The sequence below is a fragment of the Rheinheimera riviphila genome, assembly GCF_004005945.1.
In the GTDB taxonomy this organism is placed as follows: Bacteria; Pseudomonadota; Gammaproteobacteria; order Enterobacterales; family Alteromonadaceae; genus Pararheinheimera; species Pararheinheimera riviphila.
In genome coordinates this window covers 1-57,671 of the sequence record NZ_SACS01000015.1, presented here as the reverse complement: position 1 = coordinate 57,671, position 57,671 = coordinate 1, and the positions used below count along the sequence as shown (strand labels likewise).

Sequence of the window (57,671 nt, the reverse complement as noted above, 5' to 3'; positions counted from 1 at the left end):
AGCCAGCCTACCTTAAGCGGAGAAATTGATGATTTTTGATTGCAGTACCTTAAGTGCTTCAACGCTTTATCCATTGCTGGCCGGCACCGTGGTGCCAAGGCCCATCGCCTGGGTCAGCACGGTAGACGCAACCGGACGCAGCAATCTGGCACCCTTTAGTTTTTTCCAGCTGGTGAGCGACGCGCCACCAACACTGATGATTTCGGTGAACCGTAAAGCCGATGGTCAGGCGAAAGACACCAGCGTGAATGTTCAGGCCACGCAGCAACTGATTGTGCATCTGGTAAGCCCGTCGCAGCTGGCGTTGATGAATGCCAGCGCTGCCAATTTTGCCACCGGCGCCAGTGAAATCGACGCGCTGCAAATTCCAACTGTGGCTGCGACCATGGTCAAGCCACCTCGATTAGCCGACAGTGTCGTCAGTTTTGAATGTGAATTAGTGAGTTTGACGCCTTACCCGGCCGACCAGCCAAGTTGCGATATCATTCTGGCCAAAGTGCTGTGTCTGCATATTGATGACGCGCTGCTTGGCCCGGATCACCGCTTAAAACATGATCAAATTGATTGGCTATACCGACTTGGCGGCCAATGGTATGGTCATAGCCAGCAGCAGGATAATTTTCAGCTGGCAAGGCCGGCGAGTGCCGAAGCGGCGCTGGCAGCGGCAGCGAATTAATGACTCAGATCAATGAAAACTTCGGTTTTAAGTAATACCCTTTGCCACCGTTGGCAGTATCGGTAAATGTCACATATATTGAATTGAGTGGTTGAAGTTTAGCGCTGAGCTAAGGTGCGTTCTATTGCAGCAGTACAAGGGTTATCTAGGGGTGGTTTGGCTGCTGTTATGGTGGATGCAGGCCGCGAATGCAGTCCCCGCGACACCTGCCGCGCAAGAAAAAATCATCACCATTGCTGCGGAAGATAACTGGCCACCTTTTTCTGATGAAAAGGGCCGGGGTTTGTCTTACACCTTAGTACAAGCGGCATTGCGACAATCGGGCTACCAGCTAAAAACCGTGGTGGTGCCTTATGCCAGAGCTTTATATTACACCGAGCACAATATGGTTGATGGGTGCTGGAACGTCACCAAACAACAAAGCACCAGCAGCCGGTTTTTACTGCATCAAGTGCCGCTATTTCGTGCCAGTTCGTCCTTTTACTACTACAAAAAAGCTAAAACCTTCACCTCAGTTGCCACGATCCCGGACCGCACCGTGGTCGGCGTGATTCTCGGTTATGAATACGGCGATGCTTTTGAAAAACACAAACAGCGGTTTAACCTGGTGGAAGTCAGTACGCATGAACAGCTCGTCAAGTTGTTACAAGCGGATAAACTTGAGGTGGCGTTGTTTTTTGATGCTGTGCTGAGTTTTTATCTGAAACAGTGGCAGTTGAGCGACCCGTTGATTATTCGCGGTGAGGAAAACTTTGTCAGTGAGCTTTTTATCGCCTTTGATAAAAACAACGAACTCAGTCAACAAAAAGCCGATGCGCTGGATCAGGGGCTACTGCAGCTCCAGCAATCCGGTATCTACCAGCGTTTGATGGACGAGTTTCAGGCGGGGATGTTGGCGCAGTAAACGCTGCGCCAGACCAAAGCTCGGACGTGGCGGCTTGCCGTTATCGCAGCAACAACAAAATATCGGTTTGTGCGAGGTACGCAGCGTCGGGCCGGAATTTCGCTGATGCTGATTTCAGGCCCGTCGTTGTGGGCGGCCGCCAGTGCGAACTGCTCCGAAATGGCCGCGGCCAGACCAAATTGATAGTCAGCTGTTGCTGCTTTTTTGCGGGCTTAGAACTGACGTCATACTGCCAGCTGCAGGCAGTAAAAACTGCCGGCGCAGCAACCAATCGAGCACTGGCGCTGGTAACCAGCGTGCCAGGAACGGCAACGCAAAACTACCATAACCGGCGCAGATCAGCCGTGGTGTGTTGGTTTGAAGCAGTTGGGTCACCACTTGTTTGGCAAATACCTGCGTTGGCGTGGGCTTATTTTGGGAAGCTTTGGCGCGGCGGCGAATACCTTCACGCAGCGGCCACCAGATCGATTGTTCGCTAAGATTTTGTTCGGCTTGCTGACTGGCGGTGGCGCCAAATTCTGAAGCGATAGCGCCGGGTTGCACCAGTACCACTTTAACGCCAAAAGGTGCCAGTTCCAGTCGCAATGCAGTATTGATGGCATGCACTGCGGCTTTGGACGCGCAATAAATTCCTGCATAAGGCGTGACAAAATCGGCGGAGACGCTGCCGATATTCACCACCATGCCGCGGCTTTGCAGCAATAATGGCAACAGGCTGCGGGTGAGATGGATTGGGCTAAACACATTGGTTTGAAATTGCAGCTGTAGTTGAGTAGGGGCGCAATCCAGCACCGGTCCCATCGCGCCAAAACCGGCGTTGTTAATCAGTAAATCCAGTCGGTTATGTTGCTTAGTGATGGTTTGAACCGTCTGATCGATGGCGGTTTGGTCGTTCACATCCAGCTGCAGCGCCTGAAAACCGGCGGCGGTTAACGCTGTTACATCGGCGGTTTTACGCGCCGTGGCGTACACCAGAAAACCTTGTTGGCGTAATTCGAACGCAAGAGCACGGCCAATACCGCTGGAAGCGCCGGTCACCAAGGCGATTTTTTCAGAAGTTGTCATCAAGATCAGCAATTTTGGAAGAAGATGCGTTCATCATGCCGTGCAGGATTGCGCTTGTCTATGCGACAACTTGTCTGAGTGAGTACTTGTGAAGAACGGCGCTGGCAAAACTGCCCAGGTTTTGGGCAGTTGTGCTGTTGGCTCAATGAAAGCGTAGGTTAGATACCTTCGCCCAAAAACACCCGGCTATAGCGTGGTTTTAAAAACACCTGTTGCGCGGCGGCGAGGCCAAGTTTTTTAAACTGTTCTTTATTTAATTCCACATGCACCACCCGGTCCGAAATGGCAGTTTGCAGTTCCAGTCGCACCGTTGGACCAACCACGGTGATCAGTTCCAGCGTGGCGGCGATGGCGTCTTCTTCAGCCTGATGCAGCACATCAATTTCATGCGGCCGCACATAAGCAAAACCTGGTAAAGCCACTTCTTCGGCACTGGCCGGTTTGTCTTGGGTGTCGGCATTGATCAGCGTATCGCCGTGGCGGACGCGGGCGTGAAACAGGTTCACCGTGCCTAAAAATTCGTACACAAAAGGGTTGGCCGGGTTGTCATAGACTTCTTCCGGCGTGCCGTCTTGTTCAATCCGGCCTTTGTTCATCACCACGATGCGATCCGCCACTTCTAAGGCTTCTTCCTGATCATGGGTCACAAACACGCTGGTAACATGAATTTCGTCGTGCAAGCGGCGCAACCAACGGCGCAGTTCGGCCCGGACCTTGGCATCCAAAGCGCCAAACGGCTCGTCCAATAACAGTACTTTGGGTTCAACCGCCAGCGCGCGCGCCAAAGCAATCCGCTGGCGCTGACCACCGGAAAGCTGTGATGGATAACGGTCGGCCGTCCAGTCCAGTTGCACTAATTGCAGCAAGCGATCCACCCGTTTTTTAATTTCGGCAGCATTGGGGCGGAATTTACGTGGTTTGACGGTCAGGCCAAATGCGACGTTTTCAAACACCGTCATATTTTTAAATAAGGCGTAATGCTGGAACACAAAACCAACACCACGTTCGCTGACGTGCTGGTGGCTGATGTCTTCACCGTGAAAAATAATCCGGCCGGAATCGGTTTGTTCCAGGCCAGCGATCAGCCGCAACAGGGTGGTTTTGCCTGAACCGGACGGGCCAAGCAAGGCGGTCAGTTCGCCGCTGTTTATCGATAAATTGACGTTATCGACGGCGACAAAATCACCAAAGTTTTTCCGAACCTGTTCGACCTGAATACTCATACTTACCTCGTGGCGGTGTCACTGTTCACAGCGACATCCCGTCAACATTACTTATCCAATGCTTGCAAAGATGTTGGCGATGAAGCGGGCTGTGGCGCAATAGCGGAACCGAATTCGGCTTGAATCATCCAGCTTTCAAACTTATCCAGTAATTGCTCAAGCAAGCTTTGCGTTGTAGTGGTTGCCATGCTGTCGTCTCCATTGAAACCCAAAGTCTTTGACGATACAGGTAGGCGGCGAGTGAACGAATCCCCATGAGCATAGTGTACTATGCGATTGGGGTGAGAAAACGCGGCCAACAACCCTGTATCTTCAAAGAGGAGGGGTTTAGACATCTATATGCCTGACGTGCATTACAACAGAGGCTATTAATAACTTAAAATACTTTTTAGTAGCAAGGTTATAACTGAAAGTGATTAGGTGGGGCGGGGAAATGAAAAAGACCACTCAACGGCGGACCCGGTGAGCCCGCCCGGCATTTTTATTTAAATTTAGAAAATTATCGTAGGGCGCTACTCACCGCGTCAGCGGTAGTACGCCGGATGGTTTGCCAGCAGCTTTAATCATGCCCCGGTTTTTGCTGGCGCAGGCTTTTGGTACCACTGCGCAGCTTTTTACTTTCCAGTCGCCGTTGTTGGCTGCCATAAGTTGGTTTAGTGGCGTGGCGTTTTTTCGGAATAATGCCGGCGGATTTAATCAGCTCAATCAGCTGCTGCAACGCGGTTTCGCGGTTCATTTCCTGGCTGCGGCTTTGTTGGCTTTTAATCACAATTTTGCCGGAAGCGGTAATGCGATGATCGGATTTTTGCAACAACGCAGTTTTGTAATGTTCCGGCAATGACGATTGGTTGATATCAAACATCAGCTGCATCGCCGTCGAAGTTTTATTGACATGCTGGCCGCCGGGGCCACTGGCGCGAATGGCTTGCCAGTCCAGTTCGGCATCGTCAATGCTGATTGAAGCGGTGATTTGGATCATGATTGAGTCAACTTTAAGCCGGTGTTATGTAGATAAAGCGCAGTGTAACAGGACTTATCCCCTGAAACTGCGGGTAATTTTCGCGATAAAATGTATAATGCCACACTTTTTTTAGGGGTATCACCCAAAGGATCCGCCGATGTCGCAGTTACCTCCATGTCCACAATGTAATTCCGCTTACGCGTATGAAGATGGCAGCCAGTTGGTGTGCCCGGAGTGCGGCCACGAATGGCAGCCTGGCGCTACAGTTGAAGCTGGCGAAGGGGATAAAGTGATCCGCGATGCCGCAGGTAATCAATTACAGGATGGCGATACCGTGACAGTGATCAAGGACTTAAAAGTCAAAGGTTCGTCGCTGGTGGTGAAAATTGGTACCAAAGTCAAAGGGATTCGACTGGTTGATGGTGACCATGATATCGACTGTAAAATTGATGGTTTTGGTGCGATGAAGCTCAAATCAGAGTTTGTGAAAAAGGTTTGATCACCTTTGCGGCTTGAGTTGCTGCGAACACATGGTCATGTTTCATCAAGCCGATACCGCATGCGGTCGAAAAAAAAGGGTGCTGCAGCCAGCCCCCTTGTTCACTTTAATAACGACGATTGTTAAAAGTGGCAGCGTCGATAATACCCCACAGGTGCACCAGCGCGGCAATAATGCCTGGCACAATCAACCACCATAAAAAATAACCCACGCCACACATCACAAAAAACAGGATCGCCGGTAATAACCGTCCCTGTACTAATTGCCCGAGGCCCGGGATAAAAAAGCTGCATAAAGCGGCGATGACATTCCCGCCTGAACCTTGTTCTGCCATGGCAGTCTCCTATGAATTTGGCTCTTGATAATGGGAGATTATCGTAATTTTTAGCGAAGGGCAGCATAATTCTGTAACAGGCTATGTACAACACCACAGCGCTAACGGCATGATAATCCGGTTAAATTTGTTAATGGAGTTTCGGATGTTCAGTTTTTTGCGTAAATACCTGATTTTGCCACAGCGCTTTCGTAGTTTGTTGGCCGAGCTAGCCGTGGTGTTTATCGGCGTTTTTGCAGCATTTTTACTGTCGGATTATCAGCAACAACAAACCAAAACGCTGCAACAAATTGAAATCGTCAAAGCCGTCCGTGCTGATTTAACTGCTTACATCGACAACGGTACGGCAGCGAATTCCGGTTTTATCGATTTTTTCAGCAACATCAATACCGGGATGCAACATCAGATTGCCAAAGGCGAATTAACTCAAATCCCGGGTATTATCATCGGCGATTATTGGTACCTTGAGGCGCTCCATCCGATGATCACTTCTGGCAAATTAAATGATATTCAGCTGGATTTGTATCGTGATCTGGCACGCTTTAACACCTTGCATCAAAACTTTATCCAGATGATTGCTGACTTTAACCGCTATCAACTGGACGTGATTTACCCCCATTTAGCACAAGTGCCACAGCCCTATTTTTTAGCGCCGGATCACCGGTTAAGCCCAGCCTACTTGCCGCTGCAAACCTATAGCAATAATCTGCAAAACTTTGCCGAAATTTCGGTGCAGCATGCCACGGCGTTGATTAAGGCCATCGACCGCCATTATCCGCAGCTGGCGGAACCTGAGCAGTAATTGCCCGCTGAATAACGCCGCAACTGACGTCAGCTAAGACGCTGGCTCGGTAACAAAGCCCAATTTCAAAATACCGGCGCTTTGCACTGCCGCCATGGTTTTTACCACATGTTCATAAGGCACTGTGCGATCGCCGCGCAGATGAATTTCCGGCTGCGGACTGGCGGCAGCGGCGGCGCTAAGTTTTGCCGCAAGTTCAGCCGGCGTCACTTTGGTTTCGTTCCAGAACACCTCGCCTGCAGCGTCCACCGCCAGCTGTACTGTGGTCGGTTTTAACTCATTGGGCACATTGCTGGCGCGGGGTAATTCAATTTCCACCGAATGAGTCAGCACCGGCACTGTGATGATAAAAATAATTAGCAGCACTAACATCACGTCGACCAGCGGCGTCATGTTAATTTCGCTCATCACTTCGTCGTTGTTGTCAAAATCCCCCCCAAATGCCATGTTAGCCTCCGGTTCTTAAGGTTTTCACCTGCGCCGATTTAGGCGCGGCGCCGGTCAGAAAATACGCATGCAGCTGGAAGGCAAACCGATTTAGTTTGCTGATAATGCCTTTGTTGCCGCGGCTGAGTGCGTTATACGCCAGCACTGCCGGAATGGCCACCGCCAGACCAAAGGCGGTCATAATCAAGGCTTCACCGACCGGGCCTGCCACTTTATCGATACTGGCCTGACCGCTGGCGCCAATGCCAACCAGCGCATGATAAATGCCCCAAACCGTGCCGAATAACCCAACAAAAGGTGCCGTGGATCCGACCGAGGCTAAAATCGCCAGCCCTTTTTGCATCTGCTCCGAGCTTTGTTCGATGGCGCCTTTTAACGTTGAGGTCAGCCAGTCGGACAGCGGCAAACGGCCGTGCAAATCATCCTGATGACTGCTGTGATGATCGAGCGCCGCCTGACCTTCATCGGCCAGAAACCGGAACGGATTGCCCCGGCTGTCATACTGTTGATTGGCGGCTGACAGAATTTGTAAACCCTGGGCGAAACTCTGGGCGTGCCAGAAATCGCGGCTGGCGTGCGCGACTTTTTGCAATTGCCACAGGTGTAGAGCGCGGATCAGGATCACGCACCAGGATGCGACCGACATGATCAATAAAATCAGCGCCACGCCTTTAATCACACCATCACTTTGTGCCCAAAGCGACGCGATACCATATGGATTGTCTTGCATTTTTTTCTCCTGTCGCCGGTTTGACTTCAAATTAACGGCGAGTAACAACCTGATTAAAATAGCAACATGCCGGGTTCATCAACCTTGATTTAACCGGAATTTCAGCGGTAATTCGTACCAAAAATCGATGGCTTTGCCATCTTTGAGTGCCGGCTGAAATTGCCAGCGTTTCACCGCCTGTTTGGCAGCTTGATCCAGCCGGGTAAAACCGCTACTGGTTTTCAGTTTAATCTCGCCAACAGTGCCGTCGGCTTTGACCAAAATCAGCAGTAATACCGTGCCTTGTTCCTTTTTCTTGCGCGACAGCTGCGGGTACAGTGGTGCTTTATTGCTTAACCCTTGCGCCTCGGCCGATGGCGGTTGAATGGTAGGAGCAGCAGGCGCGGCTTTGGGCGGAGCTGCTTTTGCTGTTTTGGCCGGCGGTGGTGGTGGTTCAACCGGTGGCGCACTGACGGCTTTCTCCGATGGCGGCGCTTTTGGCAACGGCTTCGGTTTCGGCTTTGGCTTTGGCTGTGGTTTCGGTTCGGGCAGCGGCTTGGGTTTCGGCTGCGGTGGTGCTACCGGCGGCGGCAGCATGATGCCGACAATAGTCGGTGGCGTGATGGTTTCCGGCTCTGGTTCTGGCGTCGGCTCGTTGCTGTGCGCCACCGTCAGTGCGAACGCCGCCAGATGACAACCCAACACCAAACACAATATTCCAGCTTGTTGACGCAACCCGCTTCGCATGTTCGACCCATCGACAAAATTCGCACTGTGCTACAGCCCGGCTGTACCCACAAAACACAATTGATAATGATTCGCATTATACGGCTGTTGCCGTTGGGAAGCCAGAGACTTTTATCGGGAAGTTAAAACTGGCTGACATCCGCGGCTGGCCAACTGGCCGTTAGACAAGCACCCGCTGCGCTTAAATTTCGGGCCTGCAGTTCGCCCTGATGCAAATGCAGAATATCGCGGCACAGCGTCAGGCCAACGCCAAGCCCTTGCGCCTTGGTGGTGTAAAAAGGGGTGAATAAATTGGCTGGATTGGCAAAACCCGGTCCTTGATCTTCGATTTGCAAGATTTGCTGCGTGCCTTCACGATAAAAGCTCAGGTTGATTGGTTGTTCGCTGGGCAACTGCTGCTGCGCTTCAACGGCATTTTTTAATAGGTTCAACAATAACTGCTCAAACAACAATGGGTCGGCATAACACCAGTCTAACCCCTGAAATTGCACCGGACAGCTGAGCAAGTCGGCGCAGTTCTGTGCCAGCTCATCCAGGCGGAACCAGCGAGGCTGGGGCGCAGGCAACTGATTCACTTCACGATAAGCGGCAATAAAATTCAGCAAGCGTGACGCCCGCTCGGAAATCCGTTGCAACACCTGGCGGACTTGCGGCTCCTGCCATTGTTGCTGTGACAATAAAGTTTGCGTCATTGAAGCCATCGGTGTCAGTGAATTCCGCAATTCATGTGACAGCACCCGCACCAATTCACTGTGACTGCGCCGTTGTTCGGCATGTAGCGGCTGCCGTAAATCCAGGGCGTACCACAAAGTAAATTGCTGTTGCGCCAGTTGCAGTTGGCTACATTGTTCGCGCCAGCCGGCCGGACATTGCGCCAGTACATAACCTCCGGCTGTTGCTGTTAAGCCACAAAGGGCGGCATCTTGTTGCTGCAGTAAAGGTCTGGCCAGAAAATCAGCGGCGGCTTTATTGGCAAACGTCAGCTTGCCGCTGGCATCGAGTAACAGCACCGGGTAAGGCAATAACTGCCAGAGTTCCCGAAACAACAACCATTGGTGCTGCTCATCCTGTTGCTGTAATGCCAGTCGTTGTTGCAACGCGGTTAGTTCATGCAGGGCTTCGATGGTTAATTTCGGCAGCGCGGTATGATTCAACCGCAGATTATGTTCATGGCTTTTGATCGCATCACAACAAATGGCGACATATCGCCAGGGTGCCAGATAACGTTTGAGCAGCAGTCGCAGATAGCCGGTGATACAAAGCGCCAACCCACACCAGAGTGTCGTCAGTTGCAGCCAATCCCAGCCAAGGTGCCACAATCCAAAGCTGAGTAGCCCTGACATCAATAAAACCGGGGCCGCCAGTAGCACGAGATCAGTGCGCACTTCGCTGAGCTTTACCATGGATATTGCTGCGGTTGCGCAGACGCAAATTGTGAATTCTCGAGTCGCATCAAATCTGCTCCAGGTTGATTTGCAGCTTTTCCAGCCGTCGCGCCAGAGCATGGCGGCTGAGTCCCAGCAGTTCGGCAGCACGGCCCAGTTGCTGCTCGCTTTGTTGCAACGCCTGCATAATCAGTCGCTGTTCCATCTGTTGCAAATTGAGATCCAAGGGAGCATCGCTGTGCAGTCCTGCCGGTTGTTGCTTCAGCTGCGCCTGGCTTGGCAGGCCAACATCATCAATCCGGTCGTGCTGACAGAGTAGTACTGCCCGTTCCAACAAATGACTGAGTTCCCGCACATTGCCTGGCCAGTGATAAGCCTGTAATTGCCGGCGTGCCTGGTCGGTCAGGCGAGCCGCCGTTTTACGGTATTTGCGGCTGAACAGCTGGACAAAGTGCTGAGCCAAAGGCGCGATATCGTCGGGTCGTTGCCTCAGCGGCGGCAGCTCCAGCACAAAGGTATTGAGCCGGTACAATAAATCCTGGCGGAACTGTCCTTGTTGGATGAGTGTGGTTAAATCAGCATTGGTGGCGCTGATCAGTCGGACATCGGCCAGCTCGGTGCGGCTGGAACCAAGCACTTCATATTCCCCGTTTTCCAGCACCCGCAATAACTTCGGTTGCAGCACCAGTGGTAAACAGCCAATTTCATCGAGGAACAAACTACCGCCCTCGGCCATGGCAAAACGGCCAATCCGCGCTTGCCTGGCATCGGTAAAGGCGCCTTTTTGATGCCCAAACAGTTCTGCTTCAAACAGCGTTTCTGGGATCGCCGCCATATTCACCGCTACCAATGGCGCCTGGCTGCGGTTGGATAATTGATGGATCCGTCTGGCCAATACCGACTTACCGGTGCCGTTTTCGCCCAGGATCAGAATATTGGCATTGGTGGCAGCGACTTGTTGCACCAACAGTTCCAGCTGTTGCATTGGCCGGCTTTGTGCTATCCAGTCTGCAGCCGGGGTTTGTTGTAATGCGGTTAGCTGGCGGTGTTGTTTGGTCAGCTGTGTTAATTGTTGTTGTTGACGCACCAACGCTAACAATTGCTGGTTATCCCAGGGTTTGGTCAGAAATTGCCAGGCGCCCAGATGCATTGCCTGCACCGCGAGTTCGATACTACCCCAGGCGGTCAGCACCATCACCGGAATTTGTGCCCTCACCAGCTCCGGCAACAATGCCAGACCTTCCCCGCCTGACGTGGTATCGCGGCTGAAATTGAGGTCAAGCAAAATCAGATCCGGTTGTTTTGCGGCAACTGCCTGCTGTACTGCGGCTGGGCTGGCCGCATTGCGGGTGCTGAAACCGGCATCCTGCAGTAATAGCTCCAACGCCAGCCGGATATCCGCATCGTCATCGGCCAGTAAAATATCAAAACGCGACATCAGGGCTCCCTGTGAACCAAAAAATGGTTGCTCATTTGAAGGCTTCCCCCTCTTTAAACAGTTGCGGTATGTTTGCAAAAAGGGGAAGCGCCACCGATTCTACGCAAAACGGTGGCAAAGTCACAATCTGTTTACCTTGAATCGACCTGTGCAGTTCACCACATGTTGCGTTACAACGAACGCAAACTTTGCAGCGGGTCAGCCCGTAATGCCTGACGCACCGGCCACCAGCAGGCCAATGCGGCAATGGTCCACAGACTGACAACTAAACCGGCTTGCCAGCTGAGCGGTAAGGTTTCCAGTTGTGGCCACCAGACTGACAACCTTAGCAACACCTGATTTGAAGCCCATACCGACAGCAGCACCGCCGCGGCCAGCAATGGCAATAACGGCGCCAGCACCAACCAATACAATTGTTTCAGCCGGGCACCGGTTGCCAGACGCACCGCCAGTTCAAAGCGACGTTGATGGCTGTGCAAGCGGCCAATCCCGGCAATGCCTAAGATCGCCAGCAGCAAGGACGTGGCAGTTAACAAACTGATGAGATAGAAGTTGAGTCGTGATTGTTTGGTGTAACCCGCCCATTCTTCTTTTAAGTTAAACCAGCTGATAGCTCCGAAATTTGGCAGCTCCTGTATAGTTTGTTCAACCACAGCGCGGTCTACTGAAAGATCTGCGGCACTGACAATAGCGATGCCGATATCCCCGAATGCTTCTGCGCTTCGCAAAACCTTATACATATTTGCTGTGTTGGAGTATTGTTTAACATCCTGTAAAACCCCCACAATCTGAAAACTGACGTCTTCCTTGGTCAAAGACTGGCCGATTGCCGCCGCCAAATCATCACCGGCAATTTGTTTCGCCAGTTGTTCATTGATTAAAATAGGTTGCAGGTTATTTGCTGCCTCAGCATCGGCAGGCGTCAACCAACGGCCATGGAGTAAGGTCATGCCAAATGCCTGATGGAACGACGGTTCGCTTGCTGAAGTGAGCACCATTCGTTCATTATTCTGTGGTGGGATCACCAGGTTTTCGGCGAAAAATCTCGAGTGAATCGGCAAGCCTGTCGATAATAAAACCTGATGTTGCGGTAATTTTTTTTGCAGCCGTTGCTGCAACTCCAGCCAGGCCTGATGTCGCATTTTCTCCTCGGCAGCTGCTTTTTTGGGGTTAAGTTCTGCGGCTTTACTTGCTGCGACCACGTCATCCAAATCCAGCGACTGTTCGAGATTAAAATATTCGGCATTGCTGAGCCGGTAACCCAGTTTAGTGTAAATACTCTGGTATCCGCTTAAGGTCAGACTGGCTGCTGTCAGCACCAATACCGCCGACAGTCCCAGTTGGCTGAACAACACCGTTTTGGACAAACCTTTATGTTGCTGCATGCCTTTACCGCTACCAGCCAAAACGGGTTGCAACTGATGCTGTAAGGATTTTGGCACTAACGGCCAACTTAAGGCGCTGGTTAAGATGCCGACCACGACCACAAGGACTATCAGATCAACACCGGAAACTTGCAGATGATGGACGATCGGGAACAGGTTACCGGTCAGCGCCGGCAATAATCGCTGCAGCCATAACGCCAGTAAGACGGATAAGCACAAGGCAGGTAAAGTCCAGGCTAAGATCTCCAGATACAACAACCCACGTAAGCGGCCAATGGTACAACCTGCGACCAATTGCAGCGCCATGTCTCTTTGTCTGCTGGTGAATCGACCGGCACATAGGTTGGTCAGGTTGAGCACCGTGATCACCAGCAACACAATAGCGACTGCCAATAACACCAGTGCCAAAGTGGCACTTTCGCCCTGGATCCAGGTTAGATAGGGTTGCTGGCTAATGGCTGGTGTCATATTCATGCCAGAAAACATCGCCTTAAACGCGGTGGTGTCTTTGGAGTTAGTCAACCATTCTCCTACTGCGGCGGTATCAAGAGGCCGCGCGTCCGGGTGGCGATATAACAGCAGGTTGTTTGAACTGCTGGTCAGTTTCATCTTCAAAGGACCGAGATCCTTCAGCTGATAAAAACGCCACAGCTGCAGTGGTTGATTGTTTTTAGCTTGTCGGTGACCGACAAAATGCGCGAGTACCCCACGAATGGTCAGTGTTTCTTCGTCCAATTGCAGGGTTTGGCCAATGATGTTGGGATCACCGGCAAACAGTTGCTGCCATAGTGCTTCTGACAACCAGACTTCATGGCGATTATTGGCTTCGATCGGTGGCTGGCCAAGGATAAGCGGCACCCCAAGGTTGGCCACTGCACCGGCATTGGCTTCGATAGTAATGACGTCATGTTGTTGTGCTAGCTTCAGTTTTCCTGTGCCAAAACCCAAAAAGCTGAATTCGCCTGGGCCTGCCAATGCTTGTTGTATACCAGGCAGCATTTCCTTGCTCATGATATTCATCACGGCAGGACCAATGTCGACTTTTGCTTCAAGCAACTGTATTTGTCCGATTTTATCTATGCCTGGTATCGGTTGTACCAGCAGAGAGCGGCTCAGCGATGCAATGGTTAAAAACAGTGCCAGCATCAATGCCAGCGATAACACAAAGGGCAGGCTTTGCGCCGGCAAACGCAATAAATCGCGGCTGCCCTGCGCAAAAGATTGCCAATATAAAGGATAACAACGCCACCAGACCGGGCGTTCGCGGCGCAAGGAGTTGCTATGGGCAGGTATGTTGCTGGTCATTGGCTGGCTGTCCATGTTACGCCACCTCCCGCATCACACTTGCCACCAATTTGCCATCCAGTAGTTGTAACGAGCGCTGCGCACAGGCGCTGTAACGACTGTCGTGGGTCACCATAATGATGGTGGCGCCAGCGCGGTTTAACTGCGTTAGCAACGCCATCACCGCATCGCCATTTTTACTGTCGAGGTTACCTGTAGGTTCGTCGACCAGCAGCAGATCCGGTTTGCCGACAATAGCCCGCGCTATCGCCACCCGTTGCTGTTGACCGCCGGAGAGTTGTGCCGGGTAAAAACTCAGCCGGTGTGCCATATCCACTTGCTGCAAACTAGCGCTGACTTGCTCGTTCACGACTTTTTCCGGCAAGCCGCGATGGCGTAACGGCAGGGCAACGTTATCAAACACCGTCATGCTGTCGATAAGATTAAAGGCCTGAAACACAAAACCTATATGTTGATTGCGGATTTGCGAACGCTGATCGGTGCCAAGACTTTTAGTTGGCAGTCCAGCCAGCAGATAATCGCCACTGCTATAACCATCCATCAACCCCAGAATATGCAGCAGGCTGGATTTACCACAACCAGAAGGCCCGCTGATGCTGACAAATTCACCTGGCATCACGCTGAAACTAATGTCTTGCAATGCCAGTGTGGCAATCGGCCCCTGACGGAACTCTTTCCCTAAACCACTGACCTGTACCACCGGCTGATTTGTGGCAGCGGTTTGATGTTGTTGCTGTGGCATAAAATGTCCTTGTTATAGTAGTTTGATAGTATCAAATGTTTGATATTGCTCTGGAATATTTAGAATGACCTGCTCGCCAGGCTGCAGACCAGCGGTGATCAGCACTTGTTCGCCGCTGATATCACCCAACTGCACCAGGCGCTTTTCGGCACTGGATACACTGGTTTTTACAAACAGCTGCTGACTTTGGTTAGGCATGAACTGTTGTGAGCCCGGGGGTTGTTCGAGGTAAATTGCTTCAGGGAGTTGTTGCAGCGAGACTTTGGTACGTAGCCTTTGTGCCGGACGGGCGCTAGCCGGCAGTGGCTCAAGAATTTCCACCTCTGCCGCCACCATACCTTCAACCACCATCGCTTCGAGGCGGCTGATTTGTCCCCGGACGATGGTGCCTGCTAAGTCCAACTCAACTTCGCTGCCAGCTTTAACCGCGGCGGCATATTTTTCAGCCAGATAAATTCTGGCGTTGAGCTGGTGTTGACTGCCAATGCGTGCGAGGGGCGCGCCGACAGTCAGGCTCTGACCAATTTCGACATCCAGCTGCTGCACAATACCGCTGATCCCGGCTTTGACGGTGAGTTGTTGCTGCTGGCTCTGCAGTAAGCGAAATTCACTGTCGAGTTGGCTCAACTCTAGTTGTTGTTGTTCTTGTTGTGCTTGTTGCATCTGACTAAATTGACTAAAACGTGCTTGGGCATTTTGTAGTGACTGCTCGGTTTGGTTCTTTTTCAGTCGGGTGCGGCGCAACTCAATTTTTGATACCACACCGCGTTTTTCCAGCTCCAGATGTACGTCCAGTTCCAATGTTGCTTCAGCAAGCGCGGCTTCACGTTCGGCCCGCAAATCCTGTTGTAGTAATAAATCTTGCTGTTGTTGGGCGGTAAAAGCGGCAATCACCGCCTGTTTTTGCTGATAGGCTCTGGCAGCACCCTGAACTTGTTGATCCAGTTGTGGATTAGCCAGTTGTAGCAACACTGAATCAGCTTCGACAGGACTGCCCGGACGTAACAAAACTGCGGTTACCGTAGCGGGGACAGTAGTGGTTAACAGCAATTGTTGTTTGCTGAACAGTTCGCCACTGCTGATGCTGGTCAGCTGTAGTGGGCCTTGTTGCACTGTTGTCAATTGCAGGTCTGTGATGGCCATTGTGGGTTGATATGGCAGCAACAGCCAGCCAGCCGGTAACACCAGTAGCAAAGGCCAGAATTTCAGTAAACGGCGGTAACGGGATGCCGGGGCCAACACAATATCCATAATCACAACATGTTGATGGTTTGATGTCAGGCTATAGAAAGTTCTATGCCATAAATTAAAAGCATTTAACTTCAATTGGTTAGGGTTTTTTGGTGTGGGTATTTATCGCTGCGGGCGCGAAAAAAAGCGCGAATTCAAACGGCAGGCTCGATTTCGCGCAAACTGGGAAGGGGTGTTCGACGGCGATATTTTTTCAATGCCGATCAGGGATAAATGCCGCTTAAGCCACTTGTTTCTCAGCCAAGTGCAGTTCCATGGTGGCTTTGAGTAAGCGGAATAAGCGGATCGAAGCGTCGATTTCTTCGCGGCGGTTGGTCAGGCTTTCGACGTTCAGACCGAGCGGAATATCTAAATTGGCGCAGTGCAGCAGAATTTGTTGCAGGTTATCGCGGCAGATTTTAATCGATTCATTTAATGGATTGGCGGCATCCAGAATGCGGTATTTGCTGGCTTGTGGCACTGAAATGCCCAGCCAGTGCATAAATTCCAACGTTTGTTCGCCGCCACATGGCGTGAAGGTCAGAATAATCCGTTGTGGTGTCAGATTCTGCTGTTTGCAGCTGCGGACATAACTGGTGATTAAATCGATGGTGGCCTGCGCGTTATACACGGCTTGTGAGATAAAAAACTGGCAGCCCTGGCGCGACTTTTCAATCAACCGTTCGTGTTCGTTACCTTTGCTGGCATGGCGTTCGGCAATGGCCACGCCCCCTAAATAAAACTTGGCCGGGTGTTCGGCCAGTTGCTGATAAGCGTCCGGCAGGCTGAGTTTAATGGTGCCGTTGGAAGAAGGGCTTCCCACCAATACCAGATTATCAAGCTGGAAATCTGCTTTGGTTTCGCTGAGCCACTGGTTAAATTCGCTGGCGTCACGCTGCGCCACACTTTTGTATGTGATGACGTCACGCTTGGCTTGCTGGCGTAAAATCTGACCGTAAACCCTTGGATCTAAAGTGCTTTGAAATGGGAAAGGCCGGTCTTCGCTGACGCGGCTGCTTTCGTCCTGAATGTCATAGACCACCAGACCGTCGTATTCCACTTCGTTTAGCCGTGCCAGCAGTTTTTTAGCGATCCGCACGGTTTTATCGATAGCCGTGTCCGCTTTAGGCGGCGTCGTGCCAATCAGATACACACCTTGATTTGGATCGGTAATTTTTTGCTGTAACGATAACGCCATGATCTGTACACCTGTATACCCGTCATCCTTGAAGATTCGGGGTTGTTGTCTTCGCTCGATCGCCCCAGTCACATAGGACAACTATGCTCCTGGGGTCGCTCTCCCTCGTCGCCTACCCGAATCTTCAATGATTTTGGGTATAAACTTGATACGGCTAAGTATACAGATGTTTGGATGGCTGGCCATCCATATTTAAATGAATTTTTTCGATAAGCCCAATAAAGATCTTTCAACTGGACTGCTGAAAGTCTGTAAACCGAGCTGCGGTTATAAAGGATAAGGCCGTGTTTCTTGCAAAGTTTGCAGCGCTTTTTCATAAGGCGGTAATAACTCTACCGCGCTTTTTTTCGAAAATACCGTATAAATTTCAATAGTTTCATTCGGCACCGGCAGCATTTTAAGCTGTGTTTCCCAGCCATTTTTTTGCAGCAGATAACGAACCGACAGTTGATCCGGACTAAAAAAAGCGTTGATCCGGCCCTGTACCAGCATGTTCAGACCACGCTCGCCGATTTGGTCACCACTGATTGGCACTTGCTGGCCTTTGATGGTTTTGACAAATTCCGAATGGTAACCGCCGGGCCACAGGCCTAGTTGCAAGGTTGGATCTTGTTGCAAAGTCGCGATACTAAACGGATTGTCGGCGCGAACCACCAGTACCGGCGTGGCGGTGAACATGGGCCATTTCGGATACACAAACATCTGCTGACGGGCCGAATTTTTGGCCAGCAGCAAAATGGCATCCAGCTGATGTTGCTCCAGCATCTGCAGCAACCGTGGTAGCGGTACATGCAGATATTCCGGCTGGCGCTGCATCAGTTTGGCAATTTGATCAAAATAAACAATGGCCGGGCTAGGGGTTTGCTTCGAAGCAAAAATATGCGGCGGAATATCAAAATAGCCAATTTTTAGTTTGGGTTGTGCGAGGCAGGCAAAGGGCAACAACCACAGCACAAGCAATAGCTTGATAGCAGTGAAGTTCCGGCAAATCGATATCAATGTGTGTTCCTTGTGGTGGCGTCTGTAAGCAAGTGGGTTTGTTAACGCTATTGTTCGTTCACTATAGCCACAGTTGGCTAGGGTAGGCGAGTGAATGTGGCAATCAGCTGCAAGCCACGCTCTAATTCGGCGTGGCTCAGGTTAGCGATGCCGATCACCAAGCCTTTGGTTTTTTCGTCATTAAACTGATATTTCGACAAAGGTGCTGGTGCATAACCTTGCGCTGCCAGTTGTTGTAGCAAGCGCGGGCCATCAAACGACGGCTGCATGTCATCTGGACACAGCAGCACCAAATGTAATCCTGCATGCATCGCGCGTAATTGCCAGCCGGGTAAATACTGCGCCGCCAATTGTTGCGCCAGCTGTTGTTTCTGCTGATACAGTTTGCGCATTTTGCGCAGGTGCCGGCTGAAATGGCCTTCGCTGATAAAATCGGCCAGTGCAGCCTGGGTTAACAGCTGCACATCACCGTGGATCGCCTGGACGATATCGGCGGCTCGTCGGATCAATGCTGCCGGCGCCACCAGGTAACCGAGCCGCAGCGCCGGTTGCATGGTTTTACTAAAACTGCCGACAAAAATCACCCCTTCGCCCTGGGCCAGCCCTTGCAAACTGGCGATAGGTCGGTGTTTAAACTGGAATTCGCTGTCGTAATCATCTTCCACCAGCCAGCATCCTTGCTGGCGCGCCCACTGTAAAATCGCTAGCCGCTGCGGTAACGGCATAATGCCGCCCATCGGGTATTGATGGCCCGGCGTCAGAAACAAGGCTTTGCAGTCGTGGTGATGGTTCAGTTCCTCGGCAGCGACACCTTCTGGCCCGGCCGCGTTTAGGTAGTTAATCTGTAAATCCTGCAACTGTAGCGCCTGGCGCAACCGGCCATAACCCGGCGATTCCATCAGCACCTGGTCGCCGCGCGCCGCCACCAACATTGCTGCGACATAAAGCCCTTGCTGCGCACCGGCGGTGATGAGAATTTGGTTCTCGTTGCAGTGCACTTGCCGCGATTGTTGCAAATACAGACACAGCGCCTGACGCAGCGGCAAATAACCCAGCACATCACCACCAACGCCGAGCTTGGGTCGATCGGCATGACGTTGTAACAAGCGTTGCCAGATGCGATAGGGAAATGCTGCCAGATCCGGCACGCCGGGTTCGAGTAAACCGGTTTTGTATGGTGTTGCAGCTTGGCTTGGGACATAGGTACTGGCGGGCGTTGGCTGGCGTGGCCCAATTGATAATTGATGGCTGTCCTGAAATGCATGCGCCTGGAAAAATTGGTCCGGCAGCTGGGTGATGATGCAATAACCCCGACCGGCTTGGCCTTGCAAATACCCTTCAGCCACCAGCTGCGCCAATGCTGCATTCACCGTATTGCGGCTTAACCCCAGTTCGCTCGCCAACACCCGGCTCGATGGTAGCAAAGCGCCGCTGGGCCAGAGTCCACTGAGTAACGGCTGGCGCAGCGCCTGATACAACTGCCGCTGTAAACTGCCTTCGCCGTTTAAGATGATGCTGTCTGGTTCTATTTTCATTACTGGATCCATCAATTTGACAAAACTGGTGCTTTTTATAGAGCCAATTGCCTTTTAAGCTGCATTTGAACAGTCATTCAGCGCCAGCGCAAGAGCTGGCTTTGCAGGAGTTTTTATGGAAAGTTTTACCAGGCCCTCGATTAATAGCCATTCTTTTACCCTCAACAACGGTTTAACGCTGTTGATCCAAACCGAAAGCTGGCAGCCAGCCATGCTCGATGAATATCTGGCGCTGTATCACTCGTCCGGGATCAAGCGGCCACTCGCCGACAAAGCGCGGATGGCGCAACTGTTTGCCGGTGCCAACCTGACACTGAGCGCCCGTATTGACGGTAAGCTGGTTGGGCTGGCACGGTGTTTAACCGATGGCGCTTTTGTTTGTTACATTTCCGATTTACTGGTCGCCGGTGATTTGCAGCAGCAGGGCATAGGCCGGTTATTGTTGCAAGCCGTCGCGGACACCACCGGGCCGCAGGTGCAGCAGTTACTGTTAAGCGCGCCGAGTGCGATGGAGTATTATCCAAAAGTCGGTTTTAGCGCGATCAATAACGCTTTTTCGGTGCAACGTGCGCAATGAGTGTGGCATTCCTGAACGTCATGAGCGTACCAGAGGTTTGAAATGGTCCCAACTTACACACCCGCTCATTTTTCGCTGACGGATCCCAGGCTTATCAGGCAATTTTTGCAGCAGCATTATTTTGGCTTGTTATTGACGGCAGATTTGCAGTTAAGTGCATTGCCGTTGTGGTTTGACTGGGATTCGCCATCTGCGCTGACCGGCACTCTGTATTGCCATCTGGCGCGGCAAAACCCGCAGCTGGCGGCGCTGGAACAGGCGATGCAACAAGGTGACAGCGTCAAAGTGGTGGTGCAGGGCCCGCATGCTTATGTTGCGGCCGAGTGTTATCGCGAGCAACCGCAGGTCGCGACCTGGAATTACAGTCTGGTTGAAATCAGCGGCAGCCTGCGGTTGCTGGATCAAAGTGCGACTTTGGCGTTGGTGCGCAAGCAACAGGCTGCGGCGAGCCGGGCTTTGCCGCAAGCAGTGCAAGACAGCTTTGTGGATCGGCCAGTTGCGGTTCAAGCGGAGCGGTCGAACAATCGCTCCTACGAAAAACAGCTGTCGGCGGCTATTGTTGGCTTGGCTATTAACATCGAAACGCTGCACGCGAAAATGAAGTTGTCGCAGAATAAAAAGCAGGCTGCGCGCGAGGATGTGCTGCAGTTTTTACAACAAACCGAGCAGCCGCAAACCGTCTGGCAACTGATGCTGGCGCAGGGACTGATTGCGGTGTAAAGCGTCTATTTTTCCAGTACCTTGTGTCACCTGGATGAGACTGAAATGTATGGACAATCCAATATCGAAATTTAAACATTGGTGGCAAGAAGCATTGGTCGAAAGTCCTCTGCAACAACACAGTGCGGTGTGTATTTCAACCATTGATGAGCATGGTTTTCCGGCAGGTAGGTTTGTCGATTTAAAGTCGGTCAGTGACGATGGTTTTGTGTTTTGCAGCTATCTGGATTCGGCAAAAGGCCAGCAAATCGCGCACAATCCAAAAATTGCTATGACTATTTGGTGGGATCATGTGGGCTATCAAGTCCGTGTTATTGGTACCGCTCAGCTGATCACCACTGCGCAAGCGGATGGTTTTTGGCAAAGCCGAAGCAGAAGTGCCCAACTCGTGACCACGGCTTTTGCGCAAAGTGCACCATTAGCGGCGGAACGCGATTTAGTCACAAAGCTGCAGCAAGCATCAACCGGGCTTGCTGATCAAGCTATTGCCCGGCCCGATAACTGGGGTGGTTATTGTATTAAGCCTGTGGCAATTGAATTCCTGACATTCCGGGACAGCCGGTTGCATCTGCGGGAGTTATTTAAGGACCAGGGCGAAGGCTGGACTAAGCAACTACTTCAGCCGTAATTGCTGTCACAAATTACTGAATTTGCATTTGCGGACACATTAGGTACAAATTTGAACCTAATATTCCGCGCACCTAACGCGGTGAGTGTCGCCCTACGCAAGCCTATGAATTTATGACCAAAAAGTAGGGCGGACTCGGCCGAAGGCTAGTCCGCCGTTGGGTTACAACATTTCAACTCGGCGTGCAGGTCGCTTTGATCAGGCTTTCAGAAAGGTAAATAATGCCCGGTAGTATTGGTCAGGTTGGTCCAGCCAGCCATAGTGGGCACAGTCTTTGAGAATTTCCAGCTGGGCATTGGGGAAGCTATTTTGGGTCTTTTTGGCGGTGTCGATACTGATAATGTCCTGGTCACCTTGCAACACCAGCACCGGCTGCTGAAATGTGGCAAAACTTTGTTTGTGATCAAATTTAATCCGCGCCATATCGGCAAATACCAACTGATTCAACTGCATATTCACCACTTTTAACCGCGCTGCGACCAAATGCGCTTTGCTTTGATCCAGCACATAAGCCTGCGCCAGAATATTCACCCGCTTTTCATTGGTGGCGGCGCTTTTATCGCCAGCCGCTTGCTTCAGCTGATAAGCCTTCATTTCGGCCTGTTGTTTGATGCTCAGTTTTTGGTTGATGCGCGGTTGAATATCAGCGACAAAGTCCAGATCGAGGCCACCCGACGATGAAAATACCAGTTTTTCCACCTGCGCCGGATGTTGGCTGGCGTAATGCGCTGCCAACATGCCACCAAAAGAATGTCCTAAAATAGTCCATTGTTTTAATTTAAGTTTTTTCCGGATTTTTTCCATATCAGCCACCATCAGATCCATGCTGACCGTGCGGTTATCAATAGAGGGCAATGGCGAACGCCCGGTGCCACGCTGATCAAACAAAATCGTCTGAAAACCTTCCGCCGCTATCGCTTTGGCGACTGTGGCAAAACCTTCACTATCCAGCCCAGGCCCGCCGTTGATAATCAGCACCGGTTTCCCTTCACCAAAGGTTTGGTAATAAATGCCATCGGCCATACCTTCGGCGGCATAGGCGGGCGTGATGATGCTCAGCACGGCCGTCAGCAACAAAATGATCCGGTGCGGGCGGCTGTGTTGGCGAACGCTGTTCGCCTGGATGGGCTTCGCCAGCCAGTTGAATAGAGTTGTGGTTTGGGACATTCGAGCAAAAGAAAACGACATGGCGGGCTCCGGTTTAGCTGTACAGCTTAAAAAATTGCACGGGTTTGAACATGCAGTGGCCTGCCCTATGCGAGGGCGGGTGGCAAAAGCTAACAGGTTCCGGGAGATATGTAATGACTCTGGCTGTGACTGCTTTGTAACAAGATTTGTTCGAGCGGGAATTGCCTACAAGCCAGCTGTAGGAGTCTGTTCAATAGTATTTCAGGTGCAGTGGATGTTGGGATTACCAGACACCTGAATCAGCCTCGGTATCAAGCTGGACTGGAAAGTCTGCGGCAATGTCCAGAACACCATCAACGGCGCGCAATGCACTTAACTGACTTTCCGCAGCTGAACCTGTGACACAGCCCACTTCGGCGAGCACCGAATGGACAGCCAAGCCTCTTGTTTCAAGTTGCCGGACGACCTGTGCAATTGATTTTTCATGATCGATAGTGACAATCCACAGTTGTTCGTTTGACATAAGTAGCACCTCTGAAAGTGGCCTCCCGCATGCAGGAGGCCAGATAAAAGCTCCAACGATCCGTTACATCTTGGTTATTTTGGAGCCAGAACTAATCCTGCACCAACCTTAGTCGCAGGATAGGGTAATCGCATTGCTGTTAATTGTAACTGCCGCCACAGATTCATGCCACGAAAAGCCGGATTAGTCTGTGCCCACAAAGCCGCACAACCGGCAACATGAGGTGCCGCCATACTGGTACCACTAATGGTTTTGTAGCGGGTTGGCCGTGGCCACGATGAAAACACATCCCGGCCGGGCCCTGCGATATCAATCTTGCCGAAATCGGAATAGCTCGATGGTATCAGACTCGGATCCAATGAAGCTACAGCCATAATAGTCGGCGAGTTGGCTGGCGCACCGGTATTGGAAGCCGAATTCCCCGCCGCCGCAACGATTAGTAAACCATTTCGTAAAGCAGCGGCGCCAGCATTGGTATACGCCGCCTGAACCGGACTTGGGCTACCCAATGACATTGAAATCACTTCACATCTGTTGGCAATTGCCCAGTTCATGCCAGCCAATACACTGGCACTGGAACCACTGCCTGAATTGGATAATACTTTGCCAACATATATTTTGCTGTTAAACCCTATGCCATACCTTGGTGTCGAACCCGCAGGTGCCTTAGGGCCACAGGCGGTGCCGACACAATGGGTGCCATGACCATGCAGATCCTGAACCGGCTGACCGACAAAGGTCTGGGTGACGAAACTTCGCCCAACAAAATCCGGGTGTCCCAAATCCATACCGGTATCCAACACCGCGACTTTGATCCCAGAGCCTGAGCGGGTGCTTGGCGGTACTTTGCAACGGGTTAAACCCCAGGTTGTCCCCAGCACTTCAATATCCAGTTGTTCATCCGGAGCCGGAGCCTGGGGCTGAGATTCAAGATCTTTGGCAATAGCAGTGGCGGCACTGATAAAACCACGTAGATATTCAGAACTATCCGCAAAGGCAAAATATTCAGGTTCCACCACCTGAACTGAGTTTTGTTCCTGCAAAGTACTAAAATTACTGATCCCATGGTTTTGTAAGGCATCCCCACTGACCAGCGCTACATCTAACTCTGGGAACACCATGACTTCAGCATCTCCGGCATCCTCCAGGATCACGGCCTGATCTGCATAATCACGGGCATCCGCCATTCGAAAGTGTTGGGTTTTCAGCGATTGAATCCCTTCATCTAACATGCCTTCCCGATAACTAATCAGGTAGCGACCCGTTTCCAGGCTGTCATCGCCACGATCCAGAGCGTCGAGTAGCAGCTGTTCGATATTGGAAGATATAGCGGAACTTACTTGATTGTGCGTTACGTTACTACCTCGTCTTTTGTCATTAGCCATGGTCAATCTCCTTATGACTGGTGCTGACGGTCTCGGATGCGTTTATCTGGCAGCAGAGTCAAAACGGTGAATAACAGCTTCAAGGATTGTTGATCTCAGTGCTGGCAGACAAACACGATTGGCTACCGGGCCTACCCTGACAATAGAGGGACACTGGCAGCTCCGGGCAAAGATAGCCGGTGATCCGGCTGGTCGCCAGAGCGCGGAAATGGATTAATTTGTACTTAAAACATCGAAGTTAAGAATTATTTGCTACAAGCTGCGGCTACTGGGCTAATCCCACAAAACTCGCACCAAGCAACAGTTGCAATTGCTCGGGCGCTATCGCAATTTCCAGCCCACGACGACCGGCGCTGACATAAATCAGCGGTAAATGTTCGGCGCTTTGATCAATAAAAGTGCGCAGGCGTTTTTTCTGACCCAGCGGGCTGACACCACCCAAGACATAACCGGTACTGCGCTCAACGGCTGCGGGCGCGGCCATCGCGGCTTTTTTGCTACCTGCGGCTTTGGCCAGTTGTTTTAAGTCCAATTGATGGCTCACCGGCAGTATTGCCACGACCAGCTCTGCGGGTTCAAGTTGCAGCACCAAAGTTTTAAACACCAGCTTTGGGTCTAATTGCAGCTTTTCGGCCGCCTCCAAACCATAAGACGAACTATGGCTATCATGTTGATAACTAAGTACCTGAAACAGGAAATTTCGTTTTTTAAGCAGTTCGATGGCGGGTGTCATGCTGATTTCCGTGGTGGCAGATTTTCATGTACTCAAACTAGAAACCCAGTTTAATCAAAGATCAGCTGTTGTTGCAAAAAGCGGATAAAAGCGCTGATCCGCCCCGATAACGCGGAATGTCGATAGTAGACCGCCTGCACGTTTTCGCGGAATTTGCGGACAGCCACATACTTAAAGCTACGATCCGGCGCCCGGCCGCTGATGCGGATGATTACAACCATGCAAAAACCAGTAGTTAAGTTACCAGATTTAACTAAATAAGAAAATAACGGGCTGTAAATGTTGGTGGTAGTTGTTTGTATTCGCATTATTTGGGTGATAAGGTTAATTATTGTTAATTAAAAGGAGGGTTTATGAACAACATTTCGAAAGGCGTTTTGGCGACAGTCTGCTTAACGGGCAATTTCACTATTGAACGGATTGATATTGAGCTAAATCCAGATGACTCGCTGGCTAGCATTAACCATCAGTTTGGTTTTGGGTTGACTAGGGCGTTTGCAGACCCGAGTCAGGATGGAGACGCAAGGTTGGAGTGTATGGATCAGGCAGATACTGACTACCAAGATTGTATGGCTTTGGCCAATGGATTTATTGATACCGTCATATCATATTTCCAATGTTCGAGTGCACGCAGTGACGCTTATAGAAAATGTGACAGATTATAAAATAACAACAAGGATAGGGGGAGTTTCTCCCCCCAAAAAACAATGAAGATATCTATTACACACGTTTTATGTATGGCTCTCATTGCAGGCGCGTTGTACATGTTTATTCGTTCCAGTGACAACAGCAGTGCAGAGCATATTGCGCCAATTGAGACGAAAAATACTTTGCAACAGGCTTCGGCCGGTACTGAGATCGAAGTTAAGTCAGCAACGTCAAACTTAGCTGAAATGAAACAATGTGGCCCCAATATGAAATATTTACTCACAAAATTTCAACAAGAGATTTCTGCTAACAATAAAAATATATTTCACCTGGCTGAGCATGCTGCAGTAAGTCAGGTGGTAAAAGAAAATTATCTCGAATCTACAGGAAGTTTTTTGTCCATCAGCGAATTTCGTTCTGTATTACCTCAGTTTAATCGCAGCGTCGCTGAGTTTCCGGGAAAAGTTATGGAACCGGTCGATTTGATTAAATTCACGAGATTGATTTCAGATCAGGATCTGAGTGGTTTATCCAGCTATTTGTCAGACAATCCTGAGCTGATAAATAAAACTATAAATGATAGAACAATGTTGGCTTTTGCACTCGCAAATGTAAAAAAAGAGATAGATACTCTGAATACTATTAACGTTTTGATTAAGCAAGGATTTAAACCGTCAGTGATGGATCTGGTCACAGCGATAGATGCTGGAAAATCTTTTCAATTAATCGATGAAATTTCTGGTTATATTAAATCTGAACTCTCAGTTGAATTTAATATTGACGGTGTTTCATATAATTTAGTCACTTATAGTGCTTATAAAAAACTTTATGATTATTCTTTGCATTTTTACCAAGTACATGGTGTCGGTCTAAGCTTGATAGATGGCTATAATGTTCTTGATTTTGTTAACTTTGAAGAAAATGAAAACACAATGTCATCACAAGAGTTAGTCTCATTGGCAGCTCAGTATGAACTTGCTCCAGCCCGAGCCAGCAGACTAGCGGCTTATCTCGAGTATGTGAAAACTAACTTTCGACCGGAAATTTTTGAAATGTTATCTGAACAATATTTGGTAAGTAAAAAAGATAATGTTGAGCTCCTGTCGGGTAAGTTAGATCCTCAGCGACTAACGAAATTGCAAGGCCTCATTGAAAAAAACAGCTCTATTTATCAGCAGCTAAGGATGCTTAAAAGCGAAGCTGACACGTGCATTCCCACGACAGCACAACAACAGGCTCAAGTGAAAGAAAGTACCAGTTCTGCCAACATCAATCATACAGAACAAAACAAAGCCAGCTTTTTATTTGATGGATCTTTGTCACAGGCTGAAAAAATGTTTAAGGCAGCGCTGTTGATCTCGGATGATGACCTGGCAGACGTTGCCGCGGTTAGAACAGCTTTTGATTTGATTATTCAGGGAGACACGGATAAAGGTTTATTTTCACTAGACCAATATTTGGATGGGCGCTCTGCTTCTGATAAGTCGAAAGTGTATTCTTCTTTGTTAACTCAATGCGTTATAAAAATGAGATCTGGCGGCGTGATTCAGCAATTAATGCTTCGTGGTGCGAATATGCATGAAAAGGCCATATTTATGTTCATTAATAATAATAATGTGGATGCCATCGAAATTTACAAAAAACATCATGATATTAAATACGCAAGATCCGTACAAGGATTGACTCCGTTGGAAGCCGCTATAAAAAGAAAATCCGATGCTGATTTAATTTCAAGGCTGCAGTAACATGAATTTAACTGGCAAGATAGAAAATAAAAATTACGAATGTTTAAAGGCAGTAGTCGATAGTTCACATTTATCTAAACGATCCTTGCTCTATAAAAGTGTACTAAATGAAATTGACTATAACTGGAAGTTATTTGATAACGCATTGTTCTGCCTATCAGGTTTTGAAGATTTAAGTATTTACAGCAAAGAAAAACTGACAGAAAGTGACTACATTGAGACTTACTTTAATTTTGGTGCTTATAGGAAAAGAATAGTACCTCATAAGCTTAGTCAGCTTATTCAGGATGGCGCATCTGTTGTATTAAATAAAATGCAGAACAAATGTTCTATTATCAGCGATATCTGCCAGATGTTTTCTAAATATACTGGCTGCCTGACCAATGCAAACAGTTATGCAGCAAGAGGAGGCTGCGGAACTTTTAATATGCATTGGGATAGCCACGATGTCTATGCCGTCCAGCTCATTGGGAAAAAACGTTGGAAAATATATCCGCCAACGTTCATCGACCCGTTGCCGCACCAGAAAAGTAAGAACTATCCTGAACGTCCGACCGAACCTTGCTTGGATATCATACTTGAAGCAGGCGATATTCTATATATACCAAGAGGCTGGTGGCATGATGCAATTCCGCTGGATAATCAGGACACATTTCACATAGCAATAGGGGTATTTCCAAATACGGTGTTGGATTTCCTGAGCTGGGTGTTGGCAAACAAAATGGCAGATCATGTATCTGTCAGAGACTACATTGAGGGGAGCGAACAAAAAAGTTTGCTGCATTCGTTGTCTATTTTTTCTGAAATATCGTCATCAGAGCTAGTATTTCGACAATTCTGCGAAGAGCACACGAAGCATATCCGATATAAAACCAGAATAAATACAACGGCATTTTTTGTAGATGATGTAGAGATGAATAACCTAAAATTTAATGGTGTGTTTCGTAGCCAATTCAATGACGCGTATATAGTCAATGGTGTTACATTTGAAACGGGGCCCGATTTTCAGGAGGTTTTCCGGGAGAATGTTGAGAATCATAATCCTACACAACCAGTCGACAAAACGCTAATAAAGAATCTCATTTCTTTTGGTATTATTTCTTAGTATATGGTGTTTAAAGGCGATGTTTATGAAAACGGTTATTGTATTATTTTTTTTATTTAGTACGGTATGCCATGCGCATATAAAATGGGCAACCGCTGAACTGAGAGAAAATGGAATGATCCAGTTGACGCTGTCAGAATCAATGGTTCCTTTTCTGGTGGAGCGTCGGTTTATGTCTGGCGATATCAAACTGCGGTACGGCATCAATATTCAGGATGCTTCTTCAAATATTCTGCAGAAAGAAAACACTGAAACGTCGACCCAAGTGGTGCTCAAGGCTGAGGCGCGAATGGCAACAATTCTGCTGGAGCCTGTCCCGGTGGTTAAAAGGCCCAAGTTTGACAAACTTTCCGGACGTCAGCTGCCCGGCAGAGTTGAATTCAGCAGATTGAGCATTGTAATGGACAATGTTACGCCAACGGAAGATCAAAAACCTTCAGACATGTTTCTGGACGTGATGCCAATATTGAATAAGAAAAAATTGGCCAAGGTAAAAGAAAAATACTCAATTCAGGTGTATCGGGATGGAAAAGCGATGGCCCCATCTAGTCTGTTCATCTATAGCGCAACAGACAATGCTTTTATTACTGATTACCGAGTGAATAAAGACGGTATTGTCGAGTTTACGCCATCGTCCGCCGGGAAATATCTGTTTCAGGCCGATGAGCTAGTTTTTTCACCAGGAACCACTGGCGTTAAAGGCATTGCCCATAAGCATCTATTTTCCTCGTTGATTTTTACGGTTCGTGAGTGACAGGAGAATCAACTCGACAGCTCTAAGTAAAACGTCGGCAATCACCGGCGTTTTACCTGAATGGCAATAGTGTGGTTTGATTTAACCACCAGCTTTTCCCGCTGCGGCCAAAGTACAATTGAAGAGGAGACAATTGAAGCCACCTACCAAAAAAAAACGAAATTTCAACAACCAGCAGTTGCGTTTTTTAAGCAGTTCGATGGCGGGTGTCATGGTTGCTTCCGTGGTGGCAGATTTTCATGTACTCAAACTAAAAACTTAGTTTAATCAAAGATCAGCTGTTGTTGCAAAAAGCGGATAAAAGCGCTGATCCGCCCCGATAACGCGGAATGTCGATAATACACCGCCTGCACGTTTTCGCGCGGATGGGGGCTTTGCAGCTGACCCGGTAGCACTTCAATCAGTTCTCCGGATTGACGCTGTGGCGCCGTCATAAAATCTGACAATAAGGCAATACCATGATGCTGCAAACACAGCTGCAACAGGGTTTCGCCACTGCTGGCGGCCAGTGTTGGGGTGATGATTTGGGGTGGCAATAATGGCCAATGATTTAGTCTGCTGTGTTCAGCAAAACCTAATAACTGATGCTGTGCCAGCTGCTCAGGGCGCTGTGGTGTTCCGAATTTTTGCAGATAACCAGCACTTGCCAGCAGTCGCAGTTTGCTTTTTCCAAGCAAGGTTGCATGTAAATTCGAGTCCTGCAGCGCGCCAATGCGGATCGCAACATCGGTTCTTTTTTCAATTAAATCAATAAAGTTCTCGCTGGAAATCAGTTCCAGCGTCATCTTTGGATACAAGGCGCGGAATTTTGCCATCAGCGGGACTAACTGATGCAGGATAAAAGGGCTGGCGGCATCGACCCGCAATAAGCCAGATGGCGCACTTTGCTGCAGGTTCAGTTGCTCTTCGGCCAACGCCAGTTGTTGCAGCGCCGGGCGCACTTGTTCAATAAACAGCTGCCCATCGGCGGTGGCTTCCACCCGCCGCGTCGTGCGGTGAAACAAGCTCACCTGCAACGACGTTTCCAACCGTTGAATAGCACGGGTGACTTTGGCCACCGGCACATTCAGCTGACCAGCCGCCGCGGTAAAGCTGCCACTGTCGAACACCGCTAGTAACATTTCGAGATCTGCAGTTTGCGATATTATTATCATAAGTGAAAAAGTGTTTTGTTGATTGCGCTATTTTTTGAAATAGTAGCAAGCGTCATACTGCGCGGCAATTCATTCTAGTCAGGAGATTGTTATGCCACTCGCTTTATGGGCGCTGACACTCAGCGCGTTCGCCATCGGCACCACCGAATTTGTGATTGTCGGCTTGTTGCCCACCTTAGCCCGGGATCTGGGCGTGTCGTTACCTTCGGCCGGTTTACTGGTCAGTTTATATGCACTCGGCGTTGCCATTGGTGCGCCGGTGTTGACTGCACTCACCGCCCGTTTTCCACGAAAAACCGTGTTGTTGGGACTGATGGCGCTGTTTATCGCCGGCAATCTGCTGGCCTGGTTGGCACCTGGTTATCAAAGCCTGATTGCAGCGCGGATCTTAACCGGTCTGGCGCACGGGGTGTTTTTCTCGATTGGTTCGACCATCGCGACCGGTTTGGTTAGTAAAGATAAAGAAGCCAGCGCCATCGCCTTGATGTTCACCGGGCTGACCGTGGCGTTGGTGACCGGGGTGCCGCTCGGCACCTGGATTGGTCAGATGTTTGGCTGGCGGGCGACGTTCCTGATTGTGTCGGTGCTCGGCATGGTCGCACTGATTGGCAGTGCTTTATTGGTGCCATCAAATCTAAAACAAGCCACAACCGCGCCGCTACGCAAGCAACTGCAGGTGCTGACTGAACCGCGGTTATTGTTGGTGTATGCGATGACGGCCGTCGGTTATGGCGGAACTTTTGTCGCTTTTACTTACCTTGCGCCGATTTTGCAGCAAATCAGTGGTTTTGAAGCCGGTGCGATTAGTTTGATTTTATTGGTGTACGGCGTGTCGGTGGCGGTGGGAAATATCTGGGGTGGCAAGCTCGCCGACAAAGCCGGGCCGGTGACGGCGCTCAGTTATATTTTCGCGGCATTAGCGCTGGTGCTGTTGATCTTTACCTTCACTGCCGGCAACCCAATCACCGCCGTACTGACCGTTTTAGTCTGGGGTGCCTTTGCGTTTGGCAATGTGCCGGGGCTGCAGGTGTATGTGGTTAAACTTGCTGAAAAATACACCCCGGATGCGGTTGATGTGGCTTCGGGTTTAAATATCGCCGCTTTTAACGTCGGCATTGCCGCCGGCGCTGTGGTCGGTGGGCTGATTGTCGAAGAAATGAGTTTGCTGGATACCCCCTGGATTGGCGGATTGATCGTGCTGGGGGCGTTGGCGCTGACCCGTTGGTCCGGGCGTTTGGATCAACAGGCTGGCTACCCACTGGCGGATGGTGCGAGTCAAGAGCCCACCACACTTGCTGGCTCACGCCAACAGCATCTGCCGATAGCAACCCCAATTGACATGTGACTTCAATTTGCATGATCTGAGACTTCAGGTAGTGAGTTCTGTTGAGTCAATTACCTCGGTCTCTCTTCCTGTTTGCTGCAGTGGACATCATCGTTTTGCTATCTCTTTAATGTGATAGTGACTAACTTTTATCGTCAGTTTTTTTTGGTATCGTGCAGTCACCTGAAGCAGATAGAGACCACTCAGATGAAATTAAGTTATTTACCCTTATTGATCGCAAGTAGCCTTTTTATCAGTTGCAAAGCAGCTGATGCCAATGAGAAAGATCAAAATGTGGCTGGACACTCAGCTGTAGTGTTGACGAATGCAGTCATTTATCAGCACGACAACGCCGACACATTGGTAGTACAAGGCACCCAAATCACCTTTATTGGTAAAGCTGCTGAAGCACGGAAAAAATATCCCAACCTGCGCAACTGGCAGGATTTGGAAAAGGCGTTTATTGGCCCTGGTTTTATCGATAATCACAACCACGTGTTTGAAGCCGATGCAGAAATTGGTGGTGATTGCGATTTATCTGATACCCACAATGTGCGTGGTTATGAGCAAGCGCTGCAGCAATGTGGCCGGGAATTAGCGCTGGAACCAAACGACTGGCTGATGGGTTATGGTCATGAATTAGCCGAATTATTAAAGATTTCAGACGAATCCCCACTCGCATTGCTGGACCGGTTGTTTCCGGATAATCCGGTGGTGCTGATGGAACAAACTTCTCATTCAATGTGGGTCAACAGCAAAGCATTACAGCAGGCGGGGATCAATCAGCATTCCACCGATCCGCAGGGGGGCCGCATGCTGCGGGAAACTGACGGCAGTCTGAGTGGAATTTTACTGGACAATGCCGGAGATCGACTATTTGAAATGGCCTGGAAGCAACAACCAGATCTGAAAAATGCACACAAACGTGGTCTGCAAAAAGGTCTGCGCCAGTTAGCAGAAAATGGCATAACCACAGTGGGTGATGGCCGTTTGTATTGGAAGCGCGGTTGGCTGGAGACGTGGCAAGAGCTGGAGAAGCAAAAACAATTAACAGCACGGGTCAGCATCAGACCCTGGATTTATCCGGCTGATCCGGCAGCGCCACAACTGGAATTTTTCCGCAAAGTCTATCAGCCCGACACCAGCCGCTTGCTGGTGATTCATCAAGTGAAGCTGTATAGCGACGGTTTACTGCAAAACGGCACGGCCCGGCTGTTACAGCCATATCGCCAGACCATTAATCCGGACCTGCCAACAGGCCTGGATTATATTGGCCCAGATCAGCTGCAATGGTGGCTGGTGCAGCTGGATGATATTGGTTATGGCGCCCATATTCATGCCATCGGTGATGGCGGTACCCGTCAGGCACTGGATGCCGTAGCGCATGCCCGTGCGGAAGGCTCGACCCGGCTTTATGGTTTAACTCATCTTGAGTTAGTACAGATCGACGATCTAGCACGTTTTAAGGCATTGGGTGTGGATGCTGATGTGCAAATCGGTAACGAAGGGGTGCTACACGCGGACCACCGCTGGGCGGAGCCTTGGTTAGGTCATGAGCGGGCTGTGCAGCTCATGCCGGTCGGTGCTTTGCGTGCGGCAGGCGCGAATCTGACATTGAGCAGTGACTGGAATGTCAACGATTTGAATCCGTTAATCAGTATCGCTAACGCGCTGGAATTAAAGGGCCAGCAATTCCCAGACACCGAAAGTGCTATTGATGCTTATACGATTAATGCCGCCAAAGCCTTGGGGCTTGAGGGGCAAACAGGTTCGCTGACGGTCGGAAAAGCCGCTGATTTGGTGGTGATTGATCAGGATATCAGCCGGGCAAAACCTGCCCGGATCCGCCAGGCTAAATTCCTGTTGACGATGATGAACGGCCAAGTGGTGTATCAGAGTGCAGATTACTAAGCGTTTGTTGTACCAGCGCTAACCAGCAGCCAACCAATTGATGGTGCTGGCCGCCCAATGGCCAGCGCAATTCCAATCTGCGGCGGATTGGTGACAATTCAAAACTCAGTGGTAACGGTACGAGCATGCCTTGTTGAAGATCGTTTTGTATCAGAATGCGGGGCAGCAAAGCGATACTATCGGTGTTCAATAATACGGTGCGTAGCGTACTAAAATCATCGATCAAGCTGAAATGGCCACTGTAGCCGCTTTCTTCCAGCTGTTGCTGGTGATCCGTAGCGCAGATCAATTCACGAAACGGCGCTAAATCAGCCGGACTCACCTTATGTTGCGCTGCGAGCGGGTGGCCGGCACGTGCCACCATCACTTCATCATAATGGCCGACCCGGCAATAGTCGTAACGACTGTTATGCAGTTCGACGCTTTCGTGCAGCAACACCATGTCAAACTCTCTATTCAGCAAGCCTTCCATCAGCAAGGACTCATTTTTCGTACAAAGGTGGATTTGCACCTGAGGCTGTTGCTGGATAAAACTGACAATAGCCTCGGTTAAGATGGGCTGCGGAATATGCAGGGCAACGCCAACCTTGAGTACCAGTATCTGGTGTTGCTGCAATGCACTCGCCGCCGCCTGCAAGCGGCCAGACTGGGCCAACGTATGCTGGGCCAAAGGCAGCAAAGTTGCGCCTGCCGCGCTTAATTGCAAACTATTGCCACTGCGGCTAAAGAGTTCGATCGCAAGCTCAGCTTCCAGCTCCTGCACCCAGCTGCTGACTTGAGACTGGCGTTTGCCTAGCGCACGTGCTGCCGCAGAAACGGAGCCTAATTCAGCACTTAAGACAAACGCCTGCAGGTAATGTAACGTCAGGGTATTCAAAGATTGCATCGGATTTAACCACCGGGAACCAGGATTGGTTGCGCAAGCAGTATTGTGTACATATAGCCAGCTTTGGTCAAACGAGGCAGTACGATCAAAGAGATAGACCCTGAGGTATATACCCGTCATCCTTGAAGATTCGGGGTTGTTGGCCGCCTTCGCTCACCTCAGTCGCATAGGACAACTATGCTCCTGGGGATTCGCTCACTTGCCGCCTACCCGAATCTTCAATGATTTTGGGTATAGTTTCAAAAGTCTTTTGTCGGATGGCCCGCTTCGCGTTTATCCGACCTAGGTTCAAAATGGTCTTAATCTATTGTTTTAATTGATCTATTGTCTAAAAATAAATCGTAGGGCGCTACTCGCCGCGTCAGCGGCAGTACGCCGGATAGCTATTTGACGCTTGCAAGCATCGTCTTTTATCGAACCGCCACAGCAGTGCACAACCTTGCATTTGCCACCCCGCAAAACTTACTGCGTTTTTAACACCACCACCGGAATATCTTCCGGGTTTTTAATCAGCTGGCGTTGTGGCAGGTAAGTTAACAGGATTGCGGTTTCCTTTTTCACCACTTCATAGCATTCGCAGCTTAAGTGTTCCAGTTGGTCGCGGTCGATGACTTTGATCAGGCCGCGGGAGTATGAGATGACGCCCAGTTGTTGCAGTTTTAATGCGGCCTGGGTGACGCCTTCGCGGCGGACGCCGAGCATGTGGCCGATAAATTCCTGGGTCATGGTTAAGTGGTTGTGAGACAAACGGTCCATCGACAGCAGCAACCAGCGGCACAGTTGTTGGTCGATGGAATGATGGCGGTTGCAGACGGCGGTTTGCGCCACCTGGGTAATTAACGCTTGGGTGTAACGCAGCATCAGCAGCAATAACTGGCCGTGACGGTTAAATTCTTCTTTGACCTGTGGCCGGGGCAGGCGATAGGCGTAACCGGCGCTTTGTACCACTGAGCGGCTAGGGGTACTTTCACCGCCCATAAATAACGTAATGCCGAGCAACCCCTCATTCCCGACCACCAGAATAGCGGTGGAGGCGCCGTTTTCCATCACGTACTGCAGCGAAACGATTGAATCGGTTGGAAAATACACATGGCTCATGCTGGTGCCGGATTCATACATCAGCGCCCGCAGCGGTAAATGCACCAGCTCCAGATGCGGAAATAACCGGCTTTGGACGTCGGGCGATAACGCGGCCAGTAAGTGATTCTGCTGAGGATTCGGCTGTGGCTTGGCGGGTGATCGTGGGGACATATCTGTGCTCAACAATTAGTGGGCTTAACAGGCAGCATACAGCTGATGTCCCTCCAGCGTACTGTTTATATTTTTCTGGCTCGGTGTGCTAGCGCACATAAGTCAGAAAGTCTTCTAAATCAATGACTTTTCTAAGATTCAAACTGCTGTTGCAAGGTGATAAACACCGCGGCCGCTTCGTCAAAATCGTATTGGTTAATATGCTTACAAAGTTCGGTTAAGGTGCTTTGACAGTGGGTGCCGGCGAGCAGTGGCTCCAGCTGTTCGGCCGCATCCACAGCGGCGGTGTCGTTATCGGCGATCAGGGTTTGAAGTTGCGCCAGCATGTTGCGTAGTTGCTCCGGATCGGCGGCTGGTGCTGACGCTATGGCGGACACTGCTGGCGTGGCGCCGCTGAGCTGCGATAAAGATTGCAGTACGATCGCCAGTTCATCTGCCACCAAGGCCAGTGGTTCGGTGAAGGAGGTTTGCTGATTGCAGGCCTGTTCCAAAACAGAGGCAGCGGCCTGCACCGCGCGGGCGCCGATATTGCCAGCGGCGCCGCGTAAACTATGGGCGCAGCGAGCCGCGGCCTGCGGATCAGCACTTTGTGAGGCTTGTGCAAAGTCGGTGGCAAACTGTTGATTGCTGTCGGCAAAACGGCGCAGCAATTTTAAGTACAGCGTGACATTTTGCTCGGTGGTGATTAGGCCTGCATTGGTATCGATGCCGGGCAGCAGCGGCAGTGCGCCAACTTCTGCTGGGCTAAAGTCAGCCATATCAAGGGCTGATCGCCTGGCATTTCCAGCGGTCGTGCCCGCCGCAGCTTGGATCCATTTTGCCATCGTTACAAACATGTCGTCCGGCCGGATCGGTTTGCTGATGTGGTCGTTCATGCCGCTGTCGCGGGCTTTTTGCACATCGGCGGCCATCACGTTGGCGGTCATCGCGATAATTGGCAGGTGCTGAAATTGCGGCAGCGCCCGCAGCGCTTTGCTGGCTTCGTAGCCATCCAGCACCGGCATCTGACAGTCCATCAGCACACCATCAAAGTCCTGCTGCTGCAGATGATGTTGTTGCAGCAAATCCAGTGCCTGCTGGCCATCTTTGGCCAAAGTCACGTGGATGCCTTTGCTGGTCAGCAGCTCAATCGCCAACTCCTGATTTAACTCGTTATCTTCAGCCAGCAAAATACGGGTGCCCTGTAACTGGCGTATGGCCGCAGCGACCTTATTTTCAGTGCTTGGCGTTGCTGCATACTGCTGCGATAACTTAGCCAGTTCGACCGGTGTGGTCGCGGTGGCGTTTAGCAGTGCCTGGCAAAACACGCTGCGGGTGACTGGTTTACTTAAAAATCCATCGATGGTGAGATGGGCGGCGGCCAGCCTCGCATCTTCGGTGCTGTAAGCGGTAACCATCAACACTTTAGGCGGTTGCTGCAGCTGCAATGGCGGCAGTTGCTCCAGCGTTTTGATGCCATCCAGTTGCGGCATTTTCCAGTCGAGGCACCACAGCTGATAAGGCACTAAAGTCGCGTCAGCATGGGCCAGCATGTTCAGTGCTTCCTGGCCGGTGTTGGTTTGCGTGACCAGGCAACCTTGTTCGGTCAGCAGCTGGCCGATAATTTCGCGCGCCGTGGCGTTGTCGTCCGTCACCAGCACCCGCAGATCCCGCAAACTTTCCGACGCGGTTTTCCAGAAGGGGGCCGGCAGCGCATCCGGCGTACCTTCGCCCAGCAAGACGGTAAAATGAAAAGTACTGCCCTGACCTTCAACACTTTCCACCCAAATATTACCCTGCATCAGTTCCGTTAGCGTTTTACAGATCGCCAGTCCCAAGCCGGTGCCGCCATATTTGCGGGTGGTGGAACTATCGGCCTGACTAAAGGACTGAAACAACCGTGCTTGTTGCGCCGGGCTCATACCGATGCCGCTGTCTTTGAGTGAAAAATGCAGCACGATTTGTGGATTGGGCTGTTGATGTTGATGTTGATGTTGATGTTGATGTTGATGTTGATGTTGATGTTGGTTTGGCTGTGGCGGCTGTCGTTGCCCGCTGACCGACAACAAAATCTCACCGGCTTTATCGGTGAATTTCACTGCGTTGTTGCCAAGATTGGTCAGAATTTGTCCGAGGCGCAGCGGATCACCCAACAACACCGGCGGCAAGTCGGCGGCGACGTTAAAATGAAGTTCAATCTGTTTCTCGGCGGCTTTTATGCCCACTAAATCGGTCATATTTTCCAGCACATCTTCGAGGCGAAACTCCACCTGTTCAATATCCAGTTTGCCTGCTTCAATTTTACTGAAATCCAGAATGTCGTTAATGATGCCGAGCAACGACATCGCGCTACGATGCACTTTGTCGATGTAATTACGCTGTTTACGATCCAGTTCGGTCTGCAGCGCCAGATGACTCATCCCGATAATGGCGTTCATCGGCGTGCGGATTTCATGCGACATATTGGATAAAAAATCCGACTTGGTCTGAGTGGCGGTTTCGGCTTTTTCTTTGGCTTCCAATAGCGCCAATTCCATCGCCTTGTGCTCGCTGATATCGAGCAAAATGCCAAACACTTTTTGCTGGACTTGTTTGCCGACCACCAACACCCATTTCCAGCTGCCATTGCAGCTTTTCATCCGCAGTTCCACCCGGTAAATGTCGATGAAGCCTTTCAGATGTTGCACAAAAGCCGTTCTCGCCATCGTTAAATCGTCCGGATGCACCAACTTGCTGAGCTGTTCGATGCCATGGCCATATAAATCAGTCAGTTGCTGCGGGCTATAGCCTAATAACGTCGCCCAGATTTCATTGGTGATCAGAGTGCCGCTTTCGTTATCGAGTTCCCAGGAACCGGCATTGGCGCCAATCATCGCCATTTCAAACCTTTGCCTGGTTTCGGATAACTGTTGAAAAGACAAAGCGTTAGACACTGCGACCGCAGCATGGCTGGTGATGATCCGCACGATGTTAATCTGGTCGTTATTAAAGGCGTGTGGTTGATCACTTTGCAGCGTCAAAATACCCAGCACCTGAGTGCCTGCGATCAGCGGCTCACAAATCACCGTTTGGGTGGCGGCGCCATTCAGGCAATCCGCGGCCTGCATGCCAAACTTTGCCCAGTCTTCCGGGCTGGCGGCGATAAATTCCTGCTGCTGCTGTAAACACCAGGCGCTGGGGCGGCCGTTGGTCTGCTGATGGGCACCGGACGCTGGTAACCGCTGGCCTTTGTGCATGGCGAAGATAAAATCCACTTCATCCTGCGGCTGATTAAACAAGCCAATAGCAAAGGTATCGGTTGGCACTATCGCCTGCAGATGGTCATAAATTTTGCGGGCGATCTGCTCCAGCTCAAAGGTGGCGGCGATTTCTTTTCCCACATCCCCCAGCACAAAAATGTCGTGGGTACGGCGTTCAACCAGTTCGGTCAGTTCCCGCTCGCGTTGTTGTTGCGCCAATAGCCGAATGCGCAAAAACGAAAAAATGGCCAGCGCCAGTGTCAAAGGTGCCAGCACTAAAAACACCGTGGTTTGATACCAGGCGGGTAACACTTTGATCTGCAGCCGCTGCGGCTCTGGGTTCCACACGCCATGATTGTTGCTGCCAAGCAGTTCAAACTGATAACTGCCATGTTCCAGCCGGCCATAACTTTGCTGATGCTCGCCGGTTCTTTTGCTCCAGTTGTGGTCATAACCGAGCAAGCGGGTCTGATACCGATTGTCTTCGGTGGCCTGAAAATCCAGCGCGGCGTAGCTGATGGTCAGATTTTTAAAATCATTTGGCAGTTCCAGCACCGTTGGCAGTGGAAACGGTTGTAATTTGCCATCCACGGTCACCGCAGTAATTTCGACCGGCGGCTGCACATGATTGACCACCACCTCCGCCGGCGAAATCGCGGTGATGCCGCCGACACTACCCAGAAATATCCGGCCATCGGCAGTTTGGGTGGCGGCCCTTGGCATAAACCCATTGCTGCTTAAACCGTCGTTGGTGCTGAAATAGTTAAAGACACCAGTATCCGGATCAAGGCGCGACACGCCGTGGGAGGTCGCCAGCCACAACTTGCCGTAGTGGTCGGTACTGATTGACTGAATGGCGATGACTTCACCTTCAATCACATGGTTAAAGTGCTGCACCTTGCCGCTCACTTTGGCATATCGGTCGACCCCCTGACTACTGGCCAACCAGAGCGTTTGCGCGCCAGCTTGCCGAATGGCGGTAACGGTATTGCTGCTCAGGCTACCCGCCGCAGCGCTGTGTTCAAGATGGGTAACCTTATTGCGATCACTGCTGATCCGAAAGGTGCCCTGACCAGCGGTCGCAATCCAGACTTCGTTTTCGTCATCGACGAAGGTAAAAGTCGGGTCGACGTCTGTCAAAAACTCCCGTCGCTGATTGCTCACCGGATCCCAGTTCACCACATTGTTGGAAGATGCCAACACCAGCCACAGCTGATCTTGTTTATCCACACTCAACGATTCGATGCCATCCCCTTGCAAACTCAGCCAATCCAGCGGCAGCGGCCGGATTTGTCTGCTGGCGGCGTCCATTGCATAAAGCCCGGTATCGGTATTGATATACAAAGTGCCATCACTGGCATAACGCATATTTTTAATCCGAAACCGGGTCAGTTGATCGGGGAAATGGCTGGACTGCAGTGGTTCAAAGCGTTGCTTGCCATCAAAGGCCACCATGCCTTTGCCGGTACCCAGCCACAAACCACCTTCTGGTCGCGCCACAACTGACAACACTTGCGAAAACAACCCGGCCATCGGTTGCTGCTGCAAGTAGTTGCTCCAGCCCTGAAACGCCGGCAGCCGCGGAAACACTTTCACCACGCCGGAATAGCGGGTGGCTGCCCATAAAATGCCGGTGGAATCAATCAATACCTGGCGTACGTCATTGCTGGGTAATAACGACCAGTTGCCGTTGAGGGCGGCGGGCACAAATTTTTTGTGTTCCAGATCAAAATGATAAACCCCGGCTAAAGTTGCCAGCACCAGCAGCTTGCCCTGTGCCGACATACTGTTGACGCTTGGCAATTCGCCTTCAGGTAGTGCATGACGCTGATAGCTGTTGCTGGCTGGGTCAAACTGGCCAAAACTAAGCCGGGTTGATACCCACAGCCGGTCTTGCTGATCAATAAATATCGAGCGAACTTCCGGGTGATCCAGCGCGCCTGCTGCCACGCCGTAGCTGCGAAATTGTTGGGTGCTGCGGTCGAGCTGGTACAAACCATTGGTGGTGGCAGCCCAGATATTGCCCTGGCTGTCTTCAGCCATGCCCCAGATGCGGTCGTTGCCAATGCTGTGCGGGTTGTTGGGGTCGTGCTGATAACGGATAAAACTGCCGCTGCTTTCCTGATACAGATTCAAGCCACCGCCATTGGTGCCGACCCAAATCTCACCGCTGCGGCTTTCAAACAACGATTGCACTTTGTCGGCGCCCAGTGACGTGGCCATGGCGGCATCATGGCGAAAATGCCGGAACGACTGGCTGGTTCTTTGGTACAAATTCAGGCCGCCGCCCCAGGTGCCAACCCAGAGCCGGTTTTTGGAATCGTTCAGCATCACCCCGACATTGTCGTGGGCTAACGATGTGCTGTCCGCCGGGTTGTGCATAAAAGAGCTGAACTGATAACCGTCGTATCTTTTTACGCCCTCGACGGTGCCAAACCATAAAAAACCATCGTGGTCTTTCGCCACGCTAAACATTTGTGGATTGGCTTGCATGCTGTACACCGACAGCTTTTCGACTTTTTGCGTGATGCCGCTGTGATCGGCGTTGTTGGCCGAAGTATCGGCCGTGATCTGGCAACTGACGATAGCCAGTAACAGCAGCGCCCACCACGTGCTAGCCAGCTGACAAAACTGCAGACGGCGCTTCGAACCGGGTTCAGATCCCTGACGGCAAACACGCATGTTGATCCTTTGGTTGCCGTTGGGTCATCCCGTAGCATCCTGCAAAGTGGGTTTGGAACATTCGGCTGGATCGGTGGATTGCGTTACTGTTGTTGTGATCAAATGCAATCGTGGACAGCCACAGTTCAACTGTCATGCATGAAGGGGTGTTCGTCAAGTCAGTACCCCGGATGGATCAAATATTCCCAATTCCGAAAAAAGCTACTAACCTTTTACGATACAGCTGTACCCATGGCACCACCGTGTTGCCGCAGGAGCAAACTCAGAGATCTAAGGACGGAACGATGGAATCTGCTGCAAACCCCAAAAAAACTTACCCGCAAATGACCGTGCTGCTGGCCGATAGCAGCGATATTGTGCGCGACACCGTGGCCAATATGCTGTTGGATCTTGGGTTTGACAAAGTGCTCCAGGCCTCGAATGGCGAGCATGCACTCCATATTTTGTCGCAGCAGAAAATCGACTTTATCATTGCCGAATGGGACATGCCGAAGATGAATGGCCTGGAATTGCTGCAGCGGGTGCGAGCGGATAAACGAAACGCCAGCACGGTTTTTATGATGATGTCGGTGGTGATTGAACAAGCCGCTGTGGTGCAGGCGATTAAGGCCGGCGTTTCCGAATATGTGGTGAAACCTTTTACCACCAAAATCCTGCTTGAACGGGTGCAACGGGCGATTGAAGGGCCGCAAAAAGCCAACTCAGCTGCAAAAAAACCAAGCGATGCCAGCGGTGCCAGTACAGATACTGCCAGCAACGAGCCACAACAGCTCCGTATTCTGGTGGTGGATGATGTGGCTGATAATATTCAGGTGATCAGCGACATCCTGCGCAAAGATTACAAAGTCGGCGCCGCCACCAGCGGTGAAAAAGCCTTAAAAATCTGTGCCGCCGAGCCGCAACCCGACCTGTTGTTGCTGGACGTGATGATGCCCGATATCAACGGTTTTGAGGTGTGCCGCAAACTCAAAGCCAATCCGCTGACCCAGCATATCAGCGTGATTTTTCTAACCGCGCTGGATCAAACCCAGGACATGGTGCGCGGGTTTGAACTGGGTGCGCTCGATTACATCACCAAACCGGTCAATCCGCCGGTGGTCAAAGCCAGGGTAAAAACCCATGCTGCGCTGATTCAAAGTGTGAAACAAATGCGTCAACAGATTGATACGTTGCAGGAAAATTATCGCTTAAAACAACAAATTTCCAGAATATTGCAACAACACCTGCTGCCGCCCATTCAAACTATGCAACAAGCATTGCACCAACTCGAACAAGCCCCAGACGACAGCAATAATGTGCAACGACAAAGCTCCGAGCTGCGATCCAATTGTTCTTATGTCAGTATGCAGCTGGAAGATTTATTGGCATTGACGAAGCAGGAGTAGTTTTTTAGTTTAGTAAAGCAATCACTATAGGTTGTATTGGTCTGCTTCTACGAACCTTCGACATCATTCACGGGTACTGGCATTGTTCTGACAGTGATTCTCTCCATGGCGGTTTGGATTAAAATACTTTAATTGTTATGAAACATGCACTTATGAATTAAAACTATTCTGCTGGCGATTTGCTTTAAAGCACTTACGCCCAATACGGCAGATAGCGAGCATAACGGGTTGAACTCGATTCTGAGTCGTCTGGTTGAATCAGTTCCAACTCTTTGGTAGCTCCGATAATCAGAGAAACTGTCGCCGCTTTTTTTCTGATAAATTAAATCGCTTATGCATAGATTCATTCGACATGCGTTGATTGTTAACATACATCAAGCAGCAATGCTGATAACAGGCTCGGATACGATCAAGCTTACTCATGACATTAAATTTCTTGATATGCAAACAGAATAGCCGTCGTCCTAACTTCACTTACCCGAAAGTCTGGCGCAGGTAATTGATAGACTTCGGCTGCATCCACAATTTTGTCGATGCCAGTGCCTTTTTCTTCGCAGTAATTTCAACAGATCAAACCATGTTTGAGTATCCAGCAGCGCGATAACAATCTTCAGGATTGGCATCTGCTTTAGCAATGATAGAAAGCCATTCGGATTTGCCTTCATTAAAAATATTTTGCAACCTGTCAGCAGTCATCGGTTGCAGTTCTTCATCAGCACGCATTAAATATGCACCATCCAAATGCAATGGCTGCCCTTGAGGACGAGAAGGAATTTCAACAATCACAATCCGGCCATCCGGGTGATTAAGTTCTGTGATCTCAACCCGGATACGCAATTTTTCTAAAATCATGGCCGTAGTCGCTTCACGATTCGGAAGTGCCTTTGATCCGACAATCTGGCGCGGCAGTTTATCAGTGACACCCAACACCAGATGACCACCACCTTCGTTGGCAAGCGCCACAAAATATTTCAGTAGTTTGGTACTATCATACTGATTACTCGCCGTCTTAAATTCGAGATGTTCGTTTTCCCTCGGAAGCTTGATCCAGAGTTCTAACTGTTCAATAGAAACCATAAAAACACCTCGCCGCGGTTTTGTTTACCACCATTTGGACATCACCTGTGCTAACTGATCTTTGTTCATCTGAGTCCCTGTTTTTACGCCGCTGCAGTACTTGACTGTTTAAAACCATGTTGCAGCAATGAAATCAAGGTTTTCGCGGAATTTTCATCTTCTAAATCAAATGGTAACGCCAATAGCTGCAAGTTTGGATCAAAGCTGAAATGTAGCGGTTTTGTGTAGACAGGAAACTTATCCCAGGCCGGAAAAATCAGCACTAAGGTGCCATGCCCTTTCAGGTAGGTGTGGCCATAAGCAAACATTTGATAAAAATCCTGTTGGCTTAAGCCATATTTGTCATCGCGAGCAACACCATCCAGCAACTTCCATTTAGTATCTAAAATCCAGCGTTGTGTGGGTTGCCCTAAACCGCCCAGACTTAGCGATAAGTCAGGTTTCAGCTGGAACATGTCCTGTTGCAAATGTGTACATAGATAGCGGGAAGCCAGCTGAGTGCGCAACTCTTTATCCGTCCCAGGAGTTTGCGCTAAGGCTTTGCCAAGTTCTGCAGCAACATAATTTTCGAACAGTTTTTCCATTGGGAATAACAAACTAAGGCCGCGCCAGTCGCCTTGCACAGCCAACGGAACATGCAGGTTTAACACAAACTCACACCAGGGCTTGATCGCCTGATAGTGCGCCATCAGTCGGGACTCCTGCCAGTGACGAAAATCCTGTTGGATATCAGTTGACTGCGGCAACTCGTGCAGCAAACTTTGTAGCTCATGAGCCAGCCGCCAATTTTCGCTGTCTTGGGTGGCAGTACACACCTTTGACAAAGCAGTTTTAAGCAACCGGTTTTCCGCGCGGTCGGCACTAAAGATATCATGCTGGATATTAAACAAGTGTTCCCGACCGGGAGGTTGGCGCAGTTGTTTGTTCACGTCCAAGCGTCCGTGCAAAAAACGCTGCTGCTCTTCTACTCGTTGGTAATCAAAGCGCAAACCACGCTTAAACAGCGTGTCCAACTCTTGTAAAAACTGTCGCATCAACCATTCTGGCAATGAGGTGTCAAATCGCTCGATACTGGTATGCGAAGTATTTCTACTCTTTATGTCCAGCGCGTTACAAATCAGTTTGCACAGCAGCTGGCGGGCACTCTCAATACAATTTGTTGAACTGCGATGTTTCGGAAGTATTTCAATCACTTGGCCACAGGGTGACTCAAGCACTCCAACATAGTTATCGAGACGAAGCCATTGCTGATTATCAAGCTCCAGCAGTGCTAAGCCGTTTGCACGAAATTGCTGCCCAAGCTCCACTAACCAGCGAAAGGCACTGGGCGAGATCTGCGCTTGGTCCAGTGTGTTTTCGGCAAGCTCAGCAAAAGTCAGCCTGGCATATTCCCGCACAATTACGGCTTTATTCATGCCGAAGCGGCCTCGTCCTGATAAATCAGCTGGTAAGCTTTCGCGCTTTCAAACGCATCCTGATTTATCTCCCACCGATCACGTGCTTTGATTTGCGATACGTTTTTAAATAACTCTGCAATTGGCTTACCGGCCGATTTGCGGATAAAAGCGATCTCAGTCGCTTTATTCTGATCATTCAGTACCCAGGTAATGCGTTGCCAGTCTTCAAAGAAATACTCTTGTAGCAATGGCAACACTTTGTGCTGAAACACCTGTGCCAATTCCTTCAAACTGGCAAACTCAGGAGCGTTTGCCGGACGGTGTTCTGGATGTAAATGCATAAATGATGCATGGCCAATGCAGTGGTCTTTATCCAATAACACGGCAATCCGTTCGTTGATGGTTTTGAGCATTAATTCAAGGTCAACATCTTCAACAAAGACATCGGCCAATAACTGTGGTTGTGGCGGCATTTCGATAAAATCAAAACGACGGCGCAGTGCTAAATCAAGTCCAGACAGCGAACGGTCGGCAGTGTTCATGGTGCCGATGATGTACAGGTTATCCGGCACAGAAAACTTATCGCCAGTAAGTGGTAAAATTACTTCCAGTGGTTCATTGCCACCCAATCGTCTCGATGGCTCAATTAACGTAATCAGTTCACCAAAGATCCGAGAAATATTACCTCGGTTGATTTCGTCGATGACCAGAACGAAATTCTGTTTTTTGGCGTATTCTGTAGGTGGTTTTTCTGGAAGATCACAATGCTGCTTTAAGAAACTAAGCATGCCTTCAACATATGAAGGGTTATACATGCCCTTTTTTGTCGCGCCATAATATAATTTTCTTACATTTGATACACTTGCTACGTAGTATGGATCTTCTTGCTGAGAATTTTGCGGATATACGCGAAACGTTTTATTCCCTTCAAAGGCCACCTTGAATTTCTTGCCTCTGATAGTTTCCATGATCGTTTCGTCTCCACTCGCGTCCAGCATGTCGAGCATCTTTTGCCAGGCTCTATCAAATGCTTCGTTGCCGCATTCGCTGGAGTTTTTGGCGTCCTCAACTAACTCTTTGAAAAGACCAGACTTCTTTTTATAACTAACTTTGCCATCGAGCGCTTCTGCGGTAAGTCCTTCCACAAAATCCTCATAGCTATAACTTTGGTGGAATGTAACAAACACAATCCGGCCGGTATCGGTTAGTCGTTGATATTCGGTTTTTAATTCGTTCCGGGTTTGCCAGCTAAAGCCTGGTTCTGCAGCCTGCACCGCAGCTTGCATGGTGATATAGGTTTTACCAGTGCCTGGTGGGCCGTAGTAAATTTGGTTTAATGGAACTAAATCTGTGTTTGACACCTGGATATCTCCTTCCACGTCTTCAGCGATATCAGTTTCGTTAAGAATTATCTTCTTACGGGCATCCAATGCTTTACATATTTGCCAGATCGCCACGTTGTTTTCCGCAACTTTGCTCATATCTACACCCGCATCTTGCAGGCTGCTTAGTATCCAAGCGTTCTGTTCAGGCCATTCGTTTGGCAATTGCAAATCCATCCTGAATTCTTGCTGCAAGCATTGCAGCACCTTTTTGCAATTTGTCGGACTGACGATAGTGGAATATTGCTCAGCTGCAAATGCAGCGAATACCCGGTTTATAACGACGTGATAAGTTTTCTCAAATTTCCCTTGGCGAACTGCCGTCTCCCAGGTTTTAAAAATGCGCTGATGTGTTTCTGCCGATGGTTCCGTCCGAATAGATTCGGCGACGCCACGTAAAAAGGCCTTCTGCAGTTCAAAATCGACTCGCGGCAAGACACCCGGCATCACGGAACAAATTCCGTTATATCCGGGTGTCCACAGCCACTCCAACATCTTGTTTGGTATAGGCTCTGGACTCGTTTTTACTTGTTCAACTTCGGCCAATCGCTCTTGAAACTGAGGCAACCAGTCCGGCCTTGAATTCACTTCATCCTGCTGCGTCCACTCAATAAACTGCCGCAGGCTGTGCACATGCTGACTGTTTGCCCACAGCCGTGTCACCTCATTGGCAATAGCAACAGGAATTAACACACCAGATTTTGTGAGTGACTTTTTGAAACTGGATTGGTGGCGGTCGCAGAACCGTTCCAGTAATAACTCCGGTAACAACCCCTCGGCCACAGTCTGTCGCACTTCCACCACCTTAATATCGATGTAACGCCATGTTTTCGTGGGGTCACTCCAGTAAGGTGCGTCGAAGGAGGTACGTGTTACAACGGCTTTAGCCACTATGCCCTGAGGTGATGATTCATATCTCATTAAATAAACCAGGTCACCAATCGCCGGTTGTTTTGAATCACAGGAAATGCTTAATTCGCTATCAGGTGCCAAAGTTACCGGATTTGAATCTGCATTTAATGTCCGTGCTGGTGCCCAATGCACCAGATATGTTGCCGGCTCAACGTCAATGGAACCAATGGCTACATAGTCGGCCCATCTTTTGATTGCGTTGTACGGTACGCGGCTATTATGTAATCCCACAACAGCATGAATGCCTGTCGGGGCAGTGTCATGGATAATCTGCTGTATCTTATTTTGGTCAGTCAATGACCAAACATCGATCTGCAATGCATTATAGATATGGTTTAAGCCTGAGCAGTAACTATCAATAGTATTGTTAGTAAAATGCGGCTTGCCATCAGCTTTTTTCAAGCTGCCTAAATAATCTCTGAATCCATCGCGACTAAAAGACATTTACTAAATTCCCTGAGCCTAAAAAGGAGTTATATGTTTCCCACTGATGGCCGGAGTACAGGCGGACGCTCAACCTATTGCAACTAGCTTTTGAATGATGGGGGTATCGAGGATGACTTTAAATCAAAAAACAGAATAACACCTACAACATCAACCGATAACCAATCCCCGCTTCAGTTTTCAGATATTTCGGCTGGGTCGGATCATCGCCGATTTTTTGCCGGATATGGCTGACCACAATGCGTAAATAGTGGGTGTCCTGACCGTGGGTCGGGCCCCAGATTTGTTCCAGCAACTGTTTTTGGGTGATCACGCATTGCCGGTGCTGGGCCAGCGTTGCCAGCACGGCGTATTCTTTCGGTGTAAATTCAACGGCCTGGCCGTTACAAAGCACCAAGCGGCGGGCGAGGTCAATTTGCAGATAACCGTCATCGAGTAGCGCCGGGGTTTTATCGGGCAAGCGATCCCGCAACTGTGCGCGCACCCGAGCCAGCAGTTCTTCCACGCTAAAAGGTTTACTGACATAATCCTGCGCGCCTAAATCCAGTGCTTTGATTTTATCGCTATCGCCATTTCGCACCGACAATACAATCACCGGTACTTTCGAGAAACTACGCAGCTCGGCCAACAGTTCCAGGCCATCGCCGTCCGGTAAACCCAAATCTAAAATCACTAAATCCGGTTGCTGGCGCACCAGCGCGCTTAAGCCGGACGCCACCGACTCTGCTTCGGTGACATCGTAGCCGACACTTTTCAGCGCAATCCGCAGCATTTTGCGGATTTGCGTTTCATCATCAATCACTAAAATGCGCGCTGACAACAGGGTTAATCTCCGGTTTGTGTTTTAGGAAAAGGCAGTTCCACGACAAAACGGGAACCGGGGCCACTGCGGGCGGCGAGCGCCTGAACGGTGCCGCCGTGCGCGCCAATCATGCCACGGCAGATGGCGAGGCCCATGCCGGTATTGTGCCTTTTGCTGTCGCCGTCGGCTACCACATAAAACATATCAAACACTTTTTCGCGTAGCGGCTCCGGGATGCCGGGGCCGCTGTCTTCGATTTCGATGCGGCACAGCGATTGGTCATGACTGACAACCCGGCTGACCCAGACTTTAATCGCCTCGCCTTCCGGGCTGTATTTGGCGGCATTTTCCAGAATATTAAACAAACCCTGTTCCAATAAAGCGGCGTGGGCGTACAGCAGCGGCATCTCCGGTTCAGTTTGGTAATCGAGTTCCACCTGCGGGAAAAACCGTTTGAGACGCTGGCGGGCGCTGCCAATAATATCGTCCACCGACACCCAGTCGCGCTGCAGTTTTAAGGTGCCGTGGCCCAGGCGTGTCATATCCAGCAGATTCTGAATGTAGCGATCCAGCCGCTGACTCTCCAACATAATGGTGCTTAACAGCTCTTTGCGATCCTCATCCGATAATTGCCGGTCCAGCACTTGCAAGCTCTCGGCCGAGCCCATCATTGCCGCTAATGGCGAACGTAAATCGTGCGACACCGACGACAATAAAGCCGAGCGCAACTGCTCCATTTCGGCTTTTAGTTTGGAGCTTTCCAGCGCGCTATTCAGTTCAATCCGCTGCCAGACGCTGACTGCTTGCTGGCTTAAACTGGTGATCAAATCCAGTTCATCCGGCCGCAGTACTTGTTGACGCTCGGGCAATTGCAAAATGATCACCGCGATGGTTTGGGCCTTTCCCTGATGAGAATTGGTTGTTTGGGCATTTACCAGCAGCGGCAACGCCGTCCAGTGACTGGCATTTAAGGTATCGCTAAAACGTCCGGCCATTTGCTGATGGCGGCGGCACCAATCAATCATCGCCTGATCAATGGCCAGCAAGGGTTGTGACAGTGCTGGGATCTGTTGCTGTTGTTGCTCATTCCAAAGCACCAGATGCACCTCACAGCGCAGTGCTTGTTTCAGCTGGGTGGCTAAGGTTTCCCATAAAGTATCAGTTTGGTGGATCACCGTCAGCTGCTGGGCAAAATCGCGTTGCAGTTCGGAGTCGCGATTGGCGGTTTTCAGTAATAACAATTGGCGGCGGATGCGCGATGCTGCCGGTCCACAGACCATGCCGATCACCAACATAAACAACAAGGTCGCGACGTCGTCGTTTTTATTGACGTTAAAGGTAAAATACGGCTCGGTCAGGAAAAAATTAAAACTGAAAAATGACAGTAGTGCGGTAAAAATGGCTGGCCTGGCGCCATATTTCAGGCCACAGATCACCACTGCCAGCACAAAAATCAGCACCAGATTGCCGCTTTCTAAAAATCGATGTAGCCCAACCGCCAACAGGCTGGCGAGTGCGGTGACCAACACGCCAAAACCATAACCGGCGGTTTGACCAAAAGTGCCGGACGTAGGGGCAGGGGCCGTGACGGGGGTTGGCGTGCTGTCAGCCCGATAGACTGAAACTTCTAACGGTAAGCCGCTGTTAATCAGCTGCTGATACAACGGCTTACGCCACGGCTGCCACGGGCGGCGGGTGCCGGCGCCGACCAATACCGAATTGATCCGGTGTTCGACAATATAGGGCAACACCATTTGTAAGGTGGAAGGGCCACGCAAAATATCAGTTTCTGCGCCAAGTTCCCGCGCCAGCGCAAAGGCCGCCTGCAGCCGTTGTTGCATTGATTGCTGCTCTGTTAACTGCTGCAATTTACCGGTATCAACCCATACCACCAGCCACGGCATTTGCCGTTTTTCGGCAACCCGGCGGCCGATGCGGATCAGGTATTCATGGTCGCGCTGATTGGAAATCAGCACCAACAGTTTGTCCTGAATGCGGTAATCACTGCGTTTGGCTTTGCTGTCCTGCTCGGTTTTCAGCGCGGCATCGACATGGCTCATCACCCGTTTCATCGCCATTTCACGCAGTGCAGTCAGGGTTTCCAGCTGGAAAAATTGCTGGGCGGCAGTGGCGGCGTAATCGGCGAGGTAAACTTTGCCTTGTTGCAACCGCTCCAGCAGGTGGTTGGGCGCTAAATCAACAAACACCAGCTGCTGCGCGGCGTCGATAAATTGATCCGGCACCGTTTCACTGACCCGGATGCCACTGACCTGCAGCACCAAATCATTCAGACTGGCAATATGCTGCACATTGACCGTAGTGTAGACGTCAATGCCAGCCGCCAATAATTCAGCGATATCCTGATAACGTCTTTTGTGACGCGAGCCTGGCATATTGCTGTGCGCCAGTTCATCGACCAACAGCAGCTGTGGTTTGGCGGTGAGTGCTGCGTCTAAATCAAATTCAGTGAGTTGTTGGCCCTGATAATCAATGACCCGCCGTGGCAACAGCATAAAACCCTGCAACAAAGCTTCAGTGTCAGCGCGGCCGTGGGTTTCCACCAGACCGACCATCACCTGACAACCCTGTTGCTGACGCTCGCGCGCCGCATTCAGCATGGCGCAGGTTTTACCGACACCCGGCGCGCCGCCTAAAAAGATCTTCAGCTGGCCACCTTGGCGCTGCTGCAGGTTTTTCAGCAACGCATCAGCTTGCTGGCTTCTGGCGTCTGTTGCCATGGCGTTATTCCTCTGCAATCAATTAGAAGCTTTTGCTGACGCTGACTAACCAGCGGTTATCACAAAGCGTGGCGCAGGCTGCCGTATCCACCGATGTACCGGCGTAGGCCAGACCCCAGTCGAACCCGAATTGGGAGCTTTGCAGTTTCAGACTCCAGTCAACATAACCCTGATCAGACTCGTCGCTCGCTGCCATAAAGTTTTTATATTCCAGTGTATTAGCAAATTGATTGTACCCCAGATGCCATTGTAGCAGCAGCTGATTGCTCAGCTGCTGGTTCCAGTCGGCGCTCCAATAGACAAATTTACCAACACCGGCGGCGAAATAATCGTCAGTGATGGCGAGACCCACCGTCAGTTGCTGGTAACTCAGTTTGCCGTACGCCTCAACAAAGTTAAATTCGGTACTTGCGTTATCGCCTTTTGGATAACGGTATTGCATCAGGCCAAGGTCGAGTTTCCAGTCGGGGTTTAATTGCCACAGATAACCGGCCGACAAGTCCAGCTCCATGCTGCCGTCGCCAAATTTGATATTGGAACCCCAGGCATTGAGATAAGCGCCGCTTTGATGCTGCAGCGTCAGGCTGGCTTGCAGCGCCGGGCCTTCGTTGGTTTGAGAAATACCACGGTATAGATAATCGGAAATCAGCGTGACTGAGGCGGCGCTTTTAAACTCATCCGCCTGCAACGGGGTGGCGGTGATTAACATTACAGTTGCCAACAGCACAGTGCTTTTCACGGCTGAGAATGCATTTTTAGATAACAAAGTAGACATCGTAAAATCCTGTTTAAACGGGAAGAGAAAATAATGTTTGGTCGTCAGTAGCTGTCATTCGCTGCGCGGAAATTGCTGATCCAAAGCCAAATTTAGCAGCAGCACATTGACCCGCGGTTCACCCAATAAGCCAAACTGTGGGCCTTCAATCTGTTGTTGCAACAAAGTCTCCAGCGCGGAGTGCGAAATGCCACGTGCTGTCGCCACTCTGGCTAACTGCAATGCTGCCGCGGCTGGTGAAATATGCGGATCAACACCCGAGCCGGAACTGGCCAGTAAATCCACCGGTAGCTCAGTGGCCGCGACCTGATAAAGCGCGGTTAATGCAGTACTGCTGGCGGCAACCCGTTCCCGCAATGCTGGATTGGACGGTGCCAGGTTGCTGCCGCCGGTCGACATTGGATCAGTGCCAACACTGGATGGCCGGCCATGAAAATAATGCGCAGCGCTAAAGGGCTGGGCTATCAGCGCCGAGCCGGTGAGGCTGTTATCCGCAGCGCTCAGCAAACTACCATTGGCCTGGTCCGGAAAGATCCAGCCGCCGATTGCCGTGACCGAAACGCTGTACAGCAGGCCACAGCAAAACAGCATGGTCCCGGCTAAACCCAGCGCCGGACGCCAGTGGGCATGTTGTTGTTGTGGGTTAAACACAGGTTGAGTAAGCAGGGTATTGTTCATCATCAAATCATCCAGTTCAGCACAACATCAATCAGTTTGATTGCCACAAACGGCAGCAACATACCGCCAAGTCCGTAAATCAACATATTGTTTCGAAGCAGTTTTTCGGCACTAATGGCACGGATTTTTACGCCTTTTAACGCCAGTGGAATGAGCGCCGGAATAATCAGTGCATTAAAAATCAGCGCTGACAACACCGCAATTTGTGGATCAGGTAACCGCATAAAATTCAGCGCGCTAATCCCCGGCATGGCTGCCGCAAATACCGCTGGCACTATGACAAAGTACTTGGCAACGTCGTTGGCCAGCGAAAAGGTGGTCAGCGCGCCGCGGGTGATCAGCAGCTGTTTGCCCACTTCCACCACTGCCAGTAATTTGGTTGGATCTGAGTCTAAATCCACCATATTGCCGGCTTCTTTAGCGGCCTGAGTACCCGAGTTCATCGCCAGGCCAACATCGGCCTGCGCCAGTGCCGGAGCATCGTTGGTACCGTCACCCACCATCGCCACCAAGCGGCCTTTGGCCTGCTCCCGGCGAATAAGCTCCAGCTTGTCTTCCGGCTTAGCTTCAGCAACAAAATCATCAACTCCGGCAATAGCCGCGATAGCGCCAGCAGTGATTGGGTTGTCGCCGGTTACCATCACAGTGCGCACACCCAGCGCCCGCAACTGGGCAAAACGCTCAGCCACGCCCGGTTTAATCACGTCGGACAGTTGAATAACCCCAAGGATTTGCTGCTGATTGGCGACCACTAAAGGCGTTGCACCTTGTTGTGCCACTTTGGTCACCAGCGGTTCCAGCGCGTTAGGCACTGCAATACCACGGCTTTGTGCCCATTTTTTTACGGCATCGGCGGCGCCTTTGATCCAGTGACCACCATCATCACAGGTCAGGCCCGACAGCCGGGTTTGCGCGCTAAACGGAATAAATTCAGCATTGTCCGGTGCGGTCTGCTCGGCAAAACCTTCTTGCTGCGCCAGCTTCAATACCGATTTACCTTCAGGCGTTGGATCTTGCAGCGAACAAAGCTGTGCGCCTTGCACCAGTTGGCTCATCGCAATACCTGGCAGTGGTAAAAAGTTGGTGGCCTGGCGGTCGCCAAAGGTGATGGTGCCGGTTTTATCCAGCAGCAGCGTGTCAATATCACCGGCCACTTCTACCGCTTTACCGGATTTGGCAATGACGTTGGCAGCAAGCGCCCGGTTCATGCCGGCGATACCAATAGCTGGCAGTAAACCGGCGATGGTGGTTGGAATTAAACAAACAACCAGCGCAATCAGCATCAGCAAATCAAGCTCAATCCCAACAAAACTGGCCAGCGCCGGTAAGGTCGCCACGGCAATCAGAAACACCAGCGTTAAGGCAGCCAACAGCACCGTGAGCGCCAGTTCATTTGGTGTTTTTTGCCGATTAGTACCTTCGACCAGGCGGATCATTTTATCGAGAAAACTATGCCCGGCTTCTGCTGTCACTTGTACCGTGATGGTGCCGCTGAGTACTGTGGTACCGGCAATCACGCCTGAGTGATCAGTACCGGCTTCGCGCAGCACTGGCGCTGATTCACCGGTTAAAGCTGATTCGTTAATGGTGGCAACACCGGCAATAATTTCACCATCGGCCGGCACAAATTCACCGGCTTGTACCCGCACCTGATCACCGGCTTTCAGTTGGCTGGCGGCTACTTTTGACAGCTGACCAGAGCGGTTCAGCAACTGGGCGGTTAAATCACGGCGGCTGGCTTTCAGGCTTTGCGCTTGACCCCGGCCACGCGCTTCGGCAATGGCTTCAGCGAAATTGGCGAACCATAAGGTGAAAAACAAAATCAAACTACAGGCCAGCGCAAAGCCATAAGCTTGGCCTTGCTGGATTTGCCCGGCGGTTAACAACAGCGCCAGTAAAGTACCGACCCACACCACCAACATCACCGGGCTTTTGACGGCCTGGGTTGGGGTTAGTTTTTGAAAAGCAGCCAGACTGGCTTGGGTTAACACGGCCGTATTCATTGGGCACCTCCGGTAACGGATTGCAGCTGTGTAGTGATGGTGGATGTTTGTTGGGAAATTGCTTCGATTTGAGTTTCAGCTAATCCTTCACCAATCGGCCCGAGCACCATCGAAGGTAAAAACGACAGGAAATTCAGGATTAAAATCACCGTCAGCAAAGTCACACCAAAAGTCACGTTCGCCAGCGGTAAGCTAGCCGCGCTTGGTGGGATCTGGCGTTTTTTCGCCAGCATGCCAGTGATATACAGCGGGATCAGCAGTGGCAAATAACGACCGAGCAGCAGCACGATGACGCAGGTGATATTCCACCAGGGCGTGTTGTCAGCCAATCCTTCAAAACCAGAACCGTTGTTGGCAAAAGCCGAGGTATATTCATAAAACACCTGCGAAATACCGTGTAAGCCTGGGTTGCTGTTGCCGATCAACGCCGGAAAGCTCAGGGTAATAGCGGTAAATAACAGGATCACCGCACTAGGCAGCACCAGCAGTACACCCAAGGCGCTCAGCTCCGCTTTTTCCAGTTTGCGACCGAAAATTTCGGGGGTGCGGCCAATCATCAGACCGGCGATAAAGACCGCGATCCAGACATACACGATAAAATTGACAAAACCACAGCCGATGCCGCCCCAAATGGCGTTGATCAGCATGCCGGAGCGGGTGACCAGACCAGCCAGTGGGTTCATCGAATCATGCATCGCATTGACCGAACCGTTGGAGGTTTGGGTGGTCAGTGTCGCCCACAGCGCCGATAAATCGGTGCCAAAGCGCACTTCTTTGCCTTCCATATTGCCGCTACTTTGCGCAAGGTCAGCAAAAGCGATGTTTGGTTGTTGTTCGCTGTAGACCGCAGCTGCAACACAGAGCAGGCTTAAGAAACCCATCACGCCAAGTGACATCAGCGCAAAACCACGTTGGCGCAACATGCCACCGGCCATAAACACCACGGCGATTGGAATAAGCACTAAGGCAATGGTTTCAATCAGATTACTCAGCGGGGTTGGGTTTTCCAGCGGATTGGCGCTGTTCGGACCATACCAGCCACCACCATTGGTGCCGAGTTGTTTAATCGCGACCATCGCCGCCACTGGCCCTAATGGGATTTTTTGTTCGGTCAGGCTTTGCCCTGGTTCCAGCACGCTGACGGTTGGACTTGGCTGATAAGTCGAGGGCACGCCCTGACTGCTTAGCAGCAATGCAACGATGGCCGCCAGTGGGATCATCAAGCGCAATACGGCACGAACGGTATCCTGATAGTAGTTACCCAGATCACGCGCTTCACCTTCTTGTGCGGTGGCCTGATTGCGGCCACCAAGCAAACCACGCAGCACAGCCAAACAGACCGCTAAGCCCATCGCCGGTGTCACAAATTGCAAAGTTACAATCACAAAACTCTGGCTTAAGAAGCTTAATTGCGCCTGGCCGGAGTAATGTTGTTGGTTGGTATTGGTAATAAAAGACACCGCGGTGTGCAGTGCTAAATCCCAGCTTAGTGGGCCAACGCCATCCGGGTTTAATGGCAGCAGGTGTTGCAACAGCAGCAGTAAAAATGCGATCAGGCCCAGCACTAAATTACTGAGTAAAAAGGCAATACCAAAACTTTTCCAGTCCATGCCTTGATGTTGGTTGATCCCCAGCACTTTATAAAATACCCGCTCCAGCGGGCCAAACAGCCGGTCACTCCAATGCGCCTGACCGGAGAAAATTCCGGTCATATAGCTGCCGAGCGGCCAGGCCAGCAGCAACGACAAAGTTAATATCAGCATAATTTCCATCGTCGGCTCCTCAGAATTTTTCCGGTGCCAACATGGCGTACATCAACAAAACGCTTAACGCGCTCACCAGTAACAATAACAACCAGCCCATGATGGGTCCTCTTTGCAAGTTTTGAGTGGATAGATCCCAATGACAAGGTTAAGGCGGGGCGGCGTAAAGGCTCCAGCGGCCAAAACCGTGGAGGCGTAAAGAGATCGTAAAATTGGCGGTGCAAACAATAAGGTAGATACTCTGTTCCCTGTCAATTTTTTATGTGTTGTTCACTGAACAATAATGTTGAATCGAAGGCAGTCTGGGTCTGCATGCAGGCCCAGATACCCGTCAGATATTTTCGCATCACCGCACACTG

The 57,671-nt window shown here is 50.5% G+C and carries 50 protein-coding genes and 1 pseudogene; 14 read left to right on the top strand and 37 right to left on the bottom strand.

Annotation, left to right across the window (positions count from 1 at the left end; all coding sequences use genetic code 11):
* Nucleotides 1-28 precede the first annotated feature (28 nt).
* Together EOE67_RS13860 and EOE67_RS13855 are read left to right on the top strand one after the other, a co-directional pair.
* Nucleotides 29-676 carry a flavin reductase family protein gene (locus tag EOE67_RS13860; RefSeq protein WP_127699931.1) on the top strand — a complete coding sequence of 216 codons (648 nt, stop codon included), beginning with the start codon at nucleotides 29-31 and terminating at the stop codon, nucleotides 674-676.
* Between the two features lie 124 nt (nucleotides 677-800).
* Nucleotides 801-1,580 carry a substrate-binding periplasmic protein gene (locus tag EOE67_RS13855; RefSeq protein ID WP_127699930.1) on the top strand — a complete coding sequence of 260 codons (780 nt, stop codon included), beginning with the start codon at nucleotides 801-803 and terminating at the stop codon, nucleotides 1,578-1,580.
* Nucleotides 1,581-1,766: 186 nt separating this feature from the next.
* Here EOE67_RS13855 and EOE67_RS13850 read toward each other — a convergent pair whose 3' ends face one another.
* The 4 genes from EOE67_RS13850 to arfB form a co-directional block, all read right to left on the bottom strand.
* Entirely contained in the window at nucleotides 1,767-2,645 is an 879-nt protein-coding gene (locus tag EOE67_RS13850; RefSeq protein WP_127699929.1) for an SDR family oxidoreductase, read from the bottom strand.
* Between the two features lie 158 nt (nucleotides 2,646-2,803).
* Nucleotides 2,804-3,868: a sulfate/molybdate ABC transporter ATP-binding protein gene (locus tag EOE67_RS13845; RefSeq protein ID WP_127699928.1), complete on the bottom strand. Its 1,065-nt coding sequence runs from the start codon at nucleotides 3,866-3,868 to the stop codon at nucleotides 2,804-2,806.
* A 47-nt stretch (nucleotides 3,869-3,915) separates the two neighbouring features.
* On the bottom strand, nucleotides 3,916-4,203 hold the full coding sequence (locus tag EOE67_RS13840; protein WP_127699927.1) for a hypothetical protein: 288 nt from the start codon (nucleotides 4,201-4,203) through the stop codon (nucleotides 3,916-3,918).
* A gap of 224 nt (nucleotides 4,204-4,427) precedes the next feature.
* Nucleotides 4,428-4,847, bottom strand: coding sequence for an alternative ribosome rescue aminoacyl-tRNA hydrolase ArfB (gene arfB, locus EOE67_RS13835; RefSeq protein WP_127699926.1), 420 nt, complete (start codon nucleotides 4,845-4,847; stop codon nucleotides 4,428-4,430).
* 139 nt (nucleotides 4,848-4,986) lie between these two features.
* On the opposite strand from arfB, the gene EOE67_RS13830 reads away from it, so the two are divergent.
* On the top strand, nucleotides 4,987-5,328 hold the full coding sequence (locus EOE67_RS13830; RefSeq protein WP_127699925.1) for a zinc ribbon domain-containing protein YjdM: 342 nt from the start codon (nucleotides 4,987-4,989) through the stop codon (nucleotides 5,326-5,328).
* Nucleotides 5,329-5,434: 106 nt separating this feature from the next.
* On the opposite strand, the gene EOE67_RS13825 is transcribed toward EOE67_RS13830, so the two are convergent.
* On the bottom strand, nucleotides 5,435-5,662 hold the full coding sequence (locus tag EOE67_RS13825; protein ID WP_127699924.1) for a hypothetical protein: 228 nt from the start codon (nucleotides 5,660-5,662) through the stop codon (nucleotides 5,435-5,437).
* Between the two features lie 145 nt (nucleotides 5,663-5,807).
* Between EOE67_RS13825 and EOE67_RS13820 the strand changes: the two genes are divergently transcribed.
* A complete protein-coding gene (locus EOE67_RS13820; RefSeq protein ID WP_127699923.1) occupies nucleotides 5,808-6,464 on the top strand; it encodes a hypothetical protein in 657 nt (218 codons plus the stop codon).
* 33 nt (nucleotides 6,465-6,497) lie between these two features.
* Here the strand turns inward: EOE67_RS13820 and EOE67_RS13815 are convergent, their stop codons facing one another.
* The 11 genes from EOE67_RS13815 to pdxR form a co-directional block, all read right to left on the bottom strand.
* Nucleotides 6,498-6,911, bottom strand: a complete 414-nt coding sequence (locus tag EOE67_RS13815; protein WP_127699922.1) for an ExbD/TolR family protein — start codon at nucleotides 6,909-6,911, stop codon at nucleotides 6,498-6,500.
* Between the two features lies 1 nt (nucleotide 6,912).
* Nucleotides 6,913-7,641: a MotA/TolQ/ExbB proton channel family protein gene (locus EOE67_RS21005; protein WP_127699921.1), complete on the bottom strand. Its 729-nt coding sequence runs from the start codon at nucleotides 7,639-7,641 to the stop codon at nucleotides 6,913-6,915.
* Between the two features lie 78 nt (nucleotides 7,642-7,719).
* On the bottom strand, nucleotides 7,720-8,367 hold the full coding sequence (locus EOE67_RS13805; RefSeq protein WP_127699920.1) for an energy transducer TonB: 648 nt from the start codon (nucleotides 8,365-8,367) through the stop codon (nucleotides 7,720-7,722).
* A gap of 122 nt (nucleotides 8,368-8,489) precedes the next feature.
* Nucleotides 8,490-9,770 (bottom strand): sensor histidine kinase, encoded by a 1,281-nt coding sequence (locus EOE67_RS13800; protein ID WP_164852338.1) that lies wholly within the window; start codon nucleotides 9,768-9,770, stop codon nucleotides 8,490-8,492.
* Nucleotides 9,771-9,819: 49 nt separating this feature from the next.
* Nucleotides 9,820-11,190 (bottom strand): sigma-54-dependent transcriptional regulator, encoded by a 1,371-nt coding sequence (locus EOE67_RS13795; protein WP_127699916.1) that lies wholly within the window; start codon nucleotides 11,188-11,190, stop codon nucleotides 9,820-9,822.
* 170 nt (nucleotides 11,191-11,360) lie between these two features.
* A complete protein-coding gene (locus EOE67_RS13790) occupies nucleotides 11,361-13,895 on the bottom strand; it encodes an ABC transporter permease (RefSeq protein ID WP_127699914.1) in 2,535 nt (844 codons plus the stop codon).
* A 1-nt stretch (nucleotide 13,896) separates the two neighbouring features.
* Nucleotides 13,897-14,622 carry an ABC transporter ATP-binding protein gene (locus EOE67_RS13785; protein WP_127699912.1) on the bottom strand — a complete coding sequence of 242 codons (726 nt, stop codon included), beginning with the start codon at nucleotides 14,620-14,622 and terminating at the stop codon, nucleotides 13,897-13,899.
* A gap of 12 nt (nucleotides 14,623-14,634) precedes the next feature.
* Entirely contained in the window at nucleotides 14,635-15,873 is a 1,239-nt protein-coding gene (locus tag EOE67_RS13780; RefSeq protein WP_127699910.1) for an efflux RND transporter periplasmic adaptor subunit, read from the bottom strand.
* Between the two features lie 220 nt (nucleotides 15,874-16,093).
* On the bottom strand, nucleotides 16,094-17,050 hold the full coding sequence (locus EOE67_RS13775; RefSeq protein ID WP_127699908.1) for a hypothetical protein: 957 nt from the start codon (nucleotides 17,048-17,050) through the stop codon (nucleotides 16,094-16,096).
* A 267-nt stretch (nucleotides 17,051-17,317) separates the two neighbouring features.
* On the bottom strand, nucleotides 17,318-18,049 hold the full coding sequence (locus EOE67_RS13770) for a substrate-binding periplasmic protein (protein ID WP_127699906.1): 732 nt from the start codon (nucleotides 18,047-18,049) through the stop codon (nucleotides 17,318-17,320).
* A gap of 77 nt (nucleotides 18,050-18,126) precedes the next feature.
* Nucleotides 18,127-19,584, bottom strand: coding sequence for a MocR-like pyridoxine biosynthesis transcription factor PdxR (pdxR, locus tag EOE67_RS13765; protein ID WP_127699904.1), 1,458 nt, complete (start codon nucleotides 19,582-19,584; stop codon nucleotides 18,127-18,129).
* A 115-nt stretch (nucleotides 19,585-19,699) separates the two neighbouring features.
* On the opposite strand from pdxR, the gene EOE67_RS13760 reads away from it, so the two are divergent.
* Genes EOE67_RS13760 through EOE67_RS13750 form a run of 3 tightly spaced genes read left to right on the top strand, consistent with a single transcriptional unit; the run spans nucleotide 19,700 to nucleotide 21,509 of the window.
* Nucleotides 19,700-20,161 (top strand): GNAT family N-acetyltransferase, encoded by a 462-nt coding sequence (locus EOE67_RS13760; RefSeq protein ID WP_240652819.1) that lies wholly within the window; start codon nucleotides 19,700-19,702, stop codon nucleotides 20,159-20,161.
* Between the two features lie 42 nt (nucleotides 20,162-20,203).
* Nucleotides 20,204-20,881, top strand: a complete 678-nt coding sequence (locus tag EOE67_RS13755; protein WP_127699902.1) for an FMN-binding negative transcriptional regulator — start codon at nucleotides 20,204-20,206, stop codon at nucleotides 20,879-20,881.
* A 49-nt stretch (nucleotides 20,882-20,930) separates the two neighbouring features.
* Nucleotides 20,931-21,509, top strand: coding sequence for a pyridoxine/pyridoxamine 5'-phosphate oxidase (locus tag EOE67_RS13750; protein WP_127699900.1), 579 nt, complete (start codon nucleotides 20,931-20,933; stop codon nucleotides 21,507-21,509).
* Between the two features lie 198 nt (nucleotides 21,510-21,707).
* Here EOE67_RS13750 and EOE67_RS13745 read toward each other — a convergent pair whose 3' ends face one another.
* The 5 genes from EOE67_RS13745 to EOE67_RS20535 all read right to left on the bottom strand — a co-directional run bounded on the left by EOE67_RS13745 (nucleotide 21,708) and on the right by EOE67_RS20535 (nucleotide 25,499).
* Nucleotides 21,708-22,697, bottom strand: a complete 990-nt coding sequence (locus EOE67_RS13745) for an alpha/beta fold hydrolase (protein ID WP_127699898.1) — start codon at nucleotides 22,695-22,697, stop codon at nucleotides 21,708-21,710.
* A 223-nt stretch (nucleotides 22,698-22,920) separates the two neighbouring features.
* Entirely contained in the window at nucleotides 22,921-23,160 is a 240-nt protein-coding gene (locus tag EOE67_RS13740) for a hypothetical protein (RefSeq protein ID WP_127699896.1), read from the bottom strand.
* Nucleotides 23,161-23,234: 74 nt separating this feature from the next.
* Nucleotides 23,235-24,545 (bottom strand): S8 family serine peptidase, encoded by a 1,311-nt coding sequence (locus EOE67_RS13735; RefSeq protein ID WP_127699894.1) that lies wholly within the window; start codon nucleotides 24,543-24,545, stop codon nucleotides 23,235-23,237.
* A 265-nt stretch (nucleotides 24,546-24,810) separates the two neighbouring features.
* Complete coding sequence (gene ybaK, locus EOE67_RS13730; protein WP_127699892.1) at nucleotides 24,811-25,278, bottom strand: Cys-tRNA(Pro) deacylase; 468 nt, start codon at nucleotides 25,276-25,278, stop codon at nucleotides 24,811-24,813.
* Nucleotides 25,279-25,328: 50 nt separating this feature from the next.
* On the bottom strand, nucleotides 25,329-25,499 hold the full coding sequence (locus EOE67_RS20535) for a hypothetical protein (RefSeq protein ID WP_164852337.1): 171 nt from the start codon (nucleotides 25,497-25,499) through the stop codon (nucleotides 25,329-25,331).
* 132 nt (nucleotides 25,500-25,631) lie between these two features.
* On the opposite strand from EOE67_RS20535, the gene EOE67_RS13725 reads away from it, so the two are divergent.
* The 4 genes from EOE67_RS13725 to EOE67_RS13710 all read left to right on the top strand — a co-directional run bounded on the left by EOE67_RS13725 (nucleotide 25,632) and on the right by EOE67_RS13710 (nucleotide 29,530).
* Nucleotides 25,632-25,943 (top strand): hypothetical protein, encoded by a 312-nt coding sequence (locus EOE67_RS13725; RefSeq protein ID WP_127699890.1) that lies wholly within the window; start codon nucleotides 25,632-25,634, stop codon nucleotides 25,941-25,943.
* 99 nt (nucleotides 25,944-26,042) lie between these two features.
* Nucleotides 26,043-27,671 (top strand): hypothetical protein, encoded by a 1,629-nt coding sequence (locus EOE67_RS13720; RefSeq protein WP_127699888.1) that lies wholly within the window; start codon nucleotides 26,043-26,045, stop codon nucleotides 27,669-27,671.
* A gap of 1 nt (nucleotide 27,672) precedes the next feature.
* Entirely contained in the window at nucleotides 27,673-28,776 is a 1,104-nt protein-coding gene (locus EOE67_RS13715) for a JmjC domain-containing protein (RefSeq protein ID WP_127699886.1), read from the top strand.
* A 25-nt stretch (nucleotides 28,777-28,801) separates the two neighbouring features.
* Complete coding sequence (locus EOE67_RS13710) at nucleotides 28,802-29,530, top strand: hypothetical protein (RefSeq protein WP_127699884.1); 729 nt, start codon at nucleotides 28,802-28,804, stop codon at nucleotides 29,528-29,530.
* A 263-nt stretch (nucleotides 29,531-29,793) separates the two neighbouring features.
* Here EOE67_RS13710 and EOE67_RS13705 read toward each other — a convergent pair whose 3' ends face one another.
* Nucleotides 29,794-30,651 carry a LysR family transcriptional regulator gene (locus tag EOE67_RS13705; RefSeq protein WP_206099600.1) on the bottom strand — a complete coding sequence of 286 codons (858 nt, stop codon included), beginning with the start codon at nucleotides 30,649-30,651 and terminating at the stop codon, nucleotides 29,794-29,796.
* Nucleotides 30,652-30,775: 124 nt separating this feature from the next.
* Between EOE67_RS13705 and EOE67_RS13700 the strand changes: the two genes are divergently transcribed.
* Together EOE67_RS13700 and EOE67_RS13695 are read left to right on the top strand one after the other, a co-directional pair.
* Nucleotides 30,776-32,029, top strand: a complete 1,254-nt coding sequence (locus tag EOE67_RS13700) for an MFS transporter (RefSeq protein ID WP_127699880.1) — start codon at nucleotides 30,776-30,778, stop codon at nucleotides 32,027-32,029.
* 297 nt (nucleotides 32,030-32,326) lie between these two features.
* A complete protein-coding gene (locus tag EOE67_RS13695; RefSeq protein ID WP_206099599.1) occupies nucleotides 32,327-33,919 on the top strand; it encodes an amidohydrolase in 1,593 nt (530 codons plus the stop codon).
* Here EOE67_RS13695 and EOE67_RS13690 read toward each other — a convergent pair.
* From EOE67_RS13690 to EOE67_RS13680, 3 genes are all read right to left on the bottom strand, one after another.
* Nucleotides 33,861-34,805, bottom strand: coding sequence for a LysR family transcriptional regulator (locus tag EOE67_RS13690; RefSeq protein ID WP_164852336.1), 945 nt, complete (start codon nucleotides 34,803-34,805; stop codon nucleotides 33,861-33,863). The genes EOE67_RS13695 and EOE67_RS13690 overlap by 59 nt on opposite strands.
* Nucleotides 34,806-35,267: 462 nt before the next feature.
* Nucleotides 35,268-36,056 (bottom strand): Crp/Fnr family transcriptional regulator, encoded by a 789-nt coding sequence (locus EOE67_RS13685; protein ID WP_127699872.1) that lies wholly within the window; start codon nucleotides 36,054-36,056, stop codon nucleotides 35,268-35,270.
* Between the two features lie 131 nt (nucleotides 36,057-36,187).
* Entirely contained in the window at nucleotides 36,188-41,956 is a 5,769-nt protein-coding gene (locus EOE67_RS13680) for a response regulator (RefSeq protein ID WP_127699870.1), read from the bottom strand.
* A 284-nt stretch (nucleotides 41,957-42,240) separates the two neighbouring features.
* Between EOE67_RS13680 and EOE67_RS13675 the strand changes: the two genes are divergently transcribed.
* Nucleotides 42,241-43,341: a response regulator gene (locus tag EOE67_RS13675; protein ID WP_164852335.1), complete on the top strand. Its 1,101-nt coding sequence runs from the start codon at nucleotides 42,241-42,243 to the stop codon at nucleotides 43,339-43,341.
* 427 nt (nucleotides 43,342-43,768) lie between these two features.
* Here EOE67_RS13675 and EOE67_RS21095 read toward each other — a convergent pair whose 3' ends face one another.
* From EOE67_RS21095 to EOE67_RS21160, 12 genes and pseudogenes are all read right to left on the bottom strand, one after another.
* Complete coding sequence (locus EOE67_RS21095) at nucleotides 43,769-43,864, bottom strand: hypothetical protein (RefSeq protein WP_206099598.1); 96 nt, start codon at nucleotides 43,862-43,864, stop codon at nucleotides 43,769-43,771.
* A gap of 47 nt (nucleotides 43,865-43,911) precedes the next feature.
* Nucleotides 43,912-44,418 (bottom strand): ATP-binding protein, encoded by a 507-nt coding sequence (locus EOE67_RS20695; protein ID WP_206099597.1) that lies wholly within the window; start codon nucleotides 44,416-44,418, stop codon nucleotides 43,912-43,914.
* 83 nt (nucleotides 44,419-44,501) lie between these two features.
* Nucleotides 44,502-45,833 carry an McrC family protein gene (locus EOE67_RS13665; protein ID WP_127699866.1) on the bottom strand — a complete coding sequence of 444 codons (1,332 nt, stop codon included), beginning with the start codon at nucleotides 45,831-45,833 and terminating at the stop codon, nucleotides 44,502-44,504.
* Nucleotides 45,830-48,553 carry an McrB family protein gene (locus tag EOE67_RS13660; protein WP_127699864.1) on the bottom strand — a complete coding sequence of 908 codons (2,724 nt, stop codon included), beginning with the start codon at nucleotides 48,551-48,553 and terminating at the stop codon, nucleotides 45,830-45,832. Before EOE67_RS13660 ends, EOE67_RS13665 begins: the two co-directional genes overlap by 4 nt.
* A gap of 142 nt (nucleotides 48,554-48,695) precedes the next feature.
* Nucleotides 48,696-49,373, bottom strand: a complete 678-nt coding sequence (locus tag EOE67_RS13655; protein ID WP_127699862.1) for a response regulator — start codon at nucleotides 49,371-49,373, stop codon at nucleotides 48,696-48,698.
* A gap of 5 nt (nucleotides 49,374-49,378) precedes the next feature.
* Nucleotides 49,379-52,093, bottom strand: coding sequence for a sensor histidine kinase (locus EOE67_RS13650; RefSeq protein WP_127699860.1), 2,715 nt, complete (start codon nucleotides 52,091-52,093; stop codon nucleotides 49,379-49,381).
* A gap of 22 nt (nucleotides 52,094-52,115) precedes the next feature.
* On the bottom strand, nucleotides 52,116-52,868 hold the full coding sequence (locus EOE67_RS13645) for a TorF family putative porin (RefSeq protein WP_127699858.1): 753 nt from the start codon (nucleotides 52,866-52,868) through the stop codon (nucleotides 52,116-52,118).
* A gap of 54 nt (nucleotides 52,869-52,922) precedes the next feature.
* Nucleotides 52,923-53,549 carry a potassium-transporting ATPase subunit KdpC gene (kdpC, locus tag EOE67_RS13640; RefSeq protein ID WP_240652818.1) on the bottom strand — a complete coding sequence of 209 codons (627 nt, stop codon included), beginning with the start codon at nucleotides 53,547-53,549 and terminating at the stop codon, nucleotides 52,923-52,925.
* On the bottom strand, nucleotides 53,549-55,549 hold the full coding sequence (kdpB, locus tag EOE67_RS13635; protein ID WP_127699856.1) for a potassium-transporting ATPase subunit KdpB: 2,001 nt from the start codon (nucleotides 55,547-55,549) through the stop codon (nucleotides 53,549-53,551). The genes kdpC and kdpB overlap by 1 nt, the downstream gene beginning before the upstream one ends.
* On the bottom strand, nucleotides 55,546-57,321 hold the full coding sequence (kdpA, locus tag EOE67_RS13630; protein ID WP_127699853.1) for a potassium-transporting ATPase subunit KdpA: 1,776 nt from the start codon (nucleotides 57,319-57,321) through the stop codon (nucleotides 55,546-55,548). Before kdpA ends, kdpB begins: the two co-directional genes overlap by 4 nt.
* Nucleotides 57,322-57,331: 10 nt before the next feature.
* Complete coding sequence (locus EOE67_RS21090) at nucleotides 57,332-57,412, bottom strand: potassium-transporting ATPase subunit F (RefSeq protein ID WP_420849778.1); 81 nt, start codon at nucleotides 57,410-57,412, stop codon at nucleotides 57,332-57,334.
* A 151-nt stretch (nucleotides 57,413-57,563) separates the two neighbouring features.
* A pseudogene (locus EOE67_RS21160) lies at nucleotides 57,564-57,671 on the bottom strand (IS110 family transposase); the annotation flags it as partial.

Bases quoted from the DNA above. Each gene is read 5' to 3' on its own strand.
- EOE67_RS13860 (WP_127699931.1), top strand. From the start codon at position 29: ATGATTTTTGATTGCAGTACCTTAAGTGCTTCAACGCTTTATCCATTG.
- EOE67_RS13850 (WP_127699929.1), bottom strand. From the start codon at position 2,645: ATGACAACTTCTGAAAAAATCGCCTTGGTGACCGGCGCTTCCAGCGGT.
- EOE67_RS13845 (WP_127699928.1), bottom strand. From the start codon at position 3,868: ATGAGTATTCAGGTCGAACAGGTTCGGAAAAACTTTGGTGATTTTGTC.
- EOE67_RS13840 (WP_127699927.1), bottom strand. From the start codon at position 4,203: ATGTCTAAACCCCTCCTCTTTGAAGATACAGGGTTGTTGGCCGCGTTT.
- arfB (WP_127699926.1), bottom strand. From the start codon at position 4,847: ATGATCCAAATCACCGCTTCAATCAGCATTGACGATGCCGAACTGGAC.
- EOE67_RS13830 (WP_127699925.1), top strand. From the start codon at position 4,987: ATGTCGCAGTTACCTCCATGTCCACAATGTAATTCCGCTTACGCGTAT.
- EOE67_RS13825 (WP_127699924.1), bottom strand. From the start codon at position 5,662: ATGGCAGAACAAGGTTCAGGCGGGAATGTCATCGCCGCTTTATGCAGC.
- EOE67_RS13820 (WP_127699923.1), top strand. From the start codon at position 5,808: ATGTTCAGTTTTTTGCGTAAATACCTGATTTTGCCACAGCGCTTTCGT.
- EOE67_RS13815 (WP_127699922.1), bottom strand. From the start codon at position 6,911: ATGGCATTTGGGGGGGATTTTGACAACAACGACGAAGTGATGAGCGAA.
- EOE67_RS21005 (WP_127699921.1), bottom strand. From the start codon at position 7,641: ATGCAAGACAATCCATATGGTATCGCGTCGCTTTGGGCACAAAGTGAT.
- EOE67_RS13805 (WP_127699920.1), bottom strand. From the start codon at position 8,367: ATGCGAAGCGGGTTGCGTCAACAAGCTGGAATATTGTGTTTGGTGTTG.
- EOE67_RS13800 (WP_164852338.1), bottom strand. From the start codon at position 9,770: ATGGTAAAGCTCAGCGAAGTGCGCACTGATCTCGTGCTACTGGCGGCC.
- EOE67_RS13795 (WP_127699916.1), bottom strand. From the start codon at position 11,190: ATGTCGCGTTTTGATATTTTACTGGCCGATGACGATGCGGATATCCGG.
- EOE67_RS13790 (WP_127699914.1), bottom strand. From the start codon at position 13,895: ATGGACAGCCAGCCAATGACCAGCAACATACCTGCCCATAGCAACTCC.
- EOE67_RS13785 (WP_127699912.1), bottom strand. From the start codon at position 14,622: ATGCCACAGCAACAACATCAAACCGCTGCCACAAATCAGCCGGTGGTA.
- EOE67_RS13780 (WP_127699910.1), bottom strand. From the start codon at position 15,873: ATGGATATTGTGTTGGCCCCGGCATCCCGTTACCGCCGTTTACTGAAA.
- EOE67_RS13775 (WP_127699908.1), bottom strand. From the start codon at position 17,050: ATGGCGTTATCGTTACAGCAAAAAATTACCGATCCAAATCAAGGTGTG.
- pdxR (WP_127699904.1), bottom strand. From the start codon at position 19,584: ATGAAAATAGAACCAGACAGCATCATCTTAAACGGCGAAGGCAGTTTA.
- EOE67_RS13760 (WP_240652819.1), top strand. From the start codon at position 19,700: ATGGAAAGTTTTACCAGGCCCTCGATTAATAGCCATTCTTTTACCCTC.
- EOE67_RS13755 (WP_127699902.1), top strand. From the start codon at position 20,204: ATGGTCCCAACTTACACACCCGCTCATTTTTCGCTGACGGATCCCAGG.
- EOE67_RS13750 (WP_127699900.1), top strand. From the start codon at position 20,931: ATGGACAATCCAATATCGAAATTTAAACATTGGTGGCAAGAAGCATTG.
- EOE67_RS13745 (WP_127699898.1), bottom strand. From the start codon at position 22,697: ATGTCGTTTTCTTTTGCTCGAATGTCCCAAACCACAACTCTATTCAAC.
- EOE67_RS13740 (WP_127699896.1), bottom strand. From the start codon at position 23,160: ATGTCAAACGAACAACTGTGGATTGTCACTATCGATCATGAAAAATCA.
- EOE67_RS13735 (WP_127699894.1), bottom strand. From the start codon at position 24,545: ATGGCTAATGACAAAAGACGAGGTAGTAACGTAACGCACAATCAAGTA.
- ybaK (WP_127699892.1), bottom strand. From the start codon at position 25,278: ATGACACCCGCCATCGAACTGCTTAAAAAACGAAATTTCCTGTTTCAG.
- EOE67_RS20535 (WP_164852337.1), bottom strand. From the start codon at position 25,499: ATGGTTGTAATCATCCGCATCAGCGGCCGGGCGCCGGATCGTAGCTTT.
- EOE67_RS13725 (WP_127699890.1), top strand. From the start codon at position 25,632: ATGAACAACATTTCGAAAGGCGTTTTGGCGACAGTCTGCTTAACGGGC.
- EOE67_RS13720 (WP_127699888.1), top strand. From the start codon at position 26,043: ATGTTTATTCGTTCCAGTGACAACAGCAGTGCAGAGCATATTGCGCCA.
- EOE67_RS13715 (WP_127699886.1), top strand. From the start codon at position 27,673: ATGAATTTAACTGGCAAGATAGAAAATAAAAATTACGAATGTTTAAAG.
- EOE67_RS13710 (WP_127699884.1), top strand. From the start codon at position 28,802: ATGAAAACGGTTATTGTATTATTTTTTTTATTTAGTACGGTATGCCAT.
- EOE67_RS13705 (WP_206099600.1), bottom strand. From the start codon at position 30,651: ATGTTACTAGCGGTGTTCGACAGTGGCAGCTTTACCGCGGCGGCTGGT.
- EOE67_RS13700 (WP_127699880.1), top strand. From the start codon at position 30,776: ATGCCACTCGCTTTATGGGCGCTGACACTCAGCGCGTTCGCCATCGGC.
- EOE67_RS13690 (WP_164852336.1), bottom strand. From the start codon at position 34,805: ATGCAATCTTTGAATACCCTGACGTTACATTACCTGCAGGCGTTTGTC.
- EOE67_RS13685 (WP_127699872.1), bottom strand. From the start codon at position 36,056: ATGTCCCCACGATCACCCGCCAAGCCACAGCCGAATCCTCAGCAGAAT.
- EOE67_RS13680 (WP_127699870.1), bottom strand. From the start codon at position 41,956: ATGCGTGTTTGCCGTCAGGGATCTGAACCCGGTTCGAAGCGCCGTCTG.
- EOE67_RS13675 (WP_164852335.1), top strand. From the start codon at position 42,241: ATGGAATCTGCTGCAAACCCCAAAAAAACTTACCCGCAAATGACCGTG.
- EOE67_RS20695 (WP_206099597.1), bottom strand. From the start codon at position 44,418: ATGGTTTCTATTGAACAGTTAGAACTCTGGATCAAGCTTCCGAGGGAA.
- EOE67_RS13665 (WP_127699866.1), bottom strand. From the start codon at position 45,833: ATGAATAAAGCCGTAATTGTGCGGGAATATGCCAGGCTGACTTTTGCT.
- EOE67_RS13660 (WP_127699864.1), bottom strand. From the start codon at position 48,553: ATGTCTTTTAGTCGCGATGGATTCAGAGATTATTTAGGCAGCTTGAAA.
- EOE67_RS13650 (WP_127699860.1), bottom strand. From the start codon at position 52,093: ATGGCAACAGACGCCAGAAGCCAGCAAGCTGATGCGTTGCTGAAAAAC.
- EOE67_RS13645 (WP_127699858.1), bottom strand. From the start codon at position 52,868: ATGTCTACTTTGTTATCTAAAAATGCATTCTCAGCCGTGAAAAGCACT.
- kdpC (WP_240652818.1), bottom strand. From the start codon at position 53,549: ATGATGAACAATACCCTGCTTACTCAACCTGTGTTTAACCCACAACAA.
- kdpB (WP_127699856.1), bottom strand. From the start codon at position 55,549: ATGAATACGGCCGTGTTAACCCAAGCCAGTCTGGCTGCTTTTCAAAAA.
- kdpA (WP_127699853.1), bottom strand. From the start codon at position 57,321: ATGGAAATTATGCTGATATTAACTTTGTCGTTGCTGCTGGCCTGGCCG.
- EOE67_RS21090 (WP_420849778.1), bottom strand. From the start codon at position 57,412: ATGGGCTGGTTGTTATTGTTACTGGTGAGCGCGTTAAGCGTTTTGTTG.